The 56,381-nt window shown below is 67.5% G+C and carries 56 protein-coding genes (1 of these 56 cut by a window edge); 16 read left to right on the top strand and 40 right to left on the bottom strand.

Annotation, left to right across the window (positions count from 1 at the left end; genetic code table 11):
* From V3B64_RS13400 to V3B64_RS13310, 19 genes are all read right to left on the bottom strand, one after another.
* A protein-coding gene (locus tag V3B64_RS13400; protein ID WP_329914272.1) for an MMPL family transporter crosses the window boundary here: on the bottom strand, positions 1-1,163 show its beginning. It extends 1,213 nt beyond the left edge of the window; only the first 1,163 of its 2,376 coding nucleotides appear in the window; the start codon lies at positions 1,161-1,163; the stop codon falls past the left edge of the window.
* Positions 1,135-1,764, bottom strand: a complete 630-nt coding sequence (locus tag V3B64_RS13395; RefSeq protein ID WP_032129174.1) for an outer membrane lipoprotein carrier protein LolA — start codon at positions 1,762-1,764, stop codon at positions 1,135-1,137. The genes V3B64_RS13400 and V3B64_RS13395 overlap by 29 nt, the downstream gene beginning before the upstream one ends.
* Positions 1,761-2,192, bottom strand: coding sequence for an acyl-CoA thioesterase (locus V3B64_RS13390; protein ID WP_329914271.1), 432 nt, complete (start codon positions 2,190-2,192; stop codon positions 1,761-1,763). Before V3B64_RS13390 ends, V3B64_RS13395 begins: the two co-directional genes overlap by 4 nt.
* Entirely contained in the window at positions 2,179-3,729 is a 1,551-nt protein-coding gene (locus V3B64_RS13385; protein WP_329914270.1) for an aromatic amino acid ammonia-lyase, read from the bottom strand. Before V3B64_RS13385 ends, V3B64_RS13390 begins: the two co-directional genes overlap by 14 nt.
* Positions 3,719-4,660, bottom strand: coding sequence for an acyltransferase (locus tag V3B64_RS13380; RefSeq protein ID WP_329914269.1), 942 nt, complete (start codon positions 4,658-4,660; stop codon positions 3,719-3,721). Before V3B64_RS13380 ends, V3B64_RS13385 begins: the two co-directional genes overlap by 11 nt.
* 1 nt (position 4,661) lies before the next feature.
* Entirely contained in the window at positions 4,662-5,432 is a 771-nt protein-coding gene (locus V3B64_RS13375; protein WP_180844880.1) for a glycosyltransferase family 2 protein, read from the bottom strand.
* Positions 5,422-7,107 (bottom strand): AMP-binding protein, encoded by a 1,686-nt coding sequence (locus V3B64_RS13370; protein WP_329914268.1) that lies wholly within the window; start codon positions 7,105-7,107, stop codon positions 5,422-5,424. Before V3B64_RS13370 ends, V3B64_RS13375 begins: the two co-directional genes overlap by 11 nt.
* Positions 7,100-7,651 carry a membrane protein gene (locus V3B64_RS13365; protein ID WP_012512473.1) on the bottom strand — a complete coding sequence of 184 codons (552 nt, stop codon included), beginning with the start codon at positions 7,649-7,651 and terminating at the stop codon, positions 7,100-7,102. The genes V3B64_RS13370 and V3B64_RS13365 overlap by 8 nt, the downstream gene beginning before the upstream one ends.
* A 22-nt stretch (positions 7,652-7,673) precedes the next feature.
* Positions 7,674-7,931, bottom strand: coding sequence for an acyl carrier protein (locus tag V3B64_RS13360; protein ID WP_006402206.1), 258 nt, complete (start codon positions 7,929-7,931; stop codon positions 7,674-7,676).
* A gap of 17 nt (positions 7,932-7,948) precedes the next feature.
* Entirely contained in the window at positions 7,949-8,206 is a 258-nt protein-coding gene (locus V3B64_RS13355) for a phosphopantetheine-binding protein (protein WP_005411610.1), read from the bottom strand.
* Positions 8,193-8,990 carry a lysophospholipid acyltransferase family protein gene (locus V3B64_RS13350; protein ID WP_006402207.1) on the bottom strand — a complete coding sequence of 266 codons (798 nt, stop codon included), beginning with the start codon at positions 8,988-8,990 and terminating at the stop codon, positions 8,193-8,195. Before V3B64_RS13350 ends, V3B64_RS13355 begins: the two co-directional genes overlap by 14 nt.
* On the bottom strand, positions 8,983-9,726 hold the full coding sequence (locus tag V3B64_RS13345; RefSeq protein WP_329914267.1) for a beta-ketoacyl synthase chain length factor: 744 nt from the start codon (positions 9,724-9,726) through the stop codon (positions 8,983-8,985). Before V3B64_RS13345 ends, V3B64_RS13350 begins: the two co-directional genes overlap by 8 nt.
* Before the next feature lie 218 nt (positions 9,727-9,944).
* The gene (cydB, locus tag V3B64_RS13340) at positions 9,945-10,958 is read right to left on the bottom strand and encodes a cytochrome d ubiquinol oxidase subunit II (protein ID WP_005414876.1); all 1,014 of its coding nucleotides are present in this window, start codon (positions 10,956-10,958) and stop codon (positions 9,945-9,947) included.
* A 1-nt stretch (position 10,959) separates the two neighbouring features.
* Complete coding sequence (locus tag V3B64_RS13335) at positions 10,960-12,357, bottom strand: cytochrome ubiquinol oxidase subunit I (protein ID WP_049462287.1); 1,398 nt, start codon at positions 12,355-12,357, stop codon at positions 10,960-10,962.
* Positions 12,358-12,485: 128 nt separating this feature from the next.
* A complete protein-coding gene (locus V3B64_RS13330; protein WP_329914266.1) occupies positions 12,486-13,673 on the bottom strand; it encodes an ABC transporter permease in 1,188 nt (395 codons plus the stop codon).
* 13 nt (positions 13,674-13,686) lie between these two features.
* Positions 13,687-14,985 carry an ABC transporter permease gene (locus tag V3B64_RS13325; RefSeq protein WP_329914265.1) on the bottom strand — a complete coding sequence of 433 codons (1,299 nt, stop codon included), beginning with the start codon at positions 14,983-14,985 and terminating at the stop codon, positions 13,687-13,689.
* Between the two features lie 318 nt (positions 14,986-15,303).
* Complete coding sequence (locus V3B64_RS13320; RefSeq protein WP_329914264.1) at positions 15,304-15,519, bottom strand: hypothetical protein; 216 nt, start codon at positions 15,517-15,519, stop codon at positions 15,304-15,306.
* Positions 15,516-16,169, bottom strand: a complete 654-nt coding sequence (locus V3B64_RS13315) for a sigma-70 family RNA polymerase sigma factor (RefSeq protein WP_100435462.1) — start codon at positions 16,167-16,169, stop codon at positions 15,516-15,518. The genes V3B64_RS13320 and V3B64_RS13315 overlap by 4 nt, the downstream gene beginning before the upstream one ends.
* 37 nt (positions 16,170-16,206) lie before the next feature.
* A complete protein-coding gene (locus V3B64_RS13310) occupies positions 16,207-16,536 on the bottom strand; it encodes a hypothetical protein (protein WP_005414880.1) in 330 nt (109 codons plus the stop codon).
* A 167-nt stretch (positions 16,537-16,703) separates the two neighbouring features.
* Here V3B64_RS13310 and V3B64_RS13305 point away from each other — a divergent pair, with 167 nt between their 5' ends.
* The 7 genes from V3B64_RS13305 (at position 16,704) to V3B64_RS13275 (ending at position 25,459) form a co-directional block, all read left to right on the top strand.
* A complete protein-coding gene (locus tag V3B64_RS13305) occupies positions 16,704-19,073 on the top strand; it encodes a S9 family peptidase (protein ID WP_329914263.1) in 2,370 nt (789 codons plus the stop codon).
* Positions 19,070-19,489, top strand: a complete 420-nt coding sequence (locus tag V3B64_RS13300; protein WP_049424219.1) for an NUDIX domain-containing protein — start codon at positions 19,070-19,072, stop codon at positions 19,487-19,489. Before V3B64_RS13305 ends, V3B64_RS13300 begins: the two co-directional genes overlap by 4 nt.
* Positions 19,490-19,519: 30 nt before the next feature.
* On the top strand, positions 19,520-20,080 hold the full coding sequence (locus V3B64_RS13295) for a hypothetical protein (protein WP_049398641.1): 561 nt from the start codon (positions 19,520-19,522) through the stop codon (positions 20,078-20,080).
* Between the two features lie 35 nt (positions 20,081-20,115).
* Entirely contained in the window at positions 20,116-21,237 is a 1,122-nt protein-coding gene (locus tag V3B64_RS13290) for a hypothetical protein (protein ID WP_329914262.1), read from the top strand.
* A gap of 37 nt (positions 21,238-21,274) precedes the next feature.
* Complete coding sequence (locus V3B64_RS13285; RefSeq protein WP_329914261.1) at positions 21,275-22,891, top strand: hypothetical protein; 1,617 nt, start codon at positions 21,275-21,277, stop codon at positions 22,889-22,891.
* Between the two features lie 54 nt (positions 22,892-22,945).
* On the top strand, positions 22,946-23,842 hold the full coding sequence (hemF, locus tag V3B64_RS13280; RefSeq protein WP_134952110.1) for an oxygen-dependent coproporphyrinogen oxidase: 897 nt from the start codon (positions 22,946-22,948) through the stop codon (positions 23,840-23,842).
* A 96-nt stretch (positions 23,843-23,938) separates the two neighbouring features.
* On the top strand, positions 23,939-25,459 hold the full coding sequence (locus V3B64_RS13275; RefSeq protein ID WP_329914260.1) for a hypothetical protein: 1,521 nt from the start codon (positions 23,939-23,941) through the stop codon (positions 25,457-25,459).
* A gap of 89 nt (positions 25,460-25,548) precedes the next feature.
* Here V3B64_RS13275 and V3B64_RS13270 read toward each other — a convergent pair whose 3' ends face one another.
* Both V3B64_RS13270 and polA read right to left on the bottom strand, forming a co-directional pair.
* Positions 25,549-26,028 (bottom strand): YetF domain-containing protein, encoded by a 480-nt coding sequence (locus V3B64_RS13270; RefSeq protein WP_329914259.1) that lies wholly within the window; start codon positions 26,026-26,028, stop codon positions 25,549-25,551.
* 328 nt (positions 26,029-26,356) lie between these two features.
* Positions 26,357-29,131 carry a DNA polymerase I gene (gene polA, locus V3B64_RS13265; RefSeq protein WP_329914258.1) on the bottom strand — a complete coding sequence of 925 codons (2,775 nt, stop codon included), beginning with the start codon at positions 29,129-29,131 and terminating at the stop codon, positions 26,357-26,359.
* Positions 29,132-29,229: 98 nt separating this feature from the next.
* On the opposite strand from polA, the gene V3B64_RS13260 reads away from it, so the two are divergent.
* Entirely contained in the window at positions 29,230-29,514 is a 285-nt protein-coding gene (locus V3B64_RS13260) for a DUF2782 domain-containing protein (RefSeq protein ID WP_005411628.1), read from the top strand.
* 135 nt (positions 29,515-29,649) lie between these two features.
* On the opposite strand, the gene V3B64_RS13255 is transcribed toward V3B64_RS13260, so the two are convergent.
* Positions 29,650-30,096 carry a universal stress protein gene (locus V3B64_RS13255; protein ID WP_005411629.1) on the bottom strand — a complete coding sequence of 149 codons (447 nt, stop codon included), beginning with the start codon at positions 30,094-30,096 and terminating at the stop codon, positions 29,650-29,652.
* A gap of 183 nt (positions 30,097-30,279) precedes the next feature.
* On the opposite strand from V3B64_RS13255, the gene V3B64_RS13250 reads away from it, so the two are divergent.
* Entirely contained in the window at positions 30,280-30,423 is a 144-nt protein-coding gene (locus V3B64_RS13250) for a hypothetical protein (RefSeq protein ID WP_329914257.1), read from the top strand.
* A gap of 113 nt (positions 30,424-30,536) precedes the next feature.
* Here the strand turns inward: V3B64_RS13250 and V3B64_RS13245 are convergent, their stop codons facing one another.
* From V3B64_RS13245 to rpmB, 7 genes are all read right to left on the bottom strand, one after another.
* Positions 30,537-31,091, bottom strand: coding sequence for a hypothetical protein (locus tag V3B64_RS13245; protein ID WP_329914256.1), 555 nt, complete (start codon positions 31,089-31,091; stop codon positions 30,537-30,539).
* 106 nt (positions 31,092-31,197) lie between these two features.
* Complete coding sequence (locus V3B64_RS13240) at positions 31,198-31,524, bottom strand: low molecular weight protein tyrosine phosphatase family protein (RefSeq protein ID WP_057500899.1); 327 nt, start codon at positions 31,522-31,524, stop codon at positions 31,198-31,200.
* 177 nt (positions 31,525-31,701) lie between these two features.
* A complete protein-coding gene (gene uvrD / locus V3B64_RS13235) occupies positions 31,702-33,894 on the bottom strand; it encodes a DNA helicase II (RefSeq protein ID WP_329914255.1) in 2,193 nt (730 codons plus the stop codon).
* Positions 33,895-33,903: 9 nt separating this feature from the next.
* Positions 33,904-35,325: an FAD/NAD(P)-binding protein gene (locus V3B64_RS13230; RefSeq protein WP_329914254.1), complete on the bottom strand. Its 1,422-nt coding sequence runs from the start codon at positions 35,323-35,325 to the stop codon at positions 33,904-33,906.
* Positions 35,326-35,370: 45 nt separating this feature from the next.
* Entirely contained in the window at positions 35,371-36,789 is a 1,419-nt protein-coding gene (gene cls / locus V3B64_RS13225) for a cardiolipin synthase (RefSeq protein ID WP_121504115.1), read from the bottom strand.
* Positions 36,790-37,088: 299 nt separating this feature from the next.
* A complete protein-coding gene (gene rpmG, locus V3B64_RS13220) occupies positions 37,089-37,256 on the bottom strand; it encodes a 50S ribosomal protein L33 (RefSeq protein WP_170272460.1) in 168 nt (55 codons plus the stop codon).
* Between the two features lie 10 nt (positions 37,257-37,266).
* A complete protein-coding gene (rpmB, locus tag V3B64_RS13215; RefSeq protein WP_005411638.1) occupies positions 37,267-37,503 on the bottom strand; it encodes a 50S ribosomal protein L28 in 237 nt (78 codons plus the stop codon).
* A gap of 278 nt (positions 37,504-37,781) precedes the next feature.
* On the opposite strand from rpmB, the gene V3B64_RS13210 reads away from it, so the two are divergent.
* Positions 37,782-38,996, top strand: a complete 1,215-nt coding sequence (locus tag V3B64_RS13210) for a glycosyltransferase (RefSeq protein WP_329914253.1) — start codon at positions 37,782-37,784, stop codon at positions 38,994-38,996.
* A gap of 13 nt (positions 38,997-39,009) precedes the next feature.
* Here V3B64_RS13210 and dnaQ read toward each other — a convergent pair whose 3' ends face one another.
* Positions 39,010-39,519, bottom strand: coding sequence for a DNA polymerase III subunit epsilon (gene dnaQ, locus V3B64_RS13205; protein WP_065198402.1), 510 nt, complete (start codon positions 39,517-39,519; stop codon positions 39,010-39,012).
* A gap of 55 nt (positions 39,520-39,574) precedes the next feature.
* Positions 39,575-40,468: a LysR substrate-binding domain-containing protein gene (locus V3B64_RS13200; RefSeq protein WP_329914252.1), complete on the bottom strand. Its 894-nt coding sequence runs from the start codon at positions 40,466-40,468 to the stop codon at positions 39,575-39,577.
* Between the two features lie 108 nt (positions 40,469-40,576).
* Here V3B64_RS13200 and V3B64_RS13195 point away from each other — a divergent pair, with 108 nt between their 5' ends.
* The 5 genes from V3B64_RS13195 (at position 40,577) to V3B64_RS13175 (ending at position 47,527) form a co-directional block, all read left to right on the top strand.
* Positions 40,577-40,975 (top strand): RidA family protein, encoded by a 399-nt coding sequence (locus tag V3B64_RS13195; protein ID WP_329914251.1) that lies wholly within the window; start codon positions 40,577-40,579, stop codon positions 40,973-40,975.
* A gap of 484 nt (positions 40,976-41,459) precedes the next feature.
* Complete coding sequence (locus V3B64_RS13190) at positions 41,460-41,795, top strand: hypothetical protein (RefSeq protein ID WP_154349875.1); 336 nt, start codon at positions 41,460-41,462, stop codon at positions 41,793-41,795.
* A 56-nt stretch (positions 41,796-41,851) separates the two neighbouring features.
* Positions 41,852-43,105 carry a TolC family protein gene (locus V3B64_RS13185; RefSeq protein WP_329914250.1) on the top strand — a complete coding sequence of 418 codons (1,254 nt, stop codon included), beginning with the start codon at positions 41,852-41,854 and terminating at the stop codon, positions 43,103-43,105.
* A complete protein-coding gene (locus V3B64_RS13180; RefSeq protein ID WP_164089673.1) occupies positions 43,102-44,307 on the top strand; it encodes an efflux RND transporter periplasmic adaptor subunit in 1,206 nt (401 codons plus the stop codon). The genes V3B64_RS13185 and V3B64_RS13180 overlap by 4 nt, the downstream gene beginning before the upstream one ends.
* Before the next feature lie 10 nt (positions 44,308-44,317).
* Positions 44,318-47,527, top strand: coding sequence for a CusA/CzcA family heavy metal efflux RND transporter (locus tag V3B64_RS13175; protein ID WP_329914249.1), 3,210 nt, complete (start codon positions 44,318-44,320; stop codon positions 47,525-47,527).
* Between the two features lie 203 nt (positions 47,528-47,730).
* Here V3B64_RS13175 and V3B64_RS13170 read toward each other — a convergent pair whose 3' ends face one another.
* The 9 genes from V3B64_RS13170 to V3B64_RS13130 form a co-directional block, all read right to left on the bottom strand.
* Positions 47,731-49,503: a DUF885 family protein gene (locus V3B64_RS13170; RefSeq protein WP_329914248.1), complete on the bottom strand. Its 1,773-nt coding sequence runs from the start codon at positions 49,501-49,503 to the stop codon at positions 47,731-47,733.
* Between the two features lie 257 nt (positions 49,504-49,760).
* Positions 49,761-50,108 carry a lipid-A-disaccharide synthase N-terminal domain-containing protein gene (locus V3B64_RS13165; protein ID WP_005414908.1) on the bottom strand — a complete coding sequence of 116 codons (348 nt, stop codon included), beginning with the start codon at positions 50,106-50,108 and terminating at the stop codon, positions 49,761-49,763.
* Entirely contained in the window at positions 50,108-50,830 is a 723-nt protein-coding gene (locus tag V3B64_RS13160) for a glycosyltransferase family 2 protein (RefSeq protein ID WP_005420380.1), read from the bottom strand. The genes V3B64_RS13165 and V3B64_RS13160 overlap by 1 nt, the downstream gene beginning before the upstream one ends.
* Before the next feature lie 89 nt (positions 50,831-50,919).
* The gene (locus tag V3B64_RS13155; protein ID WP_329914247.1) at positions 50,920-51,885 is read right to left on the bottom strand and encodes an NAD-dependent epimerase/dehydratase family protein; all 966 of its coding nucleotides are present in this window, start codon (positions 51,883-51,885) and stop codon (positions 50,920-50,922) included.
* Between the two features lie 46 nt (positions 51,886-51,931).
* Positions 51,932-52,672 (bottom strand): suppressor of fused domain protein, encoded by a 741-nt coding sequence (locus V3B64_RS13150; RefSeq protein ID WP_032128474.1) that lies wholly within the window; start codon positions 52,670-52,672, stop codon positions 51,932-51,934.
* A gap of 126 nt (positions 52,673-52,798) precedes the next feature.
* Positions 52,799-53,722: a ParB/RepB/Spo0J family partition protein gene (locus V3B64_RS13145; protein WP_032128473.1), complete on the bottom strand. Its 924-nt coding sequence runs from the start codon at positions 53,720-53,722 to the stop codon at positions 52,799-52,801.
* Positions 53,722-54,519: a ParA family protein gene (locus V3B64_RS13140; protein ID WP_032128472.1), complete on the bottom strand. Its 798-nt coding sequence runs from the start codon at positions 54,517-54,519 to the stop codon at positions 53,722-53,724. The genes V3B64_RS13145 and V3B64_RS13140 overlap by 1 nt, the downstream gene beginning before the upstream one ends.
* A 112-nt stretch (positions 54,520-54,631) precedes the next feature.
* On the bottom strand, positions 54,632-55,270 hold the full coding sequence (gene rsmG / locus V3B64_RS13135) for a 16S rRNA (guanine(527)-N(7))-methyltransferase RsmG (protein ID WP_121504108.1): 639 nt from the start codon (positions 55,268-55,270) through the stop codon (positions 54,632-54,634).
* A gap of 39 nt (positions 55,271-55,309) precedes the next feature.
* Complete coding sequence (locus V3B64_RS13130; RefSeq protein ID WP_121504107.1) at positions 55,310-55,909, bottom strand: 4'-phosphopantetheinyl transferase superfamily protein; 600 nt, start codon at positions 55,907-55,909, stop codon at positions 55,310-55,312.
* Positions 55,910-55,993: 84 nt separating this feature from the next.
* On the opposite strand from V3B64_RS13130, the gene V3B64_RS13125 reads away from it, so the two are divergent.
* A complete protein-coding gene (locus V3B64_RS13125; RefSeq protein ID WP_005411656.1) occupies positions 55,994-56,245 on the top strand; it encodes a GlsB/YeaQ/YmgE family stress response membrane protein in 252 nt (83 codons plus the stop codon).
* The last annotated feature ends 136 nt before the right edge of the window (positions 56,246-56,381 follow it).

Genomic DNA, 56,381 nt, shown 5'->3' with positions numbered 1-56,381 from the left:
GGGAACGGGGCCAGGCCCAATGCCAGGTAGGCCAGCGCACTGGTCAGCAGGGCCAGCCACAGGCCAGGCAGCAGATGCCGCAGCAGCTTCCAGCGACGATCGGCCGGCTCGGCCTGGCGCGAGGCAAACCAGTGGATGCCGTAATCCTCGGCCACGCCCACCAGCGATGCACCGAACACCAGGGTCAGCACGTGCACCTTGCCGAACACCAGCACGGTCACTGCCAGCGCCGCGCCACAGCCGATCAGCAGTGAGGCGGCCACCAGCAGGATCGGCCGCAGCGAGCGGAATGCCAGCCACACCAGCAGCAGCACCGCCGCCAGCGAACCCCAACCGATGGTGTTGATCTCCTGGTTGGCCTGCACCGCGGCGGCCTCGGCATGCAGCGGCACGCCGGCGTGCAGGATTTCCAGCTCCGGCGCCGCTGCTTTTGCGGCCTGCCCGGCACGTTCCAGCAGGCCATCGAGATGGCGCTCGCCATCCAGCTGGAACGCCGAGCCGGGCGTATCGAACTGCAGCACGGCCCAGTGCCTGCCCTCGGCTTCAAGCAGGCCGTCATCGCCCAACCGCAGCCCCGACCCCTGCGCCTGCTGCTGCCACCATTGCGGCCACAGCGACAACGGGTCTTGCCGCCAGTCGGTCAGGCGCGGCGCGCCCATCGGGCCATACAGCGCGGCCAACGCCTGTTCGGCCAGCGCGCCCGGCTCGCTGCCCTGCAGCTGCTCGCGCTGGGCCGGGGTCAACAGGCGGTCACGGTACGGCGCGTAGAACGCGCGCGCCTCATCGAACCAGCCTTCGATCGAGCCGCTGGGTACCAGCAGGGCGTGATCGGCGTCCTTGGCCATGGCCGCGGCAAAAGCCGCCTGCGCACGCTTGGCGGCGGCGCCGTCCTTGCTGCCCAGCAGCACCACCACCTGTCGCGAACTGCCATCGGCGATGCGCCGGGTGACATCGCTCAACAGGCGGTCGTGTGCATCCTGCGGCAGCAGGGCGAGGATGTCGGTGTCGATCCGCGATTGCTGGCTCCACAGGCGCCACTGCTGCGCGCCCATTACCAGCAGCACCAGCAGCCAGGCGATGCCCAGCCAGTGCCACCAGCGCCGCAACCGGTCCGGTGCGTTCGATGCCGCGGCCTCACTCAAAGCGGCGGGCCTCGTCGGCATTGAGCGTGGCCGGCGTCTCGCTCAATGCGCTGAACTGGATCTGCGTGCGGTCCTTGTTGGCCTCGACAATCTCGACCTGGCGCACGTAGCGGTCACCCTGCAGGGTCAGCGATTCGAAAGCCTTGGCCAGCATCGCCGACTTCGGCGTCAGGCGCAGCCGCCAGCCCTGTCCTTCACGGCTGGCCGCCACGTTGAACTGGCTGGACAGCGCCTGCACGTCGCCACTCATCAGCGCGAACATGATCGCGTTCACCGAACGCATCGCCGGTTGCTGCCGTGCATCGAGTTCGACGCGGGTGCTGCCATCGCGCTGGCGGCTGAGGATGCGGTCGGCGGTGACCACCACCTCGGAGGGGAACGGCTTGAGCGTGGACCAGATCACGCCGTGCTGGCGCGCGACCACGAACCGGCCCTGAGAACGCAGCGGGTTCTTGAAGCCGCTGACCTGCTTTTCCTGGCTGAACTGGCCACGCAGCACATCCGGCCGCGCCACCGCCTGGGTGATCGCATCGATGGCCGGATCGGCGGCCTGCACCAGCGGTGCGGCCAGCAGCAGCAGCGCGCACAGCAGTGCGCGCGCAAAACGGTTGGCTCGGTTCATGGCGCAGGCACTCCCAGGCGTTCCCACAGTACCGGCGGGCACTGGTACAGCATTTCCTTGCTGGTCGCGTCCACCGCAACCTGGATGGTCATCGCACGGGTCAGCACCTGGCCGCTCTGCGCATCGAGAATTTCGTACTCGATCTTCAGCCGGTTCTCCCATTCCACGATGCGCGCGATCACGCGCAGGGCCTGGTTGAACAGCAGCGGGCGCACATATTTCACCCGCGCATCGACCACCGGCCACACGTAGCCCGATTCAAGCATCTGCGGGTAGTCGTAGTCGTAGCGGCCGAGCAGCGCGCAGCGCGCGATCTCGAAGTACTTGAAGTAGTTGCCATGCCAGACCACGTTCATCGGATCGCAGTCATGGAAGGCGGGGGTCAACGCAATCTCGCCGGCCCGTTCGATTGCTTCATTCACCGGCATACAGCTCCCAACGTTGCGCGCGGATCTCCACCAGCAGTTCCCGCAGTTCGCGATCCAGCGCGCGGTCTTCTTCAACCAGGGCGATGCGCTGCCCCAGGTCGGCGTACATGTCGGCCAGACTGCCATGCAGCTGCGCGTTCAGGCCAACCCGTTCGCGCAGCGCCAGGCCCTGGCGGGCAGCGATCAGCATCGCGGCCACTACCTGTTCAGTCAGCTCGATCACGCGCAGGCAATCGCGCGCGGCAATGGTGCCCATGCTGACCTTGTCCTGGTTGTGGCATTCGGTGGAGCGCGAGAACACGCTGGCCGGCATGGTCTGCTTCAGCGCTTCGGCGGTCCATGCCGAAACGCTGATCTGCAGCGCCTTCAGGCCATGGTTGATGGCCGCGCGCGGGCCGGTGGCCGCCGACAGGTTGGCCGGCAGGCCGTGGTTGTAGCGGGCGTCGACCACCAGCGCCAGCTGCCGGTCGAGCAGATCGGCGACGTTGGCCACGGTGTTCTTCAGGGTGTCCATCGCCAGCGCGATGTGGCCGCCGTAGAAATGACCGCCGTGCAGGATGCGCTCGCCGTCAGCATCGATCAGCGGGTTGTCGTTGGCGCTGTTCAGTTCGGTTTCGATCAGCTGGCGCAGGAACGGCAGGCTGTCCTCCAGCACGCCGATCACATGCGGCGCGCAGCGCAGCGAGTAGCGGTCCTGCAGGCGCTGTTCATTGCGCGGCGGACGCTCGCTGTGCAGGTCGCTGCGCAGGCGCGCGGCGATGCGGCCCTGGCCCGGGTGCGGCTTGGCGGCGAACAGGGTTTCGTCGAAGTGATGCGCGTTGCCGTCGCTGGCCAGCACGTTGAACGCAGTCAGCCGCGTGGCCATGCGCGCCAGGTAATCGGCGCGCTGCCAGGCCAGGCAGGCCAGGCCGGTCATCACCGCGGTACCGTTCATGATCGCCAGGCCTTCCTTCGGCCGCAGCTTCAACGGGGTCATGCCGATCTTGGCCAACACATCCGCCGCCGGCTGCACGCGGCCGTCGTGCAGCACCTCGCGCTCGCCGCACAGCACCGCGGCCACGTACGACAGCGGGGTCAGGTCACCGCTGGCACCCACCGAGCCTTCGGCCGGAATCATCGGCAGTACATCGTGCTGCAGCAGCGTGGCCAGGCCTTCCAGCAGCGGCACACTGACACCGGACATACCGCGCACCAGCGAGGCCAGGCGCGCGGCCAGCACCGCACGGGTCTCGACCGGGTCCAGGTAACGGCCCAGGCCACAGCCGTGGTAGGTGTACAGGTGGTGCGGCAGCTCAGCCACCAGCGCCGGCGGGATGTTCACCGTGCACGAGTCGCCGTAGCCGGTGGTCACGCCATAGATCACCCCGTCCTCGCGCAGCAGGCGGTCGAGGAAATCGGCACCGCGCTGGATGTGCTTGCGGAACGCCGGCGCGTCGCTCAGGGCGGCGTCGCACTGGCGCTGGGCCAGGGCAACCACGTCTTCAATGGTCAACGGTGCATCGCCAAAGCGGCACACGGGTACGGCGTCAGTCGTCATGCGGAGCCTGATCCCAGAAGGGGAAGAAATTGAACCAGTCCAACGGGGACTGGATGACCTGGAGTTCCAGCCAGCGCGCGAAGCGCTGTGCCTGTTCTGCCAGTGCGGCGTCGCGCGAACCACGCGGCAGCACGATGCGTTCGGCGAACTGTTCGAATGCCACGCGATAGCCCTCGCCCTGGTGCAGGCAGGCCATGGTGTAGACCGGGCAACCCAGCGCGGCGGCGAGCACATAGGCGCCGATCGGGAACGGGGCGCGGTGGCCAAGGAAATCGGCGGTGACGCTGCGGCCGCCCTGCACCGGTGTACGGTCGCCGACGATGGCGACGAAGCCACCCGCCGCCACGCGCTCGGACAGCATCACCGCCGTGGCCGGCCCCATTTCGGTCACCTGCACCAGTTCCACCGCCGCCAGCGGGTCCAGCCGCTGCAACAGACGATTGAAACGCTGCGCGTGCGCGGTATGCACCAGCACGGTGATGCGGAACCCCGGCACTTGCTCGGCCAGCACCTGGCACAGTTCCAGGCAGCCGATGTGCGCGGTGAGGATCAGCCCGCCCTCGCGGCGCGCGATCTTTTCCAGCACCAGGTCGCGATGCAGGTGGATGCGTTCGGCCGGATAGCGTCCGCCCAGGCCGAGGATCTTGTCCAGCATCGTATCGGCGAAGGCGAAGAAATGGCGCAGGCTGTCACCCCGGGTGGGCGTGCGGCCGAGCACGCCGCTGTATGCCTGCAGCCGCTGCAGGTACTGCATCGAGGCCTGGCGACCGACACGGTTGCCCAGCCAATGGCAGGCCACCACCGGCCACACGCACAGGCGGAATGGCCAGCGCCCGAACCAGCGGTGCACCCAGCACAGGAACAGCACGCCGGCCACCGAGGTGGATTCGCCGATGTCGGCCCAGTGCGGGGCCCCCTGCGCGGCCGCCATTTCAGCGCTGCCCCCGCAGGCGGCGCCACAGCAGGCGCGGTGCGCGCCAGAGCATGCCGAAGAACAAGCGGGTGTGCATGCGGCTGATGCGCACGTTGTCGCGCCACACATCGAAGTGCGAGACGCCATCGGATGGATAGGTCACGCGCGTGGCCAGGTGCTCGACCGGCAGGTGCCGCCAGTACAGGCGCACCATCACTTCGGTATCGAAATCCATGCGCCGGCCGATGGTTTCTTCACCGATCAGGCGCAGCACCGGCGGCAGCGGATACACGCGGAAGCCGCACATGGTGTCGCGCAGATGCAGCGACAGCGTGTTGATCCAGACCCAGATGTGGGTCGCGTAGCGGCCATACAGGCGCGCCTTGGGAACGCTGGCGTCGTAGGCCGGAATGCCACAGATCACCGCCTCGGGATGGGCGCGCGCCGCTTCGATGAAGCGTGGCAGATCGCGGGTATCGTGCTGGCCGTCGGCATCGATCTGCAGCACGTGGCTGTAGCCTCGCGCGCCGGCTTCGGCGAAACCGGCCAGCATCGCCCCGCCCTTGCCCTGGTTGACGTCCAGGCGCAGCAGGTCGACGCCCTGGCGCTGTGCCAGCGAACGCAATGCTGCCGCGCACGCCTCATGCGAGCCATCGTCGACCAGCAGGCACGGCAGGCCGGCGGCCTGCACGCCGTCGACCACCGCCGCGATGGCGTGCTCGTGGTCGTAGACGGGAATCACCACCAGTGGCGCGAACGCGGCACCGGCAACGGCCGGATCAGTCCGCATCGGCGAAGACCACTTTGCCGCTGGCATGCACGCCGTGGCTGGAGGTGTAACGGAAGGCCATCACGTTGCGTGCGGCATCCCAGTCCAGCTGCAGGGTCAGCTCATCGCCCGGGCGGGCCACGTGCTGGAACTTCACCGCATCCATGCGCAGGAACACTGCCGGCATGGCGAACACCTGGCGGCCAAACCGCACCGCCCAGTCCAGCTGCGCCACGCCGGGCAGGATCGCCGCCTGCGGGAAGTGGCCCTGGAACGGCCGCAGCGCCGGGTCCAGGGTCATCCGCAGCGTGGCGCTGGCCGCATCGCGGTGATCCCAGACCGGCACCGGCATCAGCGGCTGGAACAACGCTGCCAGTGCCGCCTGGGTGACCTTGCCCTGTGCGTTGATCGGCAGCGCCGGCACCAGCCGCCAGCGGCGCGGCCGGGTGACCGCGTCATGAGCCTGTGCCAGGCGTGTGCCAAGGCGCTGGCCCAGCGCGCGGCGCGCGGCCTCACCGCCCTCCAGCAGCGTCGGGTCGGCCGGTACCACCACCGCGGCCAGCTGCTCGCGCTGCCCGGGCAGCACCAGCACGCGCACGTCATCCACTTCGGCGTCTTCGCGCAACGCACGTTCCAGTGCGTCCAGCGAAACGCGGCGCTCTTCAATCTTGACGATGCGGTCGGCGCGGCCCAGCAGGCGGAAGCGGCCATCGGCCAACGCTTCAACGCGGTCCTGGGTACGCCACCAATCCGGGGTTTCCAGATGTGCGGAGGCCACCGCCAGGCAGCCCTCCTCGATGCGCCACTGCACGCCGGGCAGCGGCTGCCACGGCGGCAGGTCGGTGTCCCAGCGGCGCCAGGCGATGCCGCCGGTCTCGCTGCTGCCATAGACCTCGGTCGGTGCCACGCCGAGCCACTGCCGCACCTGGCGTGCGGCTTCTTCCGGCAGCGGGCCGCCAGAGGAGAATACCGCGCGCAGGCGGCCATGCAGGCTGGCCCAGTCGAGCTGCTCGGGCAGGCGCTTGAGGTGGGCCGGGGTCGCGACCAGCACCGTATCGGTACCGGCCAGCGCACCCACCAGATCTTCGTGGAAGAACCGGCGTGGATGGATCAGGCGGCCGGCAGCCAGCGGCCACAGCACGCGGAACAGCAGGCCATAGATGTGCTGGTGCGACACCGTGCCATGCACCTGCACGCCTTCCAGCTGCGTGCCGAACGCAGCCTGCAGTGCGTCCACCTCGCGCGTCAGCTGGTCCATGCGCTTGTTGATCGCACTGGGCTGTCCGGTGCTGCCGGAGGTGAACACGCACAGCTCGCAGGCGCGCTCGTCCAGCGCCTGAAGACCCTCGTCCGGTGCGGCGTCCAGCGCCGCCAGCGGACGATAATCGGCGGACACGTCGCCTGCGAAACCACTCACCTGCGGCTGCAGCGCCTGCAGCGTGGCCGGCAGATTGTCGGCAGCCAGGAACACCCGCTTGCCGGCATGCCAGGCACCGAACAACGCAGCGGCAAAGGCCACCGCATCATCGAAATACAGGGCCCAGTCACGGCCTTCGGCCGCCGCAAACGCGGCGCGCCAGTCCAGTACGCGCTGGCGGAAGCGGGCGTGGTCGATCACCTCGCCATCGCAGACGCCAACGCTTCGATGCGGCCGCGCCTCCAGCAGCAGCCGGTCCAGGGCAATCCACTCAGCCATGCGCGTGCGCCGCCTTCACCCGCCGCCGCACCAGCCACTCACCTGCGAACAACACGCCCATCATCACGTACGCCAACAATCCGTTGTAGAGCATCCAGACCCGGTCCGACGCGTACAGCGCGGTCAGCAGGGCCAGGCTGCCGTTGAGAACGAAGAAGCCGCACCACACCTGGGTGACACGGCGGGTATAGGCCACCGCGAACGGGGGCAGGTCCGGTTCCTGCAGCCGTGCCAGGCGTTCCACCAGCGGCGGGCCGAAACGCAGGCTGGTGCCGAACACCGCCAGCATCACTGCGTTGACCAGCGCCGGGTACAGCTTCAGCGGCAGGGCCTGGTTGAGCACGGTGGCCAGCACCGCCAGCAGGCCGGTGCCGGCGGCCGCGGCCCACCACAGCGGCTGGCGCGTACTCAGCGCGCGCAGCAGGGCCAGGGTGAACAGCAGCAGCGACAGCCAGCGTGGCTCGAAGCGGCCCATCGCCAGGTACACCAGCACCGGGTAGGCCAGCGAGATCGCAGCCACCACGACCGTGCGTGCGCGTGCCATGGTGGAGCCGCCGGCGCTGCGGTCAGGCGGCTGCCTGGTCCGGCAGCAGCCTGTGCACCACATCGACGATGTCCTGCACGGTACGCACGGCCTTGAACGCTTCCGGCTGCAGGTTGCGGCCGAGCAACGGCTTCAGCTGAACGATCAGGTCGACCGCGTCGATGCTGTCGATGTCCAGGTCGTCGTACAGGCGGGCCTCGGGGGTGATCCGGGCGGTTTCGATCTCGAAGCTGTCGGTCAGGATGCTGACGATGCGTTCGAACAGTTCATTCTTGGTCATGGCAGGTCCTGGCACCGTTACGACTGGCGGGCGGCGACGAACTCGCCGAGCGCGCGCACGCTGGAGAAATGGCGACGGGTTTCTTCCGAATCGGCCGAGAGGCTCACACCGTACTTCTTCTGCAGCGCCAGGCCCAGCTCCAGCGCGTCGATCGAATCCAGGCCGAGGCCCTCGACGAACAGTGGGGCGGTCGGATCGATGTCCTCCGGCGTGATGTCCTCCAGCGAAAGGGAGGAAATGATCAATTCCTTGATCTCGTGCTCAAGTGCTTGCACGGTTCGGATCTCCAGACAGGTCGAAATAACGAGAAAGGTGCTCGGTGACGCGACGGGCTGCCAAGGCATCCCCCCTTGGCGAGTCGTCTTCGGCCAGAAATGGCGCGATCGGGATATCTTCGCCGATCTGCAGCCGAACGTGAAAGCGACGTGAGGGGACACGATACCACTTCTGCCCCTTGGTCAGCGTTGGCGGGCTGCAGGTGATCCGCACCGGGGTGACGTCCAGGCGGCCCCGTACGGCGATGTTGGCGGCCCCACGCTGCAGCCGCGGCGGCTGCCCGGGCACGCTGCGGGTGCCCTCCGGGAAGATCACCAGGGTGCCGCCGGCATGCACCGCGGCCACGCAGTCATCGACCAGGCCGGCGCCATCGTCATTGGAGATGTAGCCGGCGGCCCGTACCGGGCCGCGCATGAACGGGTTGCAGGCCACGGCCCGCTTGACCACGCAGTCGGCGTTGGGCAGCAGCGAGATCAGGCAGACCACGTCGATCAGGGTCGGGTGATTGGCCAGTACCAGCAGGCCGTCGCGCTGCAGGCGTTCACCGCCCTCGATCTCGTACGTCATCACCCCCAGCCCGCGCATCAGCCGCAGATGGCTGGCGAAGGCGGCCTGGACCACGCGGCGGGCCCGGCGGCGGCGGACCACCGGGTCGCGCATCAGCAACAGCACCGGCATCACCAGCACGCCCAGCAGCAGGCCGCCAAGGCCAAATGCGACAAAGCTCAGGCCGGTGCCAAACACCCGCCAGGCATGGTCGAGGCGGCGCAGCAGCTCAGCCACGGCGGCTCCAGCGCCAGCGCTGGCCGTGGGCCACGTGTTCCAGCGCCGGCGCGCCGGACAACAGGAACCGGTGCAGGTCCAGCGCATGCGGCAGCAGGCCGGGCGCAGTGCTGGCCTGGGCGTCGGCCGGCTGCCACTGCAGCGACAGCGTCGGTCGGCCCTCTGTCGGGGCGGTCAGGCGCCAGCACCAGGCAAAGAACGGGTCGGGTTCGTCGGCGAACATCGCGTAAATTTCCGGAAGTGGCGACTCATAGACCACCACCCGCACCTCGCGGGCACCGTCGGCCAGCAGGCCGACAGCCTCCAGGCAAGCCGTCTCCACCGTGGCCTGGCCCGCCGCCAGCGCCAGGTAGTTGCCGCGGTGGCCGCGGGCGATGGAATACAGCGCGGCAATCGCGTTGTGCACGGACAGGCCGAATCCGGTCGGCGACAACGGCTGGTCGCCGACCAGCGCGCCCAGCAGGTCCATCGAACGGGCCACGTCGCCGTGGCGGCTGGCGAACACCAGCGGCACGTCACTGTCGGCGCCCTGCCCGTCCTCGCACCAGCACGCGGCCTGGATCGCCATCCGGCCCAGCCGCTCGATGCGGCGGCGCTGCATCGCCGGCACTTCGGCCAGCGCCGGCGTGTCCGCGCCATGCGGCGGGTACGGCGCATCGGCCCAGCCCAGCCACTGGCTACGCTCACTCAGGCCGGGCGCCCAGGCGGCCCAGTCGACGATGGAGAATTCGATCATTTAGCGATGGTGCTTCAACGGGAGAACGATAGGCACGAGCCATTACGGCGACGCGCGGCGGCCCCCCCGTTCCTGCAGCCGTGCGTCCGTCCAGGACGTCGCCGGCTGCCCCCCTGGCCGCCGGAAAGGAGCGCACGCTAGCACGTCCCGCGCAGGGTGTGCAGGTTTCACATTCCCCAACACGGGGCCCGGCACCGGCAGGCCCCGTGTTCAATCGATCAGTGGTAACCGGTGTCGGCGTGCACCTTGCCGCGGAATACCCGGTAGGACCACGCCGTATAGCCGAGGATGACCGGCAGCAATATGACCAGCCCGACCAGCGTGAAGCCCAGCGACGACGCCGGCGCGGCGGCCTGCCACAGGGTCATCGACGGTGGCAGCAGATAAGGCCACATGCCCAGCACCAGGCCGAGGAAGCCGAGCACGAACAGGGCCAGGCTGAGCAGGAACGGCGGCAGGTCGCGGCGCGGGTGGGTGGCACTGCGCCACAGCGCGGCGGCCACCGCCAGGGTCAGCAGCGGCACCGGCGACAGCCACCAGAAGTTGCCGTCGCTGAACCAGCGCGCCATCAGGCGCGAATCGAGGAACGGCAGCCAACTGCTGACCAGGCCCATCGCCGCGATCACCGCCACCACCAGTGGCCGGGTCATCTGCCGCGCCAGCGCCTGCACGCGCCCTTCGGTCTTCAGGATCAGCCAGGTGCTGCCCAGCAGCGCATAGCCGGCCACCAGTGCGGCACCGGTCAGCATCGCGAACGGGCTGAACCAGGCAAACGGCCCGCCCTGATAGACACCGTCCACCAGCGGGATGCCCTGCACCAGGGTGCCGAGGATCACGCCCTGGGCAAACGTGGCCAACAGCGAACCGAGGCCGAACGCCACGCTCCACAACCGGCGCGATCGATGCGCCTTGAAGCGGAACTCGAAGGCCACGCCGCGGAATACCAGCGCCACCACCAGCAGCAGCACCGGCAGGTACAGCGCCGACAGCAGCACCGCATACGCCTTCGGGAACGCCGCCAGCAGGCCGGCGCCACCGAGCACCAGCCAGGTCTCGTTGCCGTCCCAGATCGGCGCGGCGGTGTTCATCATCAGGTCCAGCTGTTCCTCGTCCTCGGCGAACGGGGCAAGGATGCCGATGCCGAGCACGAAGCCGTCCAGCACCACGTACATCAGCACGCCGAAGCCGATCACCGCGAACCACGCCACCGGCAGCCAGGTCATCAGGTCCATGTCAGCGCTCCTCCAGCGGTTCATCGGCGGCCGACAACGGACGTGCCGGGGTATGGCTGCCATGGTCCAGCGACGGCCCCTCGGCATACGGCTGCGGCCCGTGGCGCAGGATCTTCACCAGGTACCAGATGCCCCAGCCGAACACGAAGGCATAGCCAACCACATAGACACCCAGCGACAACGCGGTCATCCACGCACTCTGCGGCCCCACCGCATCGGCGGTGCGCAGCACGCCATACACCACCCACGGCTGGCGCCCCATCTCGGTGACGAACCAACCGGACAGCAGTGCGATGAAACCGCTGGGCAGCATCCAGTTCCAGCCGCGCAGCAGCCACGGCGAATCCAGCAGCTTCCTGCGCCACAGCTGAAAAGCCGACACCCAGGCCAGCAGCAGCATCAGCGTGCCCAGCCCAACCATGATGCGGAAGGCGAAGAACACCGGCGTCACCGGCGGCCGTTCGCTGGCCGGCACCGAGGTGAGCGGATCGAAGGTGCCGTCCAGGCTGTGGGTGAGGATCACGCTGCCCAGCTTCGGAATCGCCACTTCGAAGTCGTTGCGCTCTTCCTTCTCGTTCGGCAGCGCGAACACCACCAGCGGCACGCCCTCGCCTTCCTGGGTTTCATGCCAGTGCGCTTCCATCGCCGCGATCTTCATCGGCTGATGCTTGAGCGTGTTCAGGCCATGCATGTCGCCGACGAAGATCTGTACCGGCACCGTCAGCGCCGCGAACGCCACCGCCGCGATCAGCATGCGCCGTCCGGCCTCGACATGTGTGCCCTTGCGCAGGTACCACGCGCCGACGCCACCGATCACGAAACAGGTGGTGATGAACGAGCCCAGCGCCATGTGGGCCAGGCGATAGGGGAACGAGGGGTTGAACACCACCTGCCACCAGTCCACCGGATGCACGATGCCGTTGACCATCTCGTAGCCGGCCGGTGTATGCAGCCAGCTGTTGGACGACAGGATCCAGAACGTGGAGAACAGCGTGCCCAGCGCCACCATGCAGGTGGAGAAGAAATGCAGGCGCGGCGAGACCCGGCCCCAGCCGAACATCATCACGCCGAGGAAGCTGGCTTCCAGGAAGAACGCGGTCAGCACCTCGTAGGTCAGCAGCGGTCCGATGACCGTGCCGGCCACCTCGCTCAGCCGTGGCCAGTTGGTGCCGAACTGGAAGGCCATGACGATGCCGCTGACCACGCCCATGCCGAACGACACGGCGAAGATCTTCTGCCAGAAGAAATACAGCTCGCGCCACACGGGCAACTTCGTGCGCAGCCACCGCCATTCGATGAAGGCCAGCCAGCTGGCCGTACCGATGGTGAAGGCGGGGAACAGCACGTGGAAACTGATGACGAATCCGAACTGGATCCGGGACAACAACAACGCGTCCAAGGGACGCCTCCTGCCTGTGACCGGTGGGATACCGGACCACTTTAGGAGGATTTCGTTAAGGTGGGATGCGACCGGGTGACGCGCTGCTTCACTTTGTCGCAGGGAAGCTGGATGACAGGATGAACGGGCTACAGGGGCTTCAGCAGGGTCAAGGGCGGCTCCTTGGCGATTCGCAGGGCCCGGGGTACCAGTGCAGTCAAGCAGGCCGCCATCACCAGCACGACAGCGCTCGATATCGAGAACCACAGTGAACCTGTGATGCCATCCTGTGGCGGCCCTATCCACTGCAACGACAACGCGCCGAGCAGGGCGCCCAGTGTGGTGAACAGTGAAACTTCGAACATGATTTCGGCAAAGATCACTGAGCCGCGAGCACCGAGTGTCCGTCGAACCCCAATGGAGTGCCGGCGCCGATCAAGCCAGGCGCCTACGACTCCGGAAACCCCGGCCATCAGCACACCGAGAACGATGGCCGTCATGACCGCGAGCACGGTCGTAGCGAAGCGATCAGCTTTGACGTAGGCGTCGCGATATCCCGCCAGCGTCTCGACACCGGTCGAATTCACGATCCGATAGGGCCGCTGCAGCGCATCGACAGTGCGATCAAGCGATGAACGATCAACCTCCGACTTCCACTTCGCCAGATAATAGCGACTGGCGCCCGTGGGAAGGCCCGGAAGCAGCGCCCATTGCGAGTCCCGCTCATTGCCTCCTGGTGCCGGTCCAGCAACAGACGCAAATACGCCCACGATGACCCGGCTGCTGCCGGGGCCGAAATACAGGTGGCGGCCAACAGCACTCTCCGTTCCGAACAGACGGGCAGCCAGCGCTTCACTGATCAGCACTACCGGAGCACCTTCAGCCATGTCGTCCTCTGTGGCATCCCGTCCCAGGACGATTCCCGCGCCCAGCATCGCCAGCAAGCCAGAACTGGCAGTTGCCACGGGAATGCGATCACATCCAGCAACGTCTGTCGTACCCGCGTTCATCGAGTACGCCATGGCCGACTCGCTGGTGCACACGCCGTATCGATGGGCTCTTCCCCCGAACGGAACAGCGTCGCTCACAACCGTGTCCTGAACACCGGGCAGCCGGATCGCGGACAGGTCTGCCCGCAGCACTGCAGCATCAGCGCCTTCTTCGACATCCGAGACCCTGACCACACCAATCGATACTGCGTCCCGGATGCTGCGGGTGTTCAATCTGGCGAAGCTGTCCAGCACAGATTGCAGTGCGAACGCACATGCCAGGCTTGCAAGCGCAGCCTGCACTGCAAGCAGTGCGGCGCTTCCCAGATGTCGTCGAGTCTCCCTCATTGATTCGAACATTTCAGGCAGCCCCCTTCGCGAAGGCACTCGACAGTGAGCTGACCCTGCAGATTTCAAACGATGGGACCAATGAACAGAGCAACGTCGTGACGACTCCCAGACCAGCCGCCATCAGCATTGCCCCGGCATGCATCGCTGTTATCGCGCTGGGCAGAACGTCTCCCGCAGCAACCACCCGTATTCCCAGCGTATAGGTGACGACAGCGAGCGCACCGCTTGCGACGCCCGCCGCGATGGATTCCCACATGAGCTGGATGAACACGTCTCGGCGTCGTGCTCCCAGTGCACGTCGTATCGCGAGCTCCCGCCGACGGCGCCCCAGACTGAAGCTCAGCAGCGCCGCCGCGTTGACGATGCACACGCCGAGCAGGATCAGCGACAACCGAAGCTGCATCCTGGCCTGCTCCGGAACCAATCCCAGCCTGTCCAGCCAATCCATCAACGGCCAGAGTGCCACCTGCTGGGCGCCTGGCTCGATCCGAAGCCCCTTATCCTGCGCATAGGCGTTCAGATTCGCGCGGTAAGCGGCGACATCATCTGCGGTGGGCAGCCACGCCCACAATTGAAGCCAGGAAACATTGGCCCCTGCAGGATCCGTGTCCTGGTCACCACCCCAGATCGCCGTCCCGTCCACAACGGTCAGCTTATCTGCGATTGCGGTTTCAAGCGGCAGGTAGATCTCGTCAGGCTCCACAAACGGTCTGCGCGTGAGGTCTCCCTGAAACATAGGCACCGGATGCCAATCCTCCGCGACACCCACCACGGTATAGGTGCGTCTGCCCAGGTCCAACTGATGACCAACACAGCCCTGTGCACACTCGCGCTCTGCGAGCACACGCGACAGAACCACGATTCGACTCGCAGCATGCCCCTCCTCGGCGGTCCATGCGCGCCCTTGAACAACGGCAATGCCGAGGACACTGAAGACTTCGGACGTGGCGAACCTGGCGCGCAATCTTGCGCTGGGCTCTCCCGGCCGGGAGAGCGTCACCGCGCCCCCTGCCATTGCTGCCTGCTTCCACGTCCGGCCTTGGTTCAGAAGCACCTTCGCGTCTGGCCAGGTCAGTGCCTGGCCAGGATCCGGAGAGCCACTGCGCAGTGCATCTGGACGCGCGTCAAGGTAGGGGCGGAACAATGCCGAGCTCCGGCCTGGAGCGGGATCCGACGATGCCTGGAGAACAATGGAAAGCATCACGGTGGTGATCCCTACCCCCGCACCCAGCATGAGAGCGATTGCCAGATGAGTGCCGACTCTCTGCTTGAATCGGGCAAGCGAAAGCTGGACGTAGTAGAGCATCATCCAACTGCATCCGGCATTGGCTTACTCGCGCACCTGTCCATGTGATTCTCACTCCATGCCTTTGGAAGCTGATGGTTGAGAATCTCTGATTGTAAAACTACGCCTCAAGTAGAGACATGGGATTTGCAACTTTCCTCAGGAAACACACGCAGCTCGTAGGTCCTGGATAGAGCCATCGCCACCGACGACGAGACCGAGGTGACGGAATCTGACGCAGAAGACTAACTATCGATTTGCAGACAACGCCCGATGCCTGGCCATCTGATCAGGTGTTGGAGGAAAAAGCGTCCAGAATCAGGTGCAGGCGTCAGTGTTTTTCTAGACCCAGAAGTACCAGACAGCTGCCGCCACCAACGCCCCCAACAACGCCACCTGCACCACCACATAGCCCACGCCACTATCGCGCGATTCAGCGGCAATGCGCTTCTGCAGCGCCTCGCTCACATCCGGCGTCTCTTCCTGCTGCGTCTGCTCACGCAACGCCTGCGCCAGCGCGCGTTCTTCCGCATCGCGAGGGTCGGTCGATGGGCTCACAGCAGTTCTCCGGCGGCGGCATGCCGCGTCAGTTCCTGCTTCAGGACCTGGCGCGCGCGGTGCAGGTGGCTCTTGATGGTACCGCGTGCCAGCCCGGTCACCTGCTCGATCTCGACCAGGTCGAAGTCCTCCAGGTAGTGCAGGCCGACGATCAGGCGCTGCGGTGCACTCAACCGCTCCAGCGCCACGCCAAGATGGCGCCCCGCCTGCAGCGCCTCGCTCAGTTCAGCCGGCCCCGGTCCTTCATCGCCGATTCCCAGTTCCTCCGGCACCTCCACCGCCACCATCCATTGCGCCTCCAGCCGTCGCCGGCGCAGGTGCTGCAGCGCGGTGGTGTAGGCCACCCGGGAAACCCAGGTGCGCAGCGAGGATTCAAAACGAAAGCGGTGCAGCTGGCGGAACACGGCCAGGAAGGTCTCCTGCAGCAGGTCGGCCACCTGATCGCGGTCGCCCACCATGCGCCCGATCACATGTGCGCAGGTGCGCTGGTGGGTCTCGACCAGCTGCGAAAACGCCGCCTGCGAGCCATCGATGATGGCCCGCACCAGGGCCTGGTCCGCATCCAGCGGTGCGGCGGGTGCCGCCGTCTCCGCTGCATCGTGGCGGCGACGGCCCCGCAGTGCCGACAATGCTTCGCCGAGCAGGCTCATCTGCGGGGCGCCCCCTGTGCCCGTGACATGGGCCGGCTCAGCCCTTGCGTGCGGCGGGGCGGGTGAAGTGCCAGGCCAGCAGCTGGCCCAGGCCAGCACTGCCGACCAGCGCGGCGGCGGCACCGAAGGTCAGGTCACGGGCACCGATCGCTTCCAGCAGGGCCATGGCCAACGCCAGGCAGACCAGGCTGATGCCCCAGCGCAGCGCCCCCTGGCGGCGGCGTTCTTCTTCCAGCACGGCCAGCGAGCGGATCACTTCCTCCGGCACGTGCGGGGCCACCAGCTTGCTGCGGGCGCGGGCATCGGCAATGGCGTGGATCGCATAGGCGATGCAGATGAAGAGGGTGATCGGGATCAGTTCCTGCATGGTCGGGCTCCTGTTCGGTGGATGATGCGGGTTCAGGAGAATGGATGCGCGAGGCCGGCTACCGGTTGCACCACTTTGCCAATCCCGCTGCCATGACCTGTGGCCCCTGCCCCGGGCCCTTGCGGCTGCTACGCTTGGCCGGTTTCCTCTTCTGGTGCCGTCCGCCCATGTCCCGAGTGCTGCCCCTGTCCCTCCTGCTGTCGGCCGTGCTGGCCGCACCGGCTGCGCATGCCGCGCCGACGCCGATCACCATCGAACAGGCCATGGCCGACCCGGACTGGATCGGTCCGCCGGTCGAGAAGGCCTGGTGGTCGTGGAACAGCCAGCAGGTGGAATACCAGCTCAAGCGCAACGGCAGCCCGGTGCGCGATACGTTCCGCCAGCCGGTGGCGGGTGGCGTGGCCGCACAGGTGGCCGATGACCAGCGCGGCACCCTGGACGTGGCCGAGCCGGTCTACGACCGCAGCCGCAGCCGCAGCGCCTTCGTCCGCAATGGCGACGTGTTCGTGCGCGACCTGCGCAGCGGCGCGCTGACCCAGCTGACCCGCAGCAACGAGCGCGCGGGCAACGTGAACTTTGCTGCCGACAATGGCGTGATCTGGCGCGTTGGCCAGAACTGGTTCCACTGGACCGCCGCCAGCGGCGTGCAGCAGGTGGCCAGCCTGAAGGCAGAGAAGGATCCGCGGACGCCGCCGAAGGCCGACGTGCTGCGTGACCAGCAGCTGCGCACGCTGGAAACCCTGCGCCGCGACCGCGACCAGCGCGAAGCACTGAAGGACCAGGACCAGCGTTGGCGCCAGGCCGACCCGACCCGCGCGCCGGGCCCGGTGTACCTGGGCACCGACGTGGAGATCGCCGACAGCGTGCTGTCGCCGGACCTGACCCACCTGATCGTGGTGACCAAGCCGAAGGACTTCGACGACGGCCGTGGCGGCAAGATGCCGCTGTACGTGACCGAGTCGGGCTACGAGGAAACCGAAGACACCCGCACCCGCGTCGGCCGCAACGGCTTCGAACCGCACACCCTGTGGTATGTGGACGTGCGCACCGGCAAGGCCGAGAAGGTCTCGCTGTCCAGCCTGCCTGGCATCAGCACCGATCCGCTGGCCGAGCTGCGCCGCAAGGCCGGCAAGGATGCGCTGAAGGGCGACCGCAGCGTGCAGGTGATGAGCGACTTCATGGGCGGTGGCATCCGCTGGAGCGCCGACGGCCAGCAGGCCGCGGTGATGCTGCGTGCCAACGACAACAAGGACCGCTGGATCATCAGCGTCAACGCTGCCGATGGCCGCGTGCAGAACCGCCATCGCCTGACCGACAACGGCTGGATCAACTGGGGCTTCAACGATTTCGGCTGGATGGCCGATGGCCGCACGCTGTGGCTGCTGTCCGAGGAATCGGGCTTCTCGCACCTGTACACCCAGACCGGCACGGCCAAGCCGCAGGCACTGACCAGCGGCAAGTGGGAAACCTCGGCGCCGGTGCCGTCGGCCGATGGCAAGGGCTTCTATTTCCTGTGCAACCAGCAGGCACCGCATGACTACGAAGTCTGCGCGGTCGACACCGGCAACCGCCAGGTGCGCGAGCTGACCAGCCTCAACGGCGTGGAAGACTTCTCGTTGTCGCCGGACGGCCAGCAGCTGCTGGTGCGCTATTCCGGCGCCTACCTGCCGCCGCAGCTGGCCGTGCTGCCGAGCACCGGTGGCCAGGCCCGCGTGCTGACCGACACCCGCACCGCCGACTACAAGGCGCGCCAGTGGATCCAGCCGAAGCTGGTGGCAGTGCCGTCCAAGCATGGCGCCGGCGTGGTCTGGGCCAAGTACTACGAACCGGAAAACAAGGAACCCGGCAAGAAGTACCCGATCGTGATGTTCGTGCACGGTGCCGGCTACCTGCAGAACGTGCACCAGCGCTACCCGGCCTACTTCCGCGAGCAGATGTTCCACAACCTGCTGGTGCAGAAGGGCTACATCGTGCTGGACATGGATTACCGCGGCAGCGAGGGCTACGGCCGCGACTGGCGTACGGCGATCTACCGCAACATGGGCCACCCGGAACTGGAAGACTACAAGGACGGCCTGGACTGGCTGGTCGACACCCAGCAGGGTGACCGCGACCACGCCGGCATCTACGGCGGTTCCTACGGCGGCTTCATGACCTTCATGGCGCTGTTCCGCTCGCCGGGCACGTTCAAGGCCGGCGCCGCGCTGCGCCCGGTGGTCGACTGGCACCAGTACAACCATGGCTACACCAGCAACATCCTCAACACCCCGGACATCGATCCGGAGGCGTACCGCGTGTCCTCGCCGATCGAGTACGCGCAGAACCTGCAGGACAACCTGCTGATCGCCCACGGCATGATGGATGACAACGTGTTCTTCCAGGACTCGGTGAACCTGACCCAGCGCCTGATCGAACTGCACAAGGACAACTGGTCGATCGCACCGTACCCGCTGGAGCGCCACGGCTACGTCCGCGCCGATTCCTGGCTGGACCAGTACAAGCGCATCCTCAAGCTGTTCGAGCAGAACCTGAAGTGAGCAACGCCGCGGCCACGATCCACATCGTGGCCGCGGTCATCCTGGATGACCGCGGCCGGGCGCTGGTGGTGCGCAAGCACGGCGCTGACCGTTTCATCCAGCCGGGCGGCAAACCCGAAGCCGGCGAAGCACCGCTGCAGGCGCTGGCCCGCGAGCTGGACGAGGAACTCGGCGTGCAGCTGTGCACCGATGCCTCCATCGCGCTGGGCACGTTCCAGGACTGGGCGGTGAACGAGCCTGGCCACCGCGTGCAGGCCCAGGCCTGGTGGGTGCAGGTGGACGGCATGCCACAGGCACGCGCGGAGATCGCCGAACTGGCCTGGGTGCCGCTGCAGCCACCGCACGGCCTGCCCTTGGCACCGCTGAGCGAACACCATATCCTGCCGGCCGTCGCCACCCGGGTGACGGCCCGCTGAGCGCGCGGGCACCGATTGCAAGGACACCGGATGTCAATGTCGATCCCGCCGATTCCTTCGCTGGTCCAACCGACCTATCACGCTTGGGTGCGCCCGATCGCACACGCCTCGTTCTGGCTGTCACTGCTGCTCACGGTCTACTTCGTGATGCAGGGACTGCTGCTGTGGCCGCTGCACAACCTTCCGATCTGGCACCTGGTTGAGAGGGAAGTACAACTCCAGCACCTGCACAGCCTGATCTGGCTTCTGGCGCATCCGGTGGCCGCGTCGATGATCGTCGCACTGCTGTGCCTTGCCTCGACACTGGCCAGCTGGGGACTGCTGCGCGAGCGCAGCTGGGGCCTGTGGAGCTTTGTGGCGATCCTGCTGATGAGTGCATTGACCAACTTTGCGATCGCCGGGTGGCTGGACGTGTTCATGCGCGACGTCATCCCGTTTCTCTCCGACGACGCCGTCCTGCAACAGGAACTCCATCTGAAGCGCTGGTTGATCACGCTGACCATGGTGGCCATGTCATTCGTACTCCTCGGCCTGCAGGGTTGGCTGGCCTGGCGACTGCTGCGACCAGACATCCGCTCGCGCTTCCACTGAGCCACACCCCTTTCCCGCACGACAAAGACCGTCGCATGCGCTTGCTGACCCTTCTCCCCGCGCTGCTGCTGTTCGCCGCGCTGCCTGCCGCCGCCGATGCGCTGCGCTGTGGCGAATACCGCAGCACCGACGGTGGCATGGCGCTGATATTCACATCACCCAGCACCGGCTACCGCCACGACGACGGCAGCGAGCCGGAGCCGCTGTGGGTCGATCGCAGTGCGGCGCAGGCCCGCCTGGTCATGCTCGACGATGGCGTGGCGCTGCCGGTCCGGATCAGTGCCGATGGGCAGCGCATCGAAGACGAGGTTGTGGTGGTCTACACGCTGCGCCAGTCCCGGGACTGCGCCAGCGAGCCCAGCGCGATTGCCGGCAGCTGCCGCGCCGCCGGCAGCCACTGCATTGCGCAGCTGCCCGCGGCTTCGCCCAGCCAGGCCCAGCGCGCGTGCAGCGAAGGCGTTGGCGCGGGCTGCTCGGCGCTGCTGCGACAACTGCGGGATGACAGCCCAGCGAAGGCCACCGACGACGTCGGTGCCACGGGCTTTGATCGCCCGCCTGCCTGCCGCGAACACACGCCCGGGCATGACCCGCAGGCCTGCGAGGCGCTGACCAATGATGCATTGGCTGCCGCCATGCAGCGGGTGAATCAACGCCTGCAGCAGGAAGACGAAGACACGCTGGGTTCGCCGCTTCCGGCCGCTGCACGCGATCAGCTGCAGCAGCGGTGCCTGCAGCACCGCAGTGGCCGCTTCTGCGTGGAAGTGGCCGCGCAGCAATTGAACGCGCTGGAACCTGCGTTGGCAGTGCAGGCCCTGCAGGTGGTCTGCGATGCGGGCCGCGTCAGTGCCTGCGAACGTACTGCACCGCTGCGTGAACTCGGCACCGACCTGCGCCTGGTTCCGCTGCAGCAGGTGCCGTGCGGCCGTTACCAGGCCGACGGTGGCGTGATCGACATGCTCGACTTCGGTGACGGCGCGCATGCCCGCCTGCATGAAGGCGCCGTCCAGCTGCAGCAGAACGGCGAAACCCTTGTGCTGCGCCAGCTCGGCAACGGCGACCTGCTCGGCATGGACAACCAGACGGCCTACCAGCGTTACCAGCTCGTGCCCGGCACGGCACAATGCACGCCCCCGCGCGAGGGCCAGGGTTCGCCGTAGCGCCTGGAGTTTCCCGTTCGATCGTCAAGGAGACGACATGCATTCACCCGCACCGCGCCGCCGCTGGCTGGCCTGGGCCCTGCTGCTGGCCGCGCCGATGGCCGCCGCACAGTCACCACAATGCGGCCTGTTCAAGGCCGACGAAGGCAGCGGCACGCTGCGCATCAGCTCACCGAACCGCGGCGAGCAGAAGCACTTCGGCAGTGCGCCGTCTCCGGTCGCGTTCCAGCAGATCGACGGAAAGCTGCAGCTGGTGAACCTGGAGTACGGCCTGCCCAGTGCGCTGCAGGTGCGCGATCGTGGCCGCACGGTCGAGGTGGATGGCACGGTCTACCTCCTGCAGGCCCCCGCACCGTGCGCCGCAGCCGCCACGCCGGCTGATGGCAGCTGCCTGGCCGATGCGGCCGCGTGCTTGGACAACCGTCGCGAAGCGACCCCGGCCGCGCTGGAAGCAGGGTGCCGGGAAGGCGTGCCCGGCATGTGCCTGCAACTGGCTGATCGTTGGCATGAGGAAGCCAAACCCACGGTCGAGGCCGATCCCGCCCTGGCAAAGGCAGCGCTCGACGCCGCCCTGTCCGGCATCAAACTACCCGCCGCCTGTGACAACGGTGGCTTCGAACAGGGAACCCCGGCGTGTGCCGCCGCACTCGAGGCCGACCCGGCAGTGCAGGAGCAGCTGGTCAAGGCCGCGATGACGGCCGCCATGACCGAAGCCATGGTGACGATGACGGCACCGACCGTGCCGGTGATCATTCCAGCTGAGCGGCGGCAACAGTTGTTGCGGTTGTGCCGCGAGGTACCGCACGGCGGTTTCTGCACCCGCGTGGCTGAGCTGTCCTGGGACGCGGGAGATCCCCAGCAGGCGGTGCAGGCCCTGGCTGCGGCCTGCACCCCCGGCAATGACACCGCCACTTGTGAGCGCCTGCCGGCGTTGCAGGCGGTGGGCGCATCGCTGCGACCGCAGCCCGCAACTGCATTACCCTGCGGCAACTACCGGTCCGACGGCGGCCTGATGGACACGCTGGACTTCGGCGATGCCGGCCTGGTTGGCGTTGGCTGGAGCAGCCATCTTCGCGCACGCGTCGAAGCGGGCGACATCCGCATCCACCACGACCGGGACGGCGACTTCGTGCTGCGCCCGCTGCCCGGCGGCCAGTTGCTGGGCCTGGATAACTGGACCCGCTTCCAGGTGTTCGTCCCCACCGGCGAGGGCCCGACCCGGTGCAGTGCACCGAAGCAGTTCAAGGTGCTGCCACTGCCGCAGGATTGCCCGCTGGCGCTGGCCAACGAGGGCGGTGCCGAAGCCTGCTGCGCGCAGGGCAAGCTGCAGGGCTGCAACATTCTCGGCAACCGCCTTGCGCTGTCCGGGAACTGGCTGCAGGCCGCCGGGCACTACACCACGGTCTGCCGCGCCGGCGTGCGCGAAGGGTGCGAGAACCTGGTGACCGCGCAGGGCAACGGCGCGGAACTGGACGCACGGGCAACCCTGGAGCAGCTCTGCAAGGCCGACCGCAGCGGCCTGCACGTGGCCTGCGACGTGCTCGGCACCCAGAACTGGGAGTTGATCACGCTGGGTGGTGCTCTGCAGAAGGCGGTTGACGAGGCAGCCGAGGACGACGCTCCGGCGCCGCGCAACTCCAACCGCAAGCGCTGAGCCGGCCAGGGCCTGCCCGCAGCTTCGGGCGGGCCCTGCGGTAAAGTACGCGCCATGAACGAATTCGAGCGCGTGCGCGCCTATCTCACCGACCTGCAGGACCGCATCTGTGCGGCGATCGAGGCCGTCGATGGCCAGGCCCGCTTCCAGGAAGACCTGTGGCAGCGTGCCGAGGGCGGTGGCGGGCGTACCCGCGTACTGCGCGACGGTGCGGTGTTCGAGCAGGCCGGCATCGGCTTCTCCGACGTGGCCGGCAGCCGCCTGCCGCCATCGGCCTCGGCCAACCGTCCGGAACTGGCTGGCGCCTCCTGGCGTGCCACTGGCGTGTCGCTGGTGTTCCACCCGCTCAACCCCTACGTGCCGACCACCCATGCCAACGTGCGCTTCTTCCAGGCGCAGCGCGACGGCGAAGTGGTGGCCAGCTGGTTCGGCGGTGGCTTCGACCTGACCCCGTTCTATCCGTTCGACGAGGACGTGCAGCACTGGCACCGGGTCGCGCGCGACCTGTGCGCCCCGTTCGGCGAAGAACGCTATGCCGCGCACAAGCGCTGGTGCGACGAGTACTTCTTCCTGCGCCACCGCAATGAAACGCGCGGCGTCGGCGGCCTGTTCTTCGACGACCTGCACGGCGACTTCGAGCGCGATTTCGACTATCTGCGTGCGGTCGGCGATGGCTTCCTGGATGCCTACCTGCCGATCGTGCAGCAGCGCAAGGACACCGCCTACGGCGAGCGCGAACGCGAGTTCCAGCTGTACCGACGCGGCCGCTATGTGGAATTCAACCTGGTCTACGACCGCGGCACGCTGTTTGGCCTGCAGAGTGGTGGCCGCAGCGAAAGCATCCTGATGAGCCTGCCGCCGCGGGTGCGCTGGGAGTACGGCTTCACCCCGGAAGCGGGTAGCGCCGAGGCATGCCTGGCCGATTACCTGGTGCCGCGCGACTGGCTCTGACCTTCCGGCGCCACGCCTGACGCGTGGCGTCTTCTCCTGCCTGTGGTGCGCCCCGCACCGGACAGGTCCTGCTTTGCCTCCTTCAAGGATGACCCCATGCCTTCTGCTGTTTCCCTCCGCCCCCGCGCTGCGGGTTGGCGCTCCCTGCTGTTGCTCGCACTGGCCTCGGCCAGCCTGCCGGCTGCCGCGCAATCGATGGCCTGCGGCACCTACAAGGACAGCGGCGGCACTATCACGCTGACCATCGAGAGCGAAGGCCACGCCTTCCTGTCCGGCCCCTACCAGGCCACCGAGGAGCTGCGCATCGCCCGCCAGGAAGACGTGCTCGGCACCGGCAACCTGTCCACCGGACGCCTGGAAAACTGGTTCTTCTCGGACAACGACCGCACGATCAACACGCCCTATCGCGAGTTCACCCGTGAGCACGCCGCCGCCTGCAAGACGATGCCCGAGCCCATCGAAGATGGTTGCGTGATGAACACCTCCGAGTGCCTGGAGGCACTGCCGGAGGCCGCACCGGTGAAGCTGCACGCCTGGTGCGTCGAGGGCGTGGGCGCGGCCTGCTCCCAGCTGTTGGAGACCTACCAGCAGCAGGCCAAGGACGCTGCCCCGGCGCCTGCACGGGCCGAGCCGCCGAAGCCGGAGATCTGCAAGGAGGATTCCGCGTCCTTCAACGCCGAGGGCTGCAGGGCGATCGCCGAGGTGGTCGGGCTGGAGATGATCGGCAAGTCCCTGCTCGGGCTGCAGCATTCGGTTGATCCCGTGTTGCCGTCCGCGCAGCTCGATGAGCTGGCCACACTGTGCCGGCAGCAGCACGGCGAGACCTTCTGCGCCGACGTTGCCGAGGTGCTGTGGAGTGGCGGGCGCCTGTTGCAGGCCCACGAAGCGCTGCAGCTGTCGTGCGCGCAGCGCGCGGACGGCGTGGCCTGCGGCCGCGCCAAGGCGCTTGCCAGCCTGGCCGCTGCGCCGGTCGCTTCACTGGCTCCGGTGCCGGCCACTGCGCTGCCGTGTGGGAGCTATGAAGCCGAGTACGGTGTGCTCTCGCAGCTGCGCTTCCTCGATGGCGGCCTGGTTGAGGCCGAGGGCCGCGACCAGCGCCTGCGCGCGCGCCTGCAGGACGGCCGCATCCTCATCCGTCCCGATGTCGGCAGCGACTTCGTGCTGCAACCGCTGAAGAACGGAAACCTCGCCAGCGTCGACGGCGGCAACCGCTTCGCCTACTACGAGCGCAAGCCCGCCGCAGACAATGCCAGCTGCACGCCGCCGGCGGCGTTTGTGGAGATCCCGCTGCCACTGGATTGCCCCACCCTGGCACGCAAGGACGGCGCCAAGGCCTGCTGCACCGAGGGCAAGCTGCTGGGCTGCAAGGTTGCCGGCGAAGCCCTGTTCGAGGCCGAGAAATGGGCCGCGTCGCTGCCCTACTTCGAGACGCTGTGCGGCGCCGGTGTCCGCGAAGGGTGCCTGGCATTGGCAGCGGTGTACTCGCACACCGCCGACCCGAAGATCCCGCAGGCCATGGCAGCGATCTGCGCGAAGGATGGCGAGGGCACACATGTAGCCTGCGATGTGGACGCCACCCGCAACTGGCCGGCACTGAAGGCCGAAGCCGCGCTCTGAGGGCGCGGGAAGGGGTACCCGTAGCGTCGAGCTTGCTCGACTTCTGCTGGCAGTGGATGGAAACAGTCGAGCAAGCTCGACGCTACACGTCAGGTGCTCTTCCTGGGGATGATGGTGATGTGCCCGTTGATCTCCAGCAGGGCCAGCTCGACATCCTCCACGCCCAGGCAGCCCTGCTGGCGCATGGCGGCCTCGAAATCGGCGCGGGTGACCTGCTCACGGCGCAGAACGGCGTCGAACAGGCACCCATCACGCGCGATCACTACCGGTTCTCCTTCCACCAGGCGCTCGATGCGCCGGCTGCGGGTACTGACCCAGCCCACCCCATAGTTGAGCAGGATCAGGGTGGCCGCCAGCAGCAGGCCGCCGCCCAGCGAGGTATCGGTACCCAGCAGCGCGTTCTGCACCGCGTTGCCCAGCAGCACCACCAGCAGTACGTCGAACGGGGTGATCTGTCCCAGCGGGCGCTTGCCGCTGAGCCGGACCATGCCCAGCACCACGACATAGACCACCACCGCGCGCAGGATGAACTCCCACCACGGCATCGCCAGTGCGAACAGGTCGGGCATTGTCTTCCCCTGCGGAGCGGTGGCCCAGCGTGGCGCAGGCCACGTCATCTGGCAACGGCACAAATAAAAAGCCCCGCTGACCAGGGGGAGGTCAACGGGGCCGGGGAACGGGCACTTGGGGAGGAGTCCCCGTTCCGAGATCTGCTCCAGGGGATGGGAGAGATCCACAACAGGCGTTGCGCCTGTCGAGAGTTATAGAAGCACTCCGAACACTAACGGTTCGTGAAGGGGCCCAATTTAATGAACCTCCATCAGGGCAACATTCATGATCGAGTCAGAAACCTCTGACGAATGAACGAATTCACGTCGTTTTCGGCCTGAAACACCCTCAGTGTGCTTCGTCCCAGTTGTTGCCGATGCCGGTATCGACCACCAGCGGCACCCGCAGTTTGGCCGCTTGCGACATGCGCTCGACCACCTGCAAACGCAACTCCTCGACGAAACTGCTTTCGGTTTCGAACACCAGTTCATCGTGCACCTGCAGGATCATCCGTGCCGGCGCGCCGCTGTCACGCAGCCACTGGTCCACGTCCACCATCGCACGCTTGATGATGTCGGCGGCGGTGCCCTGCATCGGCGCGTTGATCGCGGCGCGCTCGGCACCGGCGCGCAGGCCCTGGTTACGTGCATGAATGTCGTTCAGGTACAGGCGGCGGCCGAACAGGGTTTCCACATAGCCCTGGTCGCGGGCCTGCTGGCGCATCCGCTCCATGAAATCACGCACGCCCGGGTAGCGGCTGAAGTACAGCGCCACGTAGTCCTGCGCCTGGCCACGGTCGATGCCCAGGTTGCGGGCCAGGCCGAAGGCGCTCATGCCGTACATCAGGCCGAAGTTGATCGCCTTGGCCGCGCGGCGCTCGTTCGGGGTCACTTCCTCCAGCGTGCGCCCGAACACCTCGGCGGCAGTGGCGCGGTGCACGTCGGCGCCCTGCTCGAAGGCACGCACCAGGCCCGGGTCCTCGGACAGGTGGGCCATGATCCGCAGCTCGATCTGCGAATAGTCGGCCGCCAGCAGCTGGAAGCCCTCCGGCGCGATGAATGCGCGGCGGATACGGCGGCCATCCTCGGTGCGGATCGGGATGTTCTGCAGGTTCGGGTCTGACGAGGACAGGCGGCCGGTGGCGGCGCCGGACTGGTGGTAGCTGGTGTGCACGCGGCCGGTGTCCGGGTTGACCATCTCCGGCAGCTTGTCGGTGTAGGTGCTGCGCAGCTTGGCCAGGCCCCGATAGTCCAGGATCACTCGCGGCAGCTCGTGCTGGTCGGCGATCGCCTCCAGCGCCTCTTCATTGGTGCTGGGCTGGCCCTTCGGGGTCTTCACCACCGCCGGCAGCTTCAGCTCATCGAACAGCACCGCCTGCAGCTGCTTGGGCGAATCCAGGTTGAAGCTACGGCCGGCCAGCTCGGTGGCCTTCTGCTGCGCGGCCAGCATGCGCGAGGACAGGTCCTGGCTCTGCCGGCGCAGTTCGTCGGTGTCGATCCGCACGCCATTGGCTTCGATGCGGGTCAGCACCGGCACCAGCGGCATCTCGATGTCGCGGTACACGCTGTCCAGCGCCGGCTCGGCCAGCAGCTGCGGCTGCAGCGCGTGGTGCAGGCGCAGGGTGACGTCGGCGTCCTCGGCCGCATAGCGGCTGGCTTCGTCGATGCCCACCTGCGAGAACGGAATCTGCTTGGCGCCCTTGCCGGCCACGTCCTCGAACTTGATGGTGTTGTAGCCCAGGTAACGCAGGGCCAGCGAATCCATGTCGTGGCGGGTGGCGGTGGAATTGAGCACGAAGCTCTCGAGCATGGTGTCGTCGTGGTAGCCCTGCACCTCCACGCCGTGGCGGCGCAGCACATGCAGGTCGTACTTCCCATGCTGGCCCAGCTTTTTCTTTGCCGGGTCCTGCAGCACCGGGCGCAGCGCATCCAGCACCTGCTGCATCGGCAGCTGCGCCGGCGCGCCCGGGTAATCGTGGCCGACCGGAACATAGGCGGCCTTGCCCGGCTCGACCGCCAGGCTGATGCCCACCAGGCGCGCACGCATCGCGTCCAGCGCATCGGTTTCGGTATCGAAACTGATCAGGTCCGCCTGCTGCAGGCGCTCGACCCAGGCCTGCAGCTGCTCGGCGGTCAGCACGGTCTCGTATTCACCCGGTGCGGCCAGCGCCGGATCCAGCGTGCCGGCGGCCGGTGCCTCGGCGCTGCCACGGGCGAAGCCGGCGGCGGTGCCACGCAGGCTTGGCGTTGCTTCGCTGGCGGCCGTCGGCGCCGGCAGCGGTGCACCCAGCTCCTTCAGCGCCTGGGTGAAGCCGTAGCGCGCATACAACTCGGTCAGCTCCGGCACGTCCTGCTCGCGCAGGGCCAGCGTGGTCGGGCTGGCGTCCAGCTCCACGTCGGTGCGGATGGTCACCAGCTCGCGGTTCAGCGGCAGACGCTCCAGCGCGGCGCGCAGGTTCTCGCCGATCTTGCCCTTCATGGTCGGCGCGGCCGCCATCACCCCGTCCAGGTCCTGGTACTCGGCCAGCCACTTGGCGGCGGTCTTCGGCCCACATTTTTCCACGCCCGGCACGTTGTCGACGGTGTCGCCCATCAACGCCAGCAGGTCGATGATCTGGTCGGCGCGCACGCCGAACTTCTCCATCACTGCGGCATCGGAATCCATGCGGCTGCCGGTCATGGTGTTGACCAGCTCGATGCCCGGGCGCACCAGCTGGGCAAAGTCCTTGTCGCCGGTGGAGATGGTCACCTTCAGGTCCTGCGCCACGCCCTGCAGGGCCAGCGTGCCGATCACATCGTCGGCCTCCACGCCGGGAATGCGCAGGATGCTGATGCCCAGCGCTTCGACGATGCGGCACATCGGCTCGACCTGGCTGCGCAGCTCGTCGGGCATCGGCGGGCGGTTGGCCTTGTACTGGTCGTACAGGTCATCACGGAAGGTCTTGCCCGGCGCATCGACCACGAACGCCACGTAGGCCGGGCGCTCCTTCAGTGTCGAGCGCAGCATGTTGACCACGCCGAACAGCGCGCCGGTGGGTTCGCCCTGTGCATTGGACAGGGGCGGCAGCGCGTGGAACGCGCGGTACAGGTAACTGGACCCGTCGATCAGGACTAATCTGCTCATGGGTTGATTCTACGCGCCCGTGCCTGCACTGCGACGACACGGCACAGCCGCGGCGATGGGGCATAATCAAGGCTCTTTCCAGGCAAAGGCCCCCGCCGATGAAGACCCTGATGCTGGCTTCCCTGCTCCTGCTCGCTGGCTGCGCCAGCATGGGTGGCGCGGGCGCTCCCCCGGTGGACGTCAAGGGCGCGGATGTGTCCAAGCGCACCATGGACAACGGCGATGTCATCGAGGAATACCGCGTGTCCGGCCAGCTGCGCATGGTCAAGGTGACCCCGTCGCGCGGTGCCCCGTTCTACATGTACGACAAGAACGGCGATGGCCGTTTCGACAACGACAAGGACGGCGTATCGCCGGTGTACTGGAAGCTGTACAGCTGGTGATGTGACCGGGGTCGGATCCCTGCGATTCAGTAGATCCACGCCATGCGTGGATGGGCCCCTGCCGGCCCCCACAAAAGATGACGCCGGCGCGCATCCTGCGGCCGGCGTCGGGTCCCCTCCCCGGGAACGCTTGTATCAGCGGATGACCAGCACCGGCAGCGTGCTGCGTGCCAGCACTTCAGCGGTCTGGCTGCCCAGCAGCACACGGGTCACGCCACGGCGGCCATGCGAGGTCATCACGATCAGGTCGCTGTTGCGCTCGCCGGCGGTCTCGATGATGCCGTCAGCCGCATAGCGGTCCAGCACGTGCACTGGGTTGGCGGTAATGCCCTGCTCGGCGGCCTTGGCCAGCGCCGGCTGCAGCACCTTCTGCGCACCTTCCTCGCGGTCGGCCTTGTATTCAGGGCTGTTCATGTAGCCCACGCTCCAGCCCATGGCGTCGTACATGCCGACGGCCCACGGCTCGGAAACGGTCACGATATCGACCTCGGCGTTGAGGTCCTTGGCCAGCTCCAGACCCTTGGCCAGGCCCTTGTCGGCCAGCTCGGATCCGTCGGTGGCAATCAGGATGCGCTTGTACATGGTGGGGCTCCGTGGCGGTCTGCCAGATGGGAACAACACCATTGCACACCGGATGTGCAGGGCGCGCCTTGAGCAGGATCAATCCGGCGCCGTGCAGCGGCGTGTGCGCATCGCCAGCTTGCGTACCCGGACACTGCAGCGCAAGCTGGGTGGGCGGCGGCGCGCCGCCTTGGGAGAACCCGCATGCAGGACCGCAAGCCGACATCACGAAGCCCCCTCAGGATCATCCTTTGGAGCCTCATTGCCGCCTTCGTGCTGTTCTGCGGCGGCTATTACCTGGGCAAGGATCTGGCCCAGCGCGACAACGCCAGGCAGTCAGCCGGCTGATAACCTGCTGCCGTAGAGTCGGGGGGGGGGGCCGCCCCCCCCCGCCCCCCGCGCCCCCCCGCCCCGCCCCCCCCCCCCCCCCCCCCCCCCTCGACTCTACAGCGCCCCCATCTTCAGGCGATCTGCACCACGCGTGCGTTCTGGCACAGCGGATAACTGGCCACGAATTCAGCGATCGCATCACGCATCGCCTCGAACGATTCGCCGTACATGTACAGCGCGGTCTCGGTCGGGCCCTGCCACCAGCTGCAGATCTCACCCAGGCCATCGATGCGCTCGGACAACTGCTCGAACACATGGTTGGAATCGCACTGTTCGTAGACCTCGTCGGGCAGGTTCAGGCCATCCAGGTAGATGCCCAGCCCCTCGGTCACGCCGAAGCTGCGGTCGGCCTCGCCCGCACCCTGCAGCTGCGAACCCTTCGGCGCGCCCAGCTGCTCCAGCAGGTCGATCAGCTTCGGCACGCCGGCCGCATCGACCAGCGCCACTTCGATATCGCCGTATTCGACCTCGCCGAGGTCGGACATCGCGGTGCCGCCGCCGGTCAGCTCGCCCACCTGGGCCGCCTGCAGCAGCGCATCGAGCGGATCCTCGAACAGTTCGTGGCGATGCTCGGGCTGCAGCTTGGCGTTCAACTTCACGGTGACGTGCAGCGTGGGTTCGGTCATCGGGGCGTCCCTGGACGCTGGGGTTTCTATTGCAGCGCCGAGCCCATGCTCGGCTGCTTCTGGCTGGAAGAACAGCCGAGCATGGGCTCGGCTCTACAACAGCCCGTCAACGCAGGAACGGCGCCACCTTGCGCTTCAGCAGCTCCACCAGCACCGGGTCCATGTAGTCGTAGTCGTCGGGGATATCCAGACAAATCACCCGCTTGCCATTCAACCAGGCCTTGTAACGGCTGGACAGACGGTTGCGGTGCGCCCTTTCCATCACGAAGACCAGGTCGGCCCACTGCAGCAGCTCGGGGCTGAGTACTTCCTCGGCGTCGGCCAGCAACCCGGCCGAGGCCGTCTCGATGCCCGGCCAATCGGCAAATACCTGCTCGGCGGTGGGGCTGCGCAGGCGGTTCTGGCTGCAGAGGAAGAGCACGTTGCGGGTCATGGATACTCGCTTTTGTAGAGTCGAGCCGTGCTCGACTGACTTTTCCCGCTGCAAGCAGCCGAGCATGGCTATCCCGGTCGTCCTGACCGGCACCCTTCGGGCCGTCGCAAGCGACGTTGGCAGCGGCTCCTGCCGCTACCTTCGGCTCTACAGGAATTCCCGCCCCCCCGACAGTGATCAGATCACCGTCAGGTTGGCATACGCCATCACCAGCCACTTGCTGCCGGCGTCGGCGAACTCGACCTGCACGCGGGCGTGGGCGCCGTTGCCTTCGTAGTCGGTCACCATGCCTTCGCCGAACTTGGGATGGGTGACCAGCGCGCCGAGCTTCAGCGGCGGCGCCTCGATCGAGGCATGGCCCATCACCCGGCTGGCGCCCATCGAGGCCGGCCGCGAGACCTGCACCTTCGGGCGCACTTCGTGCAGCAGCTCGCGCGGAATCTCGCGCAGGAAGCGCGACGGCAGGCTGTAGTTGTCCTGGCCATGGATGCGGCGCGATTCGGCGTAGCTCAGCACCAGTTTCTGGCGTGCGCGGGTGATGCCCACGTAGGCCAGGCGGCGCTCTTCTTCCAGCCGCCCGCTTTCCTCCAGCGAACGTGCGCTGGGGAACAGGCCTTCTTCCAGGCCGGCCAGGAACACCAGCGGGAATTCCAGGCCCTTGGCCGAGTGCAGGGTCATCAGCTGCACGCCGTCCTCGCCCGCCTGCGCCTGGCCCTCACCGGCCTCCAGCGCGGCATAGGCCAGGAACGCGACCAGCTCGTCCATGTCCTCGCCCACTTCCTCGATGTCATCGGCGCGGCGCACGAAGCGAGAGGCCACCGAGACCAGTTCGTCGAGGTTGTCGGTACGCGATTCCGAGTCCAGCGCGTTGCGGCTTTCCTTGCTCCAGTGCTCGCGCAGCTGCGAGCGGGCCAGCACGTGGTCCACGCGCTCGGCCAGGGTCATGTGCAGGGTCTGCGCCTGCAGCTCGTTGACCAGCACCAGGAAGCCGGCCAGCGCATTGCGCGCACGTGCGGCCAGTGCGCTGCCCTGGGTGACCAGCATGGTCGCTTCCCACAGCGAGATGCCCTGCGCGCGCGCCTCGCGGCGCACTTCGTCCAGCGTGCGGTCGCCGATGCCACGCGTCGGCGTGTTGACCGCGCGCTCGAAGGCGGCGTCATCGTTGCGGTTGGACAGCAGGCGCAGGTAGGCCAGCGCATCCTTGATTTCGGCACGCTCGAAGAAGCGCATGCCGCCGTACACACGGTACGGCACCTGTTCGCTCAGCAGCGCCTCTTCCAGCGCGCGCGACTGCGCGTTGCTGCGGTAGAGCACGGCCACTTCGGTATAGCTGCCACCGTCTCGCACCCACTGGCGCGCGCGCTCGACGATGTAGCGCGCCTCGTCCATCTCGTTGTACGCCGCGTACAAGTCGATCGGCTCACCGTCGCCGCTGTCGGTCCACAGCTGCTTGCCGATGCGGTCCGGGTTGTGCGCGATCACCGCATTGGCGGCGCCGAGGATGTTGGCGGTGGAGCGGTAGTTCTGTTCCAGGCGGATGGTCTGCGCGCCCGGGAAATCGCGCAGGAAGCCCTGCACGTTCTCGACCTTGGCACCGCGCCAGCCGTAGATGGCCTGGTCATCATCACCGACCACGAACACGTGGCCGGAGTCGCCGGCCAGCACGCGCACGAAGGCGTACTGGATGGCATTGGTGTCCTGGAACTCGTCTACCAGGATCTCGCGGAAGCGCGCGCGGTAGTGCGACAGCAGCGCCGGGTTGTCGCGCAGCAGCTCATGCGCGCGCAGCAGCAGCTCGGCGAAGTCGACCAGACCGGCGCGGTCGCAGCGTGCCTGGTACTCGATGTAGGCCTGGCGCATGGTTTCCAGCCAGGCGTCGTGCGGCTCGGGCTGGATGTGCTGCGGGCGGCGGCCTTCGTCCTTCTGCGCGTTGATCCACCACGCGATCTGCTTGGCCGGGTACTTGCCGTCGTCCAGTTCCAGCGCCTGCACCACGCGCTTGACCAGCCGCAGCTGGTCGTCCGAATCCATCACCTGGAAGCCTTCCGGCAGCTTCGCGTCCTGCCAGTGCAGGCGCAGCAGGCGGTTGGCCAGGCCGTGGAAGGTGCCGATCCACATGCCACGGCTGCCATTGGGCAGCTGTGCGTCGATGCGGTGGCGCATTTCGCCGGCCGCCTTGTTGGTGAAGGTCACCGCGAAAATGCCGTGGGTCGGCACGCCATCGACTTCATGCAGCCAGGCGATGCGGTGGGTGAGTACGCGGGTCTTGCCGGAACCGGCACCGGCCAGCACCAGGTGGTGGCCGGGGGGAGCGGAGACGGCTTCGCGCTGGGCCGGGTTCAGGCCATCAAGCAGGTGGGAGACATCCATGCCCCCATTTTACGGCATCGCCGTCGCGGCTCCTGCGACCACCTGGGTTGCCAGTGCCTGCGCCTGCTGACGCAGTTCAGGCACCGCCAGGCTTTCCCACAGGCTGCCGATGCGCAGGCTGCCGAGCACGCCCAGCCGTGCCTGCGGCTGGCCACCGGCGGCACACAGGCGATCGCCCGGCACCGTGCTGTCCAACCCCAGTCCATGCGGGCCGGGGCGTGCCAGCCCATCAGCCTGCAGCTGCTGCAGCAACGGATTGCGCAGTGCGCTGGCGCGGGTCTCCACGCCGGTGGCGTTGATCACCCCGCCGATCATCCACTGCTGTTCATTGCCCGAGGCATCGCGGCCGGACAGCTGCAGCGCATTGCCGTCGCGCCAGACGCGTTGCAGGCGGGACCGGTGGATACGCAGCTGGCCGCTGTCCTGCAGCGCCTGCAACTGCGCATCCACTTCTTCGGCGATGCGGTGGCGATGCACGTCCCAGTAGCGCACCACATGGCGCAGGAAGCGGCGCTGGTCGGCCTCTTCGAGGCTGCACCACAGCGCCTGCCCGTGCGGACGGATGCGGTCCATCACGCCCTGCCACGGCAGGCCGTCGGCCTGTGACTGGCGTGCGAACCCGCGCAACGCGCGCAGGCGCTGGCGCAGGTTCATCGGCAGCAGCGTGGCCGGGTCGAACGTGGGCAGCCCCCCGTGCGCATGCGGCAACGGCAGCAGGCCATGGCGCGAGATCACGTGCAGCGGTCCGGTGTGGCCGGCGGCGACCAGCGCCAGCACGGTGTCGGCCATGCTCAGGCCGGAGCCGACAATGGCTACAGCCTGTTCGCCGGCCAGGGTGCGTACGCCGTCGTAGTCCCAGGCCTCGATCACATCGTCGGCAGGCAGCGCATCGGCACCGGCCACCGGCAGCGGGCGCATGCTGTTGCCGGTGGCGAGCACCGCCTGCGCGGCGTGCAGCGTGTGGCCATCGCCGAGCGTCAGCTGGTAGCCGTGGTCATCCGGCTGCAGGCCCAGCACCGGCTGCGCGATCACCTGCAGCTGCGCCGGGCTGGCTGCGGCAGCGTCCTGCAGGCGCTGCTGCAGGTAGGCCGCGAAGTAGTGGCGGCACACGTAACGCTCGCCCAGCACCTCGCGCGCCTCGCCCGGGTAGGCGTTGGCGGCCATCAGGTAGTCGAGGAAATCGCCGGGCTGGTCGGCAAACGCACTCATCTTCGCCGCCGGCACGTTCAGCAGATGCTCCGGCCACGGCGTGGCATAGGCGATGCCCTGGGCCAGCTGCGAGGCGGGTTCGAAAATGGCCAGCGCCAGCGGCGCCTTGGCCTGGCGCAGTACCTGGATCGCCACCAGCACCCCGGCCGCACCACCACCGATGATTGCCAGGTCCAGTTCGCCATTACGCGGTGAATCAGTCATGTGCCGATTGTAGGCCATCGGCGATGACAGGCCGGATTGCCGAAGCGGGCGGCCGGCATTGCCTTACATCAACGCATCGGCCAGCCGTGCGATGCCTTCGCGGCTGCGCCGCCACGTGGGGCGGCTGCGCCACTGCTGCAGATCCAGCTGCCGCGACTCACGCAGATAGCCATCCTCGATCTCGCACAACTGCTGCACCAGCGCGCGGTCGTAGCAGATCAGGCCGATCTCGGCATTCAGCGCGAACGAGCGGATATCCATGTTGATCGAGCCGAGCACGGCGATGTCCTCGTCCACGCTCATGTGCTTGGCGTGCAGGAACTGCGGTTCGTACAGGGCGATGCGCACGCCACAGCGCAGCAGCTCGTCGTAGTACGCCTCCTGCGCCCACGAGGTCAGCCGCTGGTTGTTGCTGGCCGACAGGATCAGCTGCACCTGCACGCCGGACAACGCCGCAATGCGCAGCGCGCTCAACGTGGCTTCGTCCGGCACGAAGTACGGCGTAACCATCACCAGCCGCCGCCGCGCCAGGTGGATCAGTGCCGCGACCGCATCACGCGCGTTGCTGTACGGGTAGGCCGGGCCGCTGGGCAGCAGCTGGGTGGCGATGTCGTCGCTGCATTCGGGCACATCGGCGATCACGTCCAGGCGCTGGCCGGTTTCCATGTACCAGTCGCTGGCGAACACGGCTTCCAGATGCGCCACCGCCGGGCCGCGCACGCGCGCCACCAGCTCGCGGTTCGGGTGGCCGGGCACGAACTGCGGGCCCGCCAGGTTCTGCGAACCGACGTAGGCCACTTCGTTGTCGATCACCGCGATCTTGCGGTGGTTGCGCAGGTCCATGCGCCCGCTGCGGCGCCAGCGCAGGCCGCCGGGCAGCATCGCGCGCACTTCGATGTCGCGCGCCTGCAGGCGCTTGCGATAGGCGCGCAGGCCACGCTTGGCACCCACCGCGTCGAGCAGCACGCGGCATTGCACACCACGCGCCGCTGCGCGCTGCAGCGCCTCGACCACCGCCTCGCCCACCGCGTCATCGAACATCAGGTAGTACAGCAGGTGCACGCGGTCTTCAGCCTGGTCGATGTCGGCGATCAGCGTGTGCAGCGATTCGTCGTAGTCGGTCAGCAGGTCCACCGCGTTGCCGTGCACCGGCATGAAGTCGCCCTGGCGCTGCACCAGCGGCACGATCTCGGCGCAGGCAGTGTCCGGCTGCGGGGTCCAGCGCAGGCGATGCTGCAGCGCCTGTTCCTCGCGGATGACCTGCGAGGCCTCGGCCTGGCGGCGGATGCGCTCGCGCGACAGCCACGGGTGGCCGAACAGCAGGTACAGCGGCAGGCCCAGCAGTGGCACGAAGCCGACCAGCAGCAGCCAGCTACGCGCCGCCCCCGGCGTGGTGCGGGTGGGGATCCAGCACAGCGCGACCAGCCGGATCAGCCAGTCGATCAGCAGCAGGTAGGAACCCAGCAACCACTCGAACAGCATCGCGTCGCCCGTCGGGAGGTGATGGGCCATTCTGCCCAGCGGGGTGTGTAGAGTCGAGCCGCGCTCGACTGCTTTGAAGCCGTGTGCCAACCAAGGTTGGCACCTACCGGGTGGGGGGACAGCGTGCCAACCAAGGTTGGCACCTACCGGGTGAAGGGACAGCGTGTCGACCAAGGTCGACACCTACCGGGGGCGGGACAAGTTGCCAACCAAGGTTGGCACCCACCATCTGGATGCCAGGCATGAAAAAACCCGCCACAAGGGCGGGTTTCTTCGCGGGGATCAGCAATCCTTGCGGATTACTTGATCTTGCCTTCCTTGTACGGGACGTGCTTACGCACGACCGGATCGTACTTGGAGAATTCCATCTTCCCCGGGGTGTTCTTCTTGTTCTTGTCGGTCGTGTAGAAGTGACCGGTACCAGCGGTCGAAATCATACGGACCTTATCGCGCTTGCCTGCCATGATCGTCTACTCCTCAGACCTTTTCGCCGCGCGCACGCAGCTCAGCCAGAACGGAATCGATACCGTTCTTGTCGATGGTGCGCAGTGCATGCGCGGAAACACGAAGCTTCACCCAGCGGTTTTCGCTGGCAACCCAGAAGCGGCGCTCGTGCAGATTCGGCAGGAAACGACGACGGGTCTTGTTGTTGGCGTGCGAGACGTTGTTACCCGTCTGCACTCGCTTGCCGGAAACCTGGCATACGCGGGACATTGCGCACCTCGATAGTAAGTTGTGTCAGCCCGTAGCCCGGGAGACGGCGGCCTCGATGGTTGCCCACCACACGTCAAGAGAATCAAAGGGTTACGCTGGCGTTGGGCGGCCGGGGACGTGCTCCCGGGGGCGCCGCCCGGTAGAAAACCGGACACAGCGAGCCGCGCATTATGCACGGGTTCAAGCACTTGCGCAAGTTACCCACAGGCCGGGACTGAACCGGGAGGGCCGGGAGCCCACCAACCGGCATACTGGCCCGGTTCACTGCGGAGCTTTCCATGCGGCTGCTGGCCCTGACCTACGGAACCGAAGGCGATACGCGTCCGCTGGCCATGCTCTGCCATGGGCTGATTGGCGCAGGCCACGAGGTGACACTGCTGGCCGATGGCGGCACGCTGGGCAGCGCGCAGGCGCTGAATGTGCCCCATGCGTCCCTGGAAGGTGACATCCATGACGAAGTGGTCGCGCTGGTCTCGCGTGGCAACGGTGTTGCCGCCGCCAGTAGCGGACTGGCACGGATGGCGCTGCAGCATGTCACTGGCTGGATGCGGCAGGCGGACGCGGCGGCCGAGGGTTGCGACGCGATTCTGACGGGTGGGCTGGCGGCCTTTGTCGGCATGAGTGTGGGCGAACGCCGGGGTCTGCCGGTGATCGGGACCGGCATGATTCCACTGACCCCGACGCGTGCCTTCCGCTCCCCGTTCCTGCCGCCGGGACGCTCGCCGGGCTGGTTGAACCGGGCCAGCTATGGGCTGGTCAACGGCCTGATCTGGCGCCAGTTCCGCCAGCCGATCAACGAGGCCCGCAAGCAGCTGGGGCAATCGCCGCGCCGCTCGCTGTGGTCCGGCCTGCCGATGCTCTATGGCATCTCGCCGCAGCTGCTGCCGCCACCGACGGACTGGCCGGCCGACCACATCGTCTGTGGCCAATGGCGGTTTCCTGATGCGCCCTGGACGCCGCCGGCCGATCTGCAGGCCTTCCTCGACGCCGGGCCGCCGCCGGTCTATCTGGGCTTCGGCAGCATGACCGGCTTTGATCGCGAACGCGTGTTGCCGGCCCTGCTGCAGGCGTTGGCACCCAGCCGTGTCCTGCTGTTTCCCGGCTGGGTGGGACTGCCTGCGATGCGCTTGCCCGATTCTGTCTTCGTCCTGGGCCCGACCCCACACGAAGCGCTGTTCCCGCGTTGCGCATTCGCCATCCACCACGGTGGCAGCGGCACCACGCATTCGGCCTGCCGCGCCGGCATTCCTTCACTGGTGATGCCGTTCGCCGCAGATCAGTTCTTCTGGGCCGATCGCCTGTATCGGTTGGGCGTAGCACCGGCACCGTTGTCACCGAAGCGACTGGATGCAGCAGCGCTGGCAGCAGCCATCACCTTCGCTGCAACCGAAGCAACACGCGCACGCGCGGCGGCCTTGGGCGTGGCGATGAGCAGTGAGGACGGGGTGGCATGTGGCGTGGCAATGATCGAGCGCTGGTTGCGGCCGATGTAACGGCGACCAGGCCTCAGCGCAGATGCGGAATCACCTGGGCCAGTAGATGGGCATCCTTCAACGCGCCGTGCAGGCCGCGCTGGCTGGGAATGCGCAGGCGCTGCAACACATCGTCCAGTTTATTGCCCTGGCCTGGCCAGCGCCCGCGCGCCAGCTTCAGGCTGCAGGTGATGCGGCAATGCTGGGCCAGCGTGCCGGGGATGCCAGCCAGGCGCAGCTCGTTGTCCAGGAAACCCACGTCGAAGGTGGCGTTGTGCGCGACCATCTCGCTGCCACGCAGGAAGTCGAGCAGTTCGGCAGCCTTGCTGGAGAACAGCGGCTTGCCTACCAGCATCGCGTCGCTGATGCCGTGCACGCGCTGCGCGCCCCAGTCCACCTTGCGCTGCGGCTGCAGGTAGGTGTGGAACTGGCGGCCGGTGAGCTGGCCATCGATCAGTTCGACGGCACCGATTTCGATTACCCGGTGCCCCAGGCGGTGGGAGATGCCGGTGGTTTCGGTATCCAGTGCGACGATGCGGCTCATCAGGGTGTGCGTTCTCCAGTACGTGCAGCCGGATTTTCGCACGCGACCGATGCACTCACCCCAACGCTTCCACCACCCAATCAATGAACACCCGCAGCCGCTGGCTCATGTGCCGGTTGGGCGGGAACATCACATGCATCGGCATCGGTGGCAGCTGCCATTCGTGCAGCAGCGGCAGCAGCTCACCACGCGCCACGTGCGGTTTGGCCATGTAGCTGGGCAGCGCCACCACGCCGAGCCCCGCCAACGCAGCCGCCAGATAGGCGTTGCCGTCGTCGAAGCCGACCGTATAGCGGCCCTGCACCTCGACGCGCTCATCGCCACGCTGTGCAGTGAACACGCGGGCGCGGCCACTGCGCGGGCTGAGGAAACCGACCATGTGGTGATCCGGACCTTCCAGCGCGCGCGGGTCGGCTGGCAGCCCGAAGCGCTGCACATAGCCGGGGCTGGCATGGAAGCCGATCGGCAGCGCGCCGAGCGGCCGCGCCACCAGCGACGGGTCGGCTGGAGTGCCACCGCGGATCACGCATTCGACGTTGTCGGCGATGACATCCACCTCGCGGTCACTCACGCCGATGTCCAACTGGATCTCCGGGTAGCGCGCCTGGAAATCCGGCAGCGCCGGTACCAGCCGCAGCCGCGCGTAGGGCCCCGGCACATCCACGCGCAGTCGCCCACGCGGCTGCGTGGCGGCATCGCCCAGTCCGCCCTCCACCTCTTCCAGCTCAGCCAGCAGGCGGGCGATGCGCGGGTAGTAGGCCGCGCCATCGGCGGTGACGCTGACCCGGCGCGTGGTGCGGTTGAGCAACCGCAGCCGCAGGTGCGCCTCCAGCTGCTGCACCAGCTGGGTGGCCGTGGTGCGGCTGATCTGCAGGGTCTGCGCGGCGCGGGTGAAGCTGCCGGTTTCCACTACCCGGGCAAAGGCCCGCATCGCCTCGAAACGGTCCATGGCTGGCCATGATTGTTTGGAATTGGCAATCAATCTAGGCCGATCATCGCGGTTTATCCAGACAGCGCTGGCGGGGAGGATGGCGTTCTTTCCCACGGGTTCCTTCCCATGTCACAGCGCGATGTCGTTTTCCCCGCCGGCCGCCAGGCCCTGTACGAGCGCAACCGCTACTCGCCAGCGATCCGATCCAACGGCTTCCTGTTCGTTTCCGGCCAGGTCGGCAGCCGCGAGGACGGCTCGCCCGAACCGGATTTCGAAGCCCAGGTGCGCCGCGCCTTCGAGAATCTCAACGCGGTGCTGGCCGCCGCCGGCTGCACGTTCGAAGACGTGGTTGATGTGACGGTGTTCCTGGTCGACCCCGAGAAGAACTTCGAGAAGGCTTGGGCGATCGTGCCCGAGTACTGGGGCGAGGCGCCACACCCGACCCTGACCGGCATCGGCGTGACCTGGCTGTACGGATTCCAGTTCGAGATCAAGGTGATCGCGAAGCTGCCTGCAGACCGGTAATGCCGGCCGCTGGCCGGCAGCAGGGTGTCGGGGGTCGAAAAGCGTGTCGACCAAGGTCGACACCTACCAGGGCAGTCGGCGTGACCTGGCTGTATGGGTTCCAGTTCGAGATCAGGGTGATCGCGAAGCTGCCTGCAGACCGGTAGTGCCGGCCGCTGGCCGGCAGCAAGGTGTCGGAGGTCGAAAAGCGTGTCGACCAAGGTCGACACCTACCAGGGCAGTCGGCGTGACCTGGCTGTATGGTTCCAGTTCGAGATCAAGGTGATCGCGAAGCTGCCTGCAGACCGGTAGTGCCGGCCGCTGGCCGGCAGCAAGGTGTCGGGGGTCGAAAAGCGTGTCGACCAAGGTCGACACCCACCAGGGCAGGAGGTCGGCACCTGCCAGAGCTGGCGTGCCCGGCGCACCTGAACGGGAGGTTCCGACGAATTCCCGAGGTCACCATTGATATTGTATCCGGCGAAAACCGCTTGCTAGCCTCCCCTCCATGCGCCGGATCACCCGCCAACTGCGTACGTACCTGATGATGCTGCTGATGGCGGCATTCGTGGTCGTGCCGGTGGCCGACGCACTGGTGTGTGCGGTGGAACCGCATGCCAGCAGCGCCCATGTCGAATCCCTCGCGGACGATGCAGGCGGTGACAGCGACAGCAAGCACACGGGTGCCTGCACGCATAACCACTGCCACCACTCCACGCTGAGCCTGCCGGCGAACGATTTCGCGGCCTTCGGTACGCCACTGCCGGCGCGCTGGATGAATGCCGGCGACGCGGCGACCTATGCGGTCGCCCAGGATGAATTGACGCGTCCCCCCCGGGCGTGAGTTGAGCGCGTCCCGCAATCGCGGGCTCCCGTTTCACTCACAACCGGAATCCCCCTATGTCGATCCTGACACCTCGGTCGCCGCGCGCGGCCGGGCTGGTCGTCGCCGTGTTGCTGGGCCTGGCCCCGGCGGCATCGGTGATGGCGCAAGCCGCCCCCTCCTACGACACCCTGCTTGAACGCCTGGACCAGCTGCCCGGTACCCGTGTGGGTACGGCACTGGCCGAGGCCGCCGATGCGCGTGCCGACCAGGCCCGTGCGTTGCCCAATCCTTCCCTCTCCTACTCCGCCGAAAACGCCTGGGGCACCGGCTCCTATGGCGGCATGGGCAAGGCCGATACCGTGCTCACCCTGTCCCAGCCGCTGGAGGTCTGGGGCCAGCGTGGCGCGCGTGTCCGTGCCGCCCGCGCCGAGGCACAGGCCGCCAACCTGCGTGGTGCCCAAAGCCGCAGCGACGTGGCCAGCCAGCTGGCGGTGGTCTACGCACAGGCGGAAAGCGCACTGCGCCGCTACACCCTGGCCGAAGAAGCACTGACCCTCACCCGCGATGACGCCAACGCCGTCAACGCGATGGTCAAGCAGGGCCGCGAGCCACAGCTGCGCGCGGTGCAGGCGCAGAGCGAAGTGGCCAATGCCAGCGCTGCGCTGGATGAAGCGCAGGCGTTCCGCGACGCCGCGCTGGCCCGCCTGGCCGGTGCCGCGCTGCTGGATGCGCCGGTGCATTCGATTGACGACAGCCTGCTCGACCGTGCCCCGCCGCTGCCGCGTGGCGCCACCGACGTGGCGCTGGCCGTGCGCATCGCCGAAGCCGAAGCCGATGCAGCCGGCAAGCTGGTCGACGTGGAGCGCAAGCGCGCCCTGCCGGATCTGAGCGTCACCGCCGCGCAGACCCGCTTCCGCGAAGGCGGCGAGCGTGCCTACAACCTCGGGGTCAGCCTCAGCATCCCGCTGTTCGACCGCAACCGCGGTGGCATCCGCGCCGCCAATGCCGACCAGCGCGCGGCCGAGGCACGCCTGGACCAGCAGCGCCGCGACAGCGAGGCCGAGCGCCTGTCCGCCGTGGCTGGGCTGAAGGCGGCCGGCAGCCGTACCCGCGCCGCCGATGAAAGCGTGGTCGCCGCCGAAGAGGCGTATCGCCTCGCACGCGTCGGCTTCGACGCCGGACGCATCTCGCAGCTGGAACTGCGCAGCACGCGCAGCGCCCTCATCGCCGCCCGCGGCACCGCCGTGGATGCGCGCCTGTCGCGCGTCGGCGCCGAAATCGATCTTGCCCGCCTTGAAGGGCGCGCACCTTTTGTGGAGGCCAAATGACTCTCTCCCGTACTTTCCCGCTGATCGGCGGCGTGCTGCTGACCGTCCTGCTGGCCGGCTGCGCCGGCAATGCGCAGACGCCTGCCAATGAAGACCCCGCTGCGGCCAAGGCCGGTACCGACGATGGCCACGGCCATGCCGCCGACAGCAAGGAGGCCAAGGCGGAAACCGCCAAGGCCCCCGCCGACGCCGATGAAGGCGTGGTGCAGCTGACCCCGGAACAGATCAAGGCGTCCGGTATCGAGGTGGTCGCCATCGGTCGCGGTGGCGGTGGCTCCACGCGCCTGTCCGGCCGGGTCGAGCCGTCGGTGGGCGCACGCGCGTCGGTGGCGTCCACGGTGACCGGCCGCGTCGAACGCGTGCTGGTCGCGCCAGGCACGGCGGTGAAGCAGAACCAGGCGCTGGCGATCGTGGTCAGCGGTGAGGCTGCGGTGTTCCGCGCCAATGCGCTGGCTGCATCGGCCGAAGCCGAGGCCGCGCGCCTGGCCTATGGCCGCGACAAGGCGCTGGTCGACCAGGGCGTGGTCGCCCGCCAGGAACTGGAGGCCTCGCGCGCCCGCTCGCTGGCGGCACAGGCCCAGGCCGCTGCCGCGCAGGCACAGGCCGCTGCCAATGGTGCGCCCGATGCCAGCGGCCGCGTGCGCATCACCAGCCCGGTGGCCGGCATCGTCGGCAACGTGCAGGTCACCCCGGGCGGCGTGGTCGCTGCCGGCAGCGCGGTGGCCGATGTCGCCGATCCGGCGATGAACGAACTGGTGTTCACCGCGCCGCCCGCGCTGGCCGCACAGGTCACGCCCGGCATGAAGCTGGAAGTGAGCGTGCCGGGTGGCAGCTTCACCGCCACCGTCACCGGGTCGGCCGCCGATGTCCGCCAGCAGGGCGGCGTCGCGGTGATCCGTGCCACGCCGGTGGATGCCGCGCTACCGCCGGCCGGTTCGCCGGTATCGGCGGTGGTCGTCACCGAAGGCCAGGATGGCTCGCTCAGCGTGCCCGCCGATGCGGTGCAGAACGTCGATGGCAGCAGTGCGGTGTTCGTCGCCGTCGAAGGCGGCTTCAAGGCGCAGCCGGTGCTGGCTGGCCGTCGTGCTGGTGACCGTATCGAGATCCTCGGTGGGCTGACCGGCAACGAGCGCATCGTCGGCGCCAACGCCTTCCTGCTCAAGGCCGAACTGGCCAAGGGCGAAGCCGAGCACGGCCACTGAGGAGGCGACCATGTTCAAGCTGATCATTGAAACAGCGGTGCGCCACCGCTGGCTGGTGGTGTTCATGGCGGCGCTGATCGCCGCCGTGGGCCTGTTCCAGCTGGGCAAGCTGCCGATCGACGCGGTGCCGGACATCACCAACCGCCAGGTGCAGATCAACACGGTGGCACCTGCACTGACCCCGGAGCAGATCGAACGGCAGGTGACTTACCCGCTGGAAACCGCGCTGGCCGGCATTCCCGGCCTGACCACCACGCGTTCGTTGTCGCGCAACGGCTTCTCGCAGGTCACCGCGATCTTCACTGATGCCACCGACATCTACTTCGCCCGCCAGCAGGTGGCCGAACGCATGCGCGAGGCATCGGAAGACCTGCCCGATGGCGCGTCGCCGATGCTGTCGCCGGTCACCACCGGCCTCGGCGAGGTACTGATGTGGACGGTGGACTTCACCGCGTTCGATCCGGCCAGGCTGGCCAAGCCCGGTGAAGCGGGTTGGCAGGCCGGCGAGGTCTACCGCACGCCGGAAGGCAACCTGCTTCGCACGCCGGAAGAACGTGCCACCTACCTGCGCACCGTGCAGGACTGGATCATCGCGCCGCAGATGCGTTCCAGCCCGGGGCTGGCCGGCGTCGATACGGTCGGCGGCTACGTCAAGGAATACGGCGTGCATCCGGACAGCGCCAAGCTGGCCGCGCACGGCCTCGGCCTGGCCGACCTGGTCACTGCCCTGCAGCGTTCCAACGTGCAGGCCGGTGCCGGTTTCGTGCAGCGTGCGGGCGAAGGCCTGGTGGTACGTGCCGACGGCCTGGCGCTGACCACCGACGATCTGGCACAGGCCCCGGTAGCCACCCGCAATGGCGTGGTGGTGCGCGTGGCCGATGTGGCCGACGTCGACCTGAGCCGCGCACCGCGCCTGGGTGCGGCCAGCCGCAACGGCCATGAAGCCGTGCTGGGTACCGCGCTGATGATCGCCGGCGGCAACAGCCGCACCGTGGCGCAGGCAGCTGCGGCGCGCCTGGAACAGGTGAACAAATCGCTGCCGGCCGACATCGTGGCGGCACCGGTGCTGGACCGCAGCGTGCTGGTCAATTCCACCATCAAGACCGTGGCCAAGAACCTCACCGAGGGTGCGCTGCTGGTGGTGGTGGTGCTGTTCCTGCTGCTGGGCAACCTGCGTGCAGCAACGATCACCGCGCTGGTGATTCCGCTGTCGTTCCTGTTTGCAGTGATCGGCATGAACCGCTTCGGCATCAGCGGCAACCTGATGAGCCTGGGTGCGCTGGACTTCGGCATCCTGGTGGACGGTGCGGTGATCGTGATCGAATCGACGCTGCTGATGCTGGGCCAGCGCCGCGCCGAACTGGGCCGTGCATTGACCGCGATGGAACGCCTGCGCGTGGCCGCTGATTCGGCGCGCAAAATGGCACGCCCGGCGGCCTTCGGGCAGCTGATCATCCTGCTGGTGTTCGCGCCGATCCTTACCCTGGAAGGCGTGGAGGGCAAGACGTTCCACCCGATGGCGGCCACGTTCATGCTGGCCCTGGTCGGTGCCTTCATATTCTCCTTCACCTTCGTGCCGGCGATGGCCGCACTGCTGGTGCGCGAGCCCAAGGTGAAGGACGGCGATACACATGTTGACGATGGCGAGCACGAAACCAAGCTGATCCGCGTGCTGCGTGCGCGCATCGAGCCGGTGGTGCGCAGGGCCGTGGCGCATCCGCGCACGGTGCTGGCCGGTGCGGTGATGATGGTGGTGGTGGGCATCGGCTCGTTCTCGCTGCTGGGCCGCGAGTTCATGCCGACGCTGGACGAAGGCAACGTGGCGATGCAGGCCCTGCGCGTGCCGTCGACGTCGCTGGAGCAGTCGCTGGCGATGCAGCTGGCGCTGGAAAAGGCGATTGCCAAACAGCCGGAAGTGGAAACCGTGTTCTCACGCACCGGTACCGCCGAGGCAGCGATCGACCCGATGCCGACCAACATCTCCGACAGCGTGATCGTGCTCAAGCCACGCAAGGACTGGCCGGATCCGAAGCTGGGCAAGGACGCGCTGGTGGCACGCTTCGAAAAGCTGGCCGGGCAGCAGCTGGGCAACAGCTTCGAATTCAGCCAGCCGATCGAGCTGCGCTTCAACGAGCTGATTTCCGGCGTGCGTACCGACCTGGCGGTGATGATCTTCGGCGATGACTTCAGCCAGCTGCAGAAAGTGGCCGACCAGGTGGCGTTGAAGCTGCGTGCGGTGAACGGTGCGGCCGACGTGCGGGTGGAACAGATCTCCGGCCTGCCCACGCTCAATGTGGCCATCGACCACGTGGCGGCGGCGCAGTACGGCCTGACTGCCGCGGACGTGAGTGATGCGCTGTCCACCGGCATTGGTGGCACGGCGGCCGGCAAGATCTTCGAAGGTGATCGCCGCTTCAACGTGGTGGTGCGCCTGGACGATGCCTCGCGCAACGATCCGGACCAGTTGGCGTCGTTGCCGATTGCTACGCCATCGGGGCTGGTGATTCCGCTGTCGTCGGTCGCGCGTATCACGGTCAGCGAAGGACCGAACCAGATCAGCCGCAACAACGGCAGCCGCCGCGTGGTGGTGCAGGCCAACGTGCGTGGCCGCGACCTGGGCGGCTTCGTCGGCGAAGCGCAGGCAGCGGTGGCCGACGTGGCACTGCCGCCGGGTGCCTACCTGACCTGGGGTGGCCAGTTCGAGAACCTGCAGCGCGCGGAAAAGCGGCTGGCAACGGTGGTGCCGGTAGTGTTCCTGCTGATCGGCAGCCTGCTGTTCATGGCGCTGCGCAGCGGCAAGGAAGCCATTCTGGTGTTCAGCTGCGTGCCGTTGGCGCTGGTCGGCGGCATTCTCGCGCTGCTGCTGCGTGGCATGCCGTTCTCGGTGTCGGCGGCGGTTGGTTTCATCGCCGTGTCCGGCGTGGCCACCTTGAACGGCCTGGTGCTGATGCAGGCGATCCGCGAGCGCCTGGATGCCGGTGACCTGCCGCTGCAGGCGGCGATCAACGGTGCATCGAGCCGTATCCGTGCGGTGCTGACCACGGCGCTGGTGGCGATCGTCGGCTTCATTCCGATGGCGATCGCCAGCGGTTCCGGTGCGGAAGTGCAGAAGCCGCTGGCGACGGTGGTGATCGGTGGCCTGATCACCGCCACCGTGCTGACCCTGCTGGTGCTGCCGACCTTCGCGGCGCGGGTGGCCAAGCCAAGGGCGGTGGGCTGAAAGACCACGGGGTCGGATCCTGCGATCCGACCCCGTTTTCCAATCAGGGGTAGTGCCGGCCGCTGGCCGGCAATGTCAAACGTTTGCGGTGCATGCGGGTTGCCGGCCAGCGGCCGGGGGTAGCGCCGCCGTGGGCCGGCCAAGTCAACAGGGGGGGGGGGCCGGGGGGCGCCCCCCCCCCCCCCGCCACTACCCTTGCACGGTCAGGCCTTCTTGCGTTCGGCGATGTAGGCCTGGATCTGCTGTTCCAGCACCGGCAGGGGCACCGAGCCCTGCTTGAGCAGGGTGTCGTGGAAACCCTTGATGTCGAACTTGTCGCCCAGCTCCTTCTCTGCCTGCGCACGCAGGCGCACGATGGCGATCTCCCCCAGCTTGTAGCTCAGGGCCTGGCCCGGCCAGGAAATGTAGCGGTCCACTTCGGTGGTCACTTCATGCTCGCTCAGCGCGGTGTGGTCACGCAGGTAGGCCAAGGCCTGCTCGCGGCTCCAGCCCTTGCTGTGCACGCCGGTGTCGATCACCAGGCGCGTGGCGCGCCACATTTCGTAGGTCAGGCGGCCGAAGTCCTCATACGGGGTTTCGTAGATGCCCATTTCCACGCCCAGCTTCTCGCAGTACAGCGCCCAGCCTTCGCCGTAGGCGGAGATGTAGGCGTTGCGGCGGAACTCGGGCAGGTTCTTCTGCTCAGCGGCAATGGCACCCTGCAGCGCGTGGCCCGGATCGGATTCATGCAGGGTCAGCGCCGGCAGGTTGTACAGCGGGCGCGACGGCAGGTTGTAGGTGTTGAGCCAGTAGGTGCCCATGCCACCGCGGCCGGCGGTCCAGAACGGCGCGATGTCCGGCGGCACCGGCACGATGGTGAAGCGCGCGCGCGGCAGCGTCATGTACTTGCCGAGCTGACCGTCGGCCCGCTTGGAGATCCATGCGGCGCGCGACAGCAGCTCTTCCGGCGTCTTGGCATAGAACTGCGGATCGGTACGCAGGAAGGTCAGGAACTCGGCGAAGCTGCCCTTGAACTTCACCTGCTTGATGATGTCGTTCATTTCCTTCTGGATGCGTGCGACTTCATCCAGACCGATGCGATGGATCTCGTCCGGCGACAGGTCCAGCGTGGTGTATTCGTGGATCTGCTGCTTGTAGTACGCCTTGCCGCCCGGCATCGCTTCGGCGGCCAGGGTGGTGCGCGCCTGCGGCACGTACTCGTTGACGAAGAAGGTGCGCAGCTGCTGGAACGCCGGCACGACCTTGCCACTGATCGCTTCCCGCGCCTGCGCCTGCAGCCTGGTCTGTTCGGCGGCCGGGATGCTGTTGGGCAGCTTCTTGAACGGCGCGTACAGCGGCGACTCGGTGGGATCCATCAGCTCGGCGACGGTGGCGATGGACACTTCGCGGCCATCGAGCACCGCGCGCGGCACGCTGAAACCTCGCTTCAGGCCGGCGCGCATGTTTTCGGTCTGCTGGCCGAAGTAACGCGGTACATCGTTCAGGCGTGCGATGTAGTTCTGGTAGTCCTGCACGGTCTTCATCTCGCGCCGGGCCATGAAGGACAGGTTGGACCAGAACGAGGAGTCGGCGTTGAACGGCATCTCGTAGCCACGCAGGCGCACTTCTTCGGCCAGGTTGAACACCTGATCGCGGTAGATCGCGTAGTTGACCTGGTTGTCGGGCGAGAGCGTCTTCGGGTCGATCTTCTTCAGTGCAGCCAGGGTCTCGTCCCACACCTTCAGGCGCGCCTGCTGCGCGGCCGGGCCGACATCGGGCATGCGGGTGGCGTTGGCTGGCGCGTCTTCGTCCTCGCTGGCCTCGCCGCCGCCCTCCTGGCGCCACTTCCATTCCTTCTCGTACAGCGCGCGGAAGGCGGCATCGGCGGGCGATTCGGTGGCCACGCTGGCCGGTGCGGCGGCGGCGGGCGGCGCGGCCAGGGCTACGGCAGGGGCGGACAGGGCGATCAGCAGGGCAACGGCAAGACGGGTTTTCACGAGCACAGGTTCCCGGGAAGGCAGACCCCGATGATGGCACCGCCCACGGCCCGTGGCATGGGACGAAGGTCCTGCCTGCGCAGCAGACCGGGGCCCCGGTAGCGGCCAACCTTGGTTGGCCCCCCAAACCCAGCGCCGACCAAGGTCGGCATCTACCGTAGCGTGGTAGACCGGGGCTCCGGTAGCGGCCAACCTTGGTTGGCCCCCAAACCCAGCGCCGACCAAGGTCGGCAGCTACCGGATGAGGCCCCGAAGACCTAGTGGCTGGCCTTGTCCCGCTTCCAGCCCCGGTGCTTGATGTCCAGCTGCAGGCTGTACAGCGCGGTGAACGCCGGGAACAGGTTCTGCAGCACGCCCACCGAGTCCTGCTTGGCCGAGAACAGGAAGTAGCTCAGCGTCATCAGGCTGCCGACCACGCTCATGTACCAGAACAGGCGTGGGATCACCGGCTTGCCCGCACGCTTGGAGGCGATGAACTGGACCAGCCAGCGGCCCCCGAACATCAGCGCGCCGGTATAGCCGATCAGCTTCCAGCCGGTCACATGCAGGCCGGTCCAGTACAACCAGGTCAGCGGCTGGTCGAGCCAGTGCAGCTCCAGATCCATCAACGCTCCTCCACCGCGGTGCGCTTGCTGCGGGTGATCAGCCAGGCCACGCCACGCAGGTCACGGATGCCAACCAGGGCGCGGCCGAGGTTGTTGTACTTGGAGACACCGGCGGTACGGTGGCGGTGGTTGACCGGCACGCTGGTGGTCTTCCAGCCGGCGCGCTGCATCAGCGCCGGCAGGTAGCGGTGCATGTGGTCGAAATACGGCAGGTCGAGGAACGCGCTGCGCTCGAACAGCTTGATGCCGCAGCCGGTATCGGGCGTATCGTCGCGCAGCATGCGTGCACGGATGGCGTTGGCCCACTTGCTGGCCCAGCGCTTGCTGCCGCTGTCCTGGCGGTTGACGCGCCAGCCGGCAAACAGCTTCACCTGCGCCTCGGCCGCATCGCGCGCCGCCAGCAGCTTGGGAATGTCGGCCGGATCGTTCTGCCCGTCACCATCCAGGGTCGCGATCCACGGCGCACGTGCGTGCTTGACGCCGGTGCGCACGGCGGTGCTCTGCCCGCTCTGGTTCACATGGTGCAGCACCCGCAGTTCCGGGGTGGTCGCCTTCAGGCCCTGCAGCACCGCCAGGGTGTCATCGCGCGAGTGGTCGTCGATGTAGACGATCTCGAACGGAAGCCGCCCACGCAGTGCGGCGGTGATTTCGGCAACCAGCGGGGCGACATTGTCGCGTTCGTTGAACACCGGGACGACAACGGAAAGCTCGGGTTGGCTCATAAGGCACTCGGCCAAAGGGGGACAAAGACCGCGCATTCTCCGAAGCCGAGGTTATCCGAAGATGAATCCGGCTGTGTGAGGATCCCTCCTCAGGCGCGGTCGCCAAAGTACTCGCGGCACCACTGCACGACGGGGGGCAACCCTGCTTCGATCGGGGTCACCGCGTCGAAGCCGAATGCGTCATGGGCGCGCCGGGTATCGGCCATCGTGCGCACCATGTCGCCCGGCTGCATCGGCTTGTAGACCTTCTGCGCGGGGCGACCGGCGGCCTGCTCGATCACGCTGATGAAGCGCTCCAGCTCGACCGGCCTATGGTTGCCGAGGTTGAACACCCGGTGCGGTACCGGACCATCGGCCGGATGCGCGAGCGCGCCGAGAATACCGGACACGATGTCGGAGACATGTGTGAAGTCGCGCTGCATGCGGCCTTCGTTGAACACGTCGATCGGCCGCCCGGCCAGCACCGCGCGCGAGAACAGCAACGGTGCCATGTCCGGCCGGCCCCACGGGCCATACACGGTGAAGAAGCGCAGGCCGGTGGCATGCAGGCCGTACAGCTGCGCGTAGGTGTAGGCCATCAGCTCGTTGGCCGCCTTGGTGGCCGCATACAGCGAGCGCGGCTGGTCCACGCGCTGGTCCTCGGAGAACGGCGGCGTGGCCGAATCACCGTAGACCGAGCTGCTCGACGCATACACCAAGTGCTGCACGCCACGGTGGCGGCACAGCTCGAGCATGTTGACGAAGCCGATCAGATTGCTGTCGACGTAGGCCTGCGGATTCTCCAGCGAATAGCGCACGCCGGCCTGTGCGGCCAGGTGGATCACCGCAGTCGGCTTCACTTCATCGAACAGCGCCGCCAGGCCTTCGCGATCAGTCAGGTCGAGCGTGCGCAGGTCCAGCGCCGGGCACAGCGCGGCCACGCGGTCGCGCTTGATCTGCGGGTCGTAGTAGTCGTTGAAGTTGTCCAGGCCGACCACCGGCTGGCCCGCCTCCAGCAGCGCGCGGGCGGTGTAGGCACCGATGAAGCCGGCAGCGCCGGTAAGCAGGATGGTCATGGCAGGGGCCCGGAAGCAGAAATTCAGGCCCCTGATGTTACCGGTCTCAGAACAAACCGAAACGCTTCCTGGCGACGTTGACCCGGCCCGGCTCGATCACATCGTTGATCTGCTTCGCATCGAAGCGGTCGAGCAGGGCGTCGGCGCCCTTCTTCAGCTTCAGGTCCATCTCTTCCGGATACAGCGGCACCAGGCTCATGAAGCTGATGGTCCTGCCATCCTCCAGCTCCAGCGTGGCGAAGTCCTCCGGAGCAGTCACCGGCATCAGCACGATGGCACCGTCGAAGCCTGCTCCGGGCGCATAAGGCTCGCTGGGATGGCCGTTGGGAATGGTGTGGCCGAAGCCCAGCCACGTGTCGTACTCGTGCGGCAGCCGCGCCATGCCCTTCAGCAGGCGCACCGGCCAGTAATTGCGCTCGTCCTCGAAGGCGTCCTGGGACATCGGCCAGTCGGCCGGCAGGGTCACCATCAGCTCCATGTAGCGCGGCACATCCGCGTCCACGTCGGCGGGCACGGTCATCGGCAGGTCGCTCATGCCGGAGGTGACCAGGCGCAGGTACGGGCAGTGGTCATTGGCCGGCACCACGTGCACGTCAATGTGCACCAGGTCGGAAATGAGTTCGTGCAGGACCGTGGCGATCGGTCCGAGATGGCGCTCGATATGGCCGCTGATCGCTTCGATGTGCTGCTCTTCGCCGATGGCGAGCACAAAGTCCTTTTCGCGCCGGTGCCTCAGTATCTGGGTACCGTCCGGGCTGACGTCCTCGTACTCGTATTCGTTGCTCATGTCCTGCTCCCTGGATGAGGCCACGGACCGGAGAGCAGTGCATCCCCCGGCGCGCGCGGCGGTGCGTTCCCTGTCACCTACAGGACGCGGCAGGAACAGGCCGCATCCCCTGGCGCTGCGCCGGGCTCAGCCCTGGCGCGTACGCAGCTTTTCCAGCACACCGTCCAGGGTATCCAGGTCGGTGTAATGGATGATCAGCTTGCCCTTGCCACCGCGGCCGTGGCTGATCGCCACCTTGGCCCCCAGCGATTCGGACAGCTCGGTTTCCAGCGAGGCGATGTCGGCCTGCTGCACCTTCGGCGCGGCCACCGGGCGATTGCTGGGCACCTTGCCGGCGGCGAAGGCCTGCGCACGGCGCTCGACCTCGCGCACCGACCAGCCTTCGTCGGCCGCTTCCTGCGCCAGCTTGCCGGCCAGCTCGGGGGCCAGGGTCAGCAGCGCGCGGGCATGGCCCATTTCCAGGCGGCGGGTTTCCAGCAGCAGGCGGATTGCCACCGGCAGCTCCAGCAGGCGCAGCAGGTTGGACACCGCCGCACGCGAGCGGCCGACGGCCTCGGCAGCCTCGGCATGGGTCAGGGTGAATTCGCTGATCAGGCGCTGCAGCGCTTCGGCTTCTTCCAGCGGGTTGAGGTCTTCGCGCTGGATGTTCTCGATCAGCGCCATCGCGATGACGGTGCGGTCTTCCAGCTCGCGCACCACCACCGGCACTTCGTCCAGGCCGGCCAGCTGCGATGCGCGCCAACGGCGTTCACCGGCGACGATCTCGTAGTTGCCTGCCGGCAGCTGGCGCACCAGGATCGGCTGGATCACGCCCTGCGACTTGATCGAATCAGCCAGCTCGGAGAGCTTGCCCTCGTCCATCTCGCGGCGCGGCTGGTACTTGCCCGGCTGCAGCTGGCCCACGGCCAGCTTGCGCAGCACTTCACCCGGCAGCGGCTCGATCACCGCGGTGGTGGCCTGCACCTGGCTGACCGCCCCCTTGGGACCGAGCAGGGCATCCAGGCCACGGCCGAGGCCTCGCTTCTTGGCTGCCGGCTTGCTGCTGGTCATCAGACGGTCTCCACGGCCTTGGCGGCCTTGTTGCGTTCGTTGTTGCGGCGGATGATCTCGCCGGCCAGGCCCAGGTAGGCCACGCCACCGCGCGAGGCACGGTCGTAGCCGACGATGCTCTGGCCATGGCTGGGTGCCTCGGCCAGGCGCACGTTGCGCGGCACGATGGTGCGGAACACGCGGTCGCCGAAGTGCTCGGTGAGCTCGGCCGAGACCGCGTTGGCCAGGTTGTTGCGCACATCGAACATGGTGCGCAGCACGCCTTCGATCTCCAGCGCCGGGTTGAGGTTGGCACGCAGCGCTTCGATGGTTTCCACCAGCGCGCTCAGGCCTTCCAGTGCGTAGTACTCGCACTGCATCGGTACGATCACCGAATCGGCGGCGGCCAGCGCGTTGAGCGTCAGCAGCGACAGCGCCGGCGGGCAGTCGATCAGGATGTAGTCGTACTCGTCGCGGATCGGTGCCAGCGCGCGCTTCAGGCGCTGCTCGCGCTCGCTCTGCGCCATCAGCTGGATCTCGGCCGCAGTCAGGTCGATGTTACCCGGCAGCAGGTCGTAGCCTTCGGCCGTCTGCACGCGCACATCGGCGGCGCTGGACTCGCCCAGCAGCAGATCGTAGGTGGAGGAGACCAGCTCGCGCTTGTCCACGCCACTGCCCATGGTCGCGTTGCCCTGCGAATCCAGGTCGACCAACAGCACGCGCTTGGGTGCGTTGGCCAGGGAAGCGGCCAGGTTGACGGCGGTCGTGGTCTTGCCGACGCCACCCTTCTGGTTGGCGATGGCGATGATGCGGGCCATGCGGGTGTGCCTCGTCGACGTGTGCTGGGACCGGTCATTATGCGTACAACCGGGCCCTTGCGGAAATCGTGGATCGCCAACCTCTTGTTCCACAAGGGGCTGGCGACGGGAATCAGGGACCTGTAACAGTGACCAGGTGGCGTTCGCCGGCCAGGCCGGGCACGCTCAGCGGGGTCACCTCGCGCACCTGCCAGCCAACCGGCAGCTCCGCGATCTCTTCATGCGGGTAGACGCCCTTCATGGCCAGCAGCACGCCACCGGGGCGCAGCAGGTGGCCACCAACGCGGACGATGCCGGCCAGGGTGTCCATCGCACGCGCGGTCAGCTGGTCGTAGTGGCCAGCTTCGTCCAGCGCCTCGGCGCGCGATTCGGCCACGCGGGCATTGCCCAGACCGAGCTGGCGCACGGCCTCGCGCATGAAGCGCGCCTTCTTGCCGTTGCTCTCGACCAGAGTGACCTGCAGGCCCGGGCAGGCGATCGCCAGCGGGATGCCAGGCAAGCCGGGGCCGGTGCCGAGGTCGGCCAGGCTGCCGTCAGCCACGAACGGCTGCATCGCCAGCGAGTCGAGCAGGTGACGGGTGACCATCTCCTGCGGGTCGCGGATTGCGGTGAGGTTGTAGGTGCCGTTCCAGCGGTGCAGCAGGGCCAGGTAGCGCAGCAGCGGCGGCGCCAGCGCGGCGTCCAGGCCCATGCTGGCCAGGCCCTGTTCCAGCGTGGCAGCCACGCTGGCGGGAAGTGGGTGTTCGCTCATGCCGCCATTATCGCCGGTTTTGCGCGCTGATTCCCCGCTTCAGTGTGGATACCAGGCCAATGCGGCGCGGAACTGGCCGGTGGCCTGCCATTCGTGCAGGTGCCAGCGCGCGGCCTCGCCCAGTTCCGGGTCGCACCAGCGCAGGTGCAGGGCGCCATCGGCCCCCGGCGCCAGCTGCAGGCGATGCAGGCCGAACGAGATGCCCTGCCCGTGCGCCTTCAGCATCGCTTCCTTGGCGCACCACACGCGGAAGAACCAGTGCTCGCGCCCGGCCTCGTCCAGGCTTTCCAGCCAAGCCACCTCCTCGGGGTGGAAGAAGCGCTGCACGATCTCCAGCAGGCGGGCCCGCGGCCGCAGCAGCTCCAGGTCCACGCCCAGCCGCACGCCTTCGCCCAGCGCCACCAGCAGCACCTCGCCGCTGTGGCTCCAGCCGGTGCCGTAGTGGGCCAGCGCACCGCTCAGCTCCGGCCGGCCCTTGTCATCACGGACCAGTGGCAGCGTCTCCGGGTCGGCGCCCAGCGCCTGCGCCAGCACCTGCCGCGCCTGCGGTTCGCCGCGGTGGCCCGGCACGTGCGGGCACCGCCAGACCGTCACCGGGCCGAAGCGCCACGGGCCGTCGAGGGTGGCTGGCAGGCTCATCCGCACGCGCCCGTCACGCAATTCCACGACGGGTTCACGGCCCTGCGCGTCAACTGGTCACAGTTCCCCACCGGAGGTTCGATCATGGGCATCATCATCTGGCTGATCGTCGGCGGCATCGTAGGCTGGCTGGCCAGCATCATCATGAAGCGCGATGCCCAGCAGGGCATCATCCTCAACATCGTGGTCGGCATCGTCGGCGCGCTGATTTCCGGCTGGCTGTTCGGCGGCGGCATCAACGAAGCGATCACCATCCGCACCTTCCTGTTCTCGCTGATCGGTGCGGTGATCCTGCTGGCGATCGTCAACCTGTTCACCCGCAAGAGCATACGGTGATCTGAGGGTAGTGCCGGCCGCTGGCCGGCAGATGTTTCAGGACGGGCCCGGCAATCGCCGGGCCCCGTTCTGTAGAGTCGAGGGTTGTCGGCGGGCTGGGGGGTGAGGGGCGCGACGGCGCGGCGCCTGAGCACCC

Origin of the sequence: Stenotrophomonas sp. SMYL86 (assembly GCF_036320025.1) — a bacterium.
Classification (GTDB): Bacteria; Pseudomonadota; Gammaproteobacteria; order Xanthomonadales; family Xanthomonadaceae; genus Stenotrophomonas; species Stenotrophomonas maltophilia_A.
Note: the sequence above shows the minus strand (reverse complement) of the source record. Positions and strands in the feature narration are given on the sequence as shown.

Coding starts and splice junctions, on each gene's coding strand:
- V3B64_RS13190 (WP_154349875.1), top strand. CDS start 41,460: ATGCGCCGGATCACCCGCCAACTGCGTACGTACCTGATGATGCTGCTG.
- V3B64_RS13315 (WP_100435462.1), bottom strand. CDS start 16,169: ATGAGCCTGCTCGGCGAAGCATTGTCGGCACTGCGGGGCCGTCGCCGC.
- V3B64_RS13380 (WP_329914269.1), bottom strand. CDS start 4,660: ATGGCGGCCGCGCAGGGGGCCCCGCACTGGGCCGACATCGGCGAATCC.
- V3B64_RS13165 (WP_005414908.1), bottom strand. CDS start 50,108: ATGGATCTGGAGCTGCACTGGCTCGACCAGCCGCTGACCTGGTTGTAC.
- V3B64_RS13345 (WP_329914267.1), bottom strand. CDS start 9,726: ATGATCGAATTCTCCATCGTCGACTGGGCCGCCTGGGCGCCCGGCCTG.
- V3B64_RS13310 (WP_005414880.1), bottom strand. CDS start 16,536: ATGCAGGAACTGATCCCGATCACCCTCTTCATCTGCATCGCCTATGCG.
- V3B64_RS13125 (WP_005411656.1), top strand. CDS start 55,994: ATGGGCATCATCATCTGGCTGATCGTCGGCGGCATCGTAGGCTGGCTG.
- uvrD (WP_329914255.1), bottom strand. CDS start 33,894: ATGGATGTCTCCCACCTGCTTGATGGCCTGAACCCGGCCCAGCGCGAA.
- V3B64_RS13230 (WP_329914254.1), bottom strand. CDS start 35,325: ATGGCCTACAATCGGCACATGACTGATTCACCGCGTAATGGCGAACTG.
- cydB (WP_005414876.1), bottom strand. CDS start 10,958: ATGGACCTGATGACCTGGCTGCCGGTGGCGTGGTTCGCGGTGATCGGC.
- V3B64_RS13375 (WP_180844880.1), bottom strand. CDS start 5,432: ATGCGGACTGATCCGGCCGTTGCCGGTGCCGCGTTCGCGCCACTGGTG.
- V3B64_RS13195 (WP_329914251.1), top strand. CDS start 40,577: ATGTCACAGCGCGATGTCGTTTTCCCCGCCGGCCGCCAGGCCCTGTAC.
- V3B64_RS13270 (WP_329914259.1), bottom strand. CDS start 26,028: ATGCCCGACCTGTTCGCACTGGCGATGCCGTGGTGGGAGTTCATCCTG.
- V3B64_RS13240 (WP_057500899.1), bottom strand. CDS start 31,524: ATGACCCGCAACGTGCTCTTCCTCTGCAGCCAGAACCGCCTGCGCAGC.
- rpmB (WP_005411638.1), bottom strand. CDS start 37,503: ATGTCCCGCGTATGCCAGGTTTCCGGCAAGCGAGTGCAGACGGGTAAC.
- cls (WP_121504115.1), bottom strand. CDS start 36,789: ATGCTGTTCGAGTGGTTGCTGGGTTCCTACCTGCTGCTGATCGACTGG.
- V3B64_RS13260 (WP_005411628.1), top strand. CDS start 29,230: ATGAAGACCCTGATGCTGGCTTCCCTGCTCCTGCTCGCTGGCTGCGCC.
- V3B64_RS13365 (WP_012512473.1), bottom strand. CDS start 7,651: ATGGCACGCGCACGCACGGTCGTGGTGGCTGCGATCTCGCTGGCCTAC.
- rsmG (WP_121504108.1), bottom strand. CDS start 55,270: ATGAGCGAACACCCACTTCCCGCCAGCGTGGCTGCCACGCTGGAACAG.
- V3B64_RS13290 (WP_329914262.1), top strand. CDS start 20,116: ATGCGCTTGCTGACCCTTCTCCCCGCGCTGCTGCTGTTCGCCGCGCTG.
- V3B64_RS13130 (WP_121504107.1), bottom strand. CDS start 55,909: ATGAGCCTGCCAGCCACCCTCGACGGCCCGTGGCGCTTCGGCCCGGTG.
- V3B64_RS13275 (WP_329914260.1), top strand. CDS start 23,939: ATGCCTTCTGCTGTTTCCCTCCGCCCCCGCGCTGCGGGTTGGCGCTCC.
- V3B64_RS13390 (WP_329914271.1), bottom strand. CDS start 2,192: ATGCCGGTGAATGAAGCAATCGAACGGGCCGGCGAGATTGCGTTGACC.
- V3B64_RS13295 (WP_049398641.1), top strand. CDS start 19,520: ATGTCAATGTCGATCCCGCCGATTCCTTCGCTGGTCCAACCGACCTAT.
- V3B64_RS13360 (WP_006402206.1), bottom strand. CDS start 7,931: ATGACCAAGAATGAACTGTTCGAACGCATCGTCAGCATCCTGACCGAC.
- V3B64_RS13370 (WP_329914268.1), bottom strand. CDS start 7,107: ATGGCTGAGTGGATTGCCCTGGACCGGCTGCTGCTGGAGGCGCGGCCG.
- V3B64_RS13210 (WP_329914253.1), top strand. CDS start 37,782: ATGCGGCTGCTGGCCCTGACCTACGGAACCGAAGGCGATACGCGTCCG.
- V3B64_RS13155 (WP_329914247.1), bottom strand. CDS start 51,885: ATGACCATCCTGCTTACCGGCGCTGCCGGCTTCATCGGTGCCTACACC.
- V3B64_RS13245 (WP_329914256.1), bottom strand. CDS start 31,091: ATGACCGAACCCACGCTGCACGTCACCGTGAAGTTGAACGCCAAGCTG.
- V3B64_RS13175 (WP_329914249.1), top strand. CDS start 44,318: ATGTTCAAGCTGATCATTGAAACAGCGGTGCGCCACCGCTGGCTGGTG.
- dnaQ (WP_065198402.1), bottom strand. CDS start 39,519: ATGAGCCGCATCGTCGCACTGGATACCGAAACCACCGGCATCTCCCAC.
- V3B64_RS13395 (WP_032129174.1), bottom strand. CDS start 1,764: ATGAACCGAGCCAACCGTTTTGCGCGCGCACTGCTGTGCGCGCTGCTG.
- V3B64_RS13305 (WP_329914263.1), top strand. CDS start 16,704: ATGTCCCGAGTGCTGCCCCTGTCCCTCCTGCTGTCGGCCGTGCTGGCC.
- V3B64_RS13200 (WP_329914252.1), bottom strand. CDS start 40,468: ATGGACCGTTTCGAGGCGATGCGGGCCTTTGCCCGGGTAGTGGAAACC.
- polA (WP_329914258.1), bottom strand. CDS start 29,131: ATGAGCAGATTAGTCCTGATCGACGGGTCCAGTTACCTGTACCGCGCG.
- V3B64_RS13140 (WP_032128472.1), bottom strand. CDS start 54,519: ATGGCCCGCATCATCGCCATCGCCAACCAGAAGGGTGGCGTCGGCAAG.
- V3B64_RS13325 (WP_329914265.1), bottom strand. CDS start 14,985: ATGATGCTCTACTACGTCCAGCTTTCGCTTGCCCGATTCAAGCAGAGA.
- V3B64_RS13385 (WP_329914270.1), bottom strand. CDS start 3,729: ATGACGACTGACGCCGTACCCGTGTGCCGCTTTGGCGATGCACCGTTG.
- V3B64_RS13250 (WP_329914257.1), top strand. CDS start 30,280: ATGCAGGACCGCAAGCCGACATCACGAAGCCCCCTCAGGATCATCCTT.
- V3B64_RS13150 (WP_032128474.1), bottom strand. CDS start 52,672: ATGAGCAACGAATACGAGTACGAGGACGTCAGCCCGGACGGTACCCAG.
- V3B64_RS13145 (WP_032128473.1), bottom strand. CDS start 53,722: ATGACCAGCAGCAAGCCGGCAGCCAAGAAGCGAGGCCTCGGCCGTGGC.
- V3B64_RS13180 (WP_164089673.1), top strand. CDS start 43,102: ATGACTCTCTCCCGTACTTTCCCGCTGATCGGCGGCGTGCTGCTGACC.
- V3B64_RS13255 (WP_005411629.1), bottom strand. CDS start 30,096: ATGTACAAGCGCATCCTGATTGCCACCGACGGATCCGAGCTGGCCGAC.
- V3B64_RS13160 (WP_005420380.1), bottom strand. CDS start 50,830: ATGAGCCAACCCGAGCTTTCCGTTGTCGTCCCGGTGTTCAACGAACGC.
- V3B64_RS13185 (WP_329914250.1), top strand. CDS start 41,852: ATGTCGATCCTGACACCTCGGTCGCCGCGCGCGGCCGGGCTGGTCGTC.
- V3B64_RS13285 (WP_329914261.1), top strand. CDS start 21,275: ATGCATTCACCCGCACCGCGCCGCCGCTGGCTGGCCTGGGCCCTGCTG.
- hemF (WP_134952110.1), top strand. CDS start 22,946: ATGAACGAATTCGAGCGCGTGCGCGCCTATCTCACCGACCTGCAGGAC.
- V3B64_RS13330 (WP_329914266.1), bottom strand. CDS start 13,673: ATGAGGGAGACTCGACGACATCTGGGAAGCGCCGCACTGCTTGCAGTG.